The sequence below is a fragment of the Wolbachia endosymbiont (group B) of Longitarsus flavicornis genome (genome assembly GCF_964028135.1).
In the GTDB taxonomy this organism is placed as follows: Bacteria; Pseudomonadota; Alphaproteobacteria; order Rickettsiales; family Anaplasmataceae; genus Wolbachia.
The window spans coordinates 1-57,447 of sequence record NZ_OZ034758.1 but is presented as its reverse complement, the minus strand read 5'-3'; the positions used below and the strand labels follow the sequence as shown (position 1 = coordinate 57,447).

Below are 57,447 nucleotides of genomic sequence, written 5' to 3'. Positions count from 1 at the left end.
AAAAGCTCTATTATCTTGGCTTTTTTGTTACCTTCTAGCTTTAGTTTATTCACTCGGGATCGGCTAATTGAGGTTAACCCTATTTCTGCTCCTGAGAACAAAAACGATAAAATCAATAAGAAAAAAATTGCTGACAATACTGAAATCAATAACCAATCCATTAAAGTATGATGTTATTGCGATATAGAAACAGAGTTGATTTTATATGTTGTAAGAAGCATTTGCAAGTCTATATATCTTTAATATAAAAAAATAAATCATGAAATATATCACACACTGCATTCACATGCATATTCTCAACAACAAGTGGAGGAGTTATTCTTATTACCCTATTATTTAAAATTTTAGTCATTATTAAGCCTTTGTCAAGAGATTGTTTAACAATTTTATCAGCCAACGGTACTCTAAGCTCTATCCCTATCAATAAACCCTCCCCACGAACTTCTGAAACGATCTTCGGAAATTCTTCAGTCAAAGGCAACAACTTTTCTTTTAGATATTTACTGACCTTCTTAACATGGTCAAAAAAGCCTTCCTTTAGCATTACATCGAGTACTGCATTACCAACAGTCATAGCAAGTGGATTACCTCCATAAGTTGACCCATGAGTTCCTGGAGTGATTGCTTCTGCTATATAATCTTTTACTAAACATGCAGCCAGAGGAAACCCATTACCCATAGCCTTCGCACAAGTGAGCATATCAGGTTCAACTCCTATATTTTGATAGTAAAATAGAGAGCCAATCCGTCCATATCCGCATTGCACTTCATCAAAGCATAAAATTATTCCTTGAGCTTTTGTTATCTCTCTTACTTTTTTAAGATACTCTACGTCCAATGGATGTACTCCGCCTTCACTTTGTATGGGCTCTAAAAATATGGCAGCTGTTTCGCTATTGATTTTCTTTTCTAATGCTTCAATGTTATTTCTTGGAACTTTATCAAAACCAGAAAGGAGTGGAGCAAAACCTTCGCGTGATTTTTCATTTCCCCCAGCTGAAATTGCAGCAATACTGCGGCCATGAAAACCTCCTTCAATTGTAATGATGTGACTGCGCTTTTCTTGTCCATTTAAGTAGAAATAGCGGCGAATAAATTTAATTGCAGCTTCTGTTGCTTCAAGTCCACTTGAGCAGAAAAAAACTTTATCGGCAAAGGTAAGTTCTGTTAAACGCTGAGCAAGCCTTTCCTGCTGAGGAATAGTAAAAATATTAGAGCAGTGCCATAATGAATCCAGTTGCTCCTTCAGTTTATCTGTAATGTATGGATGACAATGCCCTAGAGAGGTTGTAGAAATTCCTGCAGCAAAGTCTAAATATTTTTTACCATCCTTATCGAAGAGATATACTCCTTCTCCTCTAACTATAGAAGCTTCAGATCTATTATAAGCGTTAACAACATGATCCATTTTAAATATTATCTATAGTGCATGAAAAAGCTTTCCCTTAATATTGCTTAAACTAAAAATTGGGCTAATATTATACAGTTCAACATAAAACTCAGAAATTTAATATGTAAAAAAGTAAAACTACACCAATTCACATTCAGCAAAAAAGAAAGCTATTTCTCTATGAGCGTTCTCTAGACTATCAGAACCATGCACTCTATTTTCACTAATATCATTAGCAAAATCACCCCTAATTGTACCTTTATCTGCCTGTTTTGGATCTGTAGCACCCATGATTTGTCTGTATTTACTGACTGCATTTTCACCGATTAAAACTTGAACTATCACAGACCCAGAAGTCATAAATTCCACCAACTCTCCAAAAAAAGGCCTATCCTTATGAATTTCATAAAACAGCTCTGCTTGTTTTTTTGTCAGCATCATCATTCTTTGTGCTATAATTTTTAGTCCAGATTTTTCAATGTAAGAATTTATACTGCCTGTAATATTATTTTTTACTGCATCAGGTTTTAATATTGAAAGTGTTCTCTCAATTGCCATATTATTTCCTTATATTAAGATCGTATATTTATAGATTTATTTTATTATAAACTTTGATTTGATAAAAGCAATTTTTCACTTATAGTTAAGAATAAACCATCAAGGAGGTGTTTTATGGGGTGTTGTAATAAAAAAAACAACAAACCAGTCGATCCTAATGTTAAACAATCAATTGAAACTACACTTACTGCTAAAGAATGGGTTAATCAATTCAAGTCATCAATTTTTTGTGGGACAAAAGGATTTTTAACTTTTAATTTGGCATTTTTGAGTTATTTAGAGTATAGCTTACACAATAATACAAAATTAAAAGAAGGCGCTGTTTTTGCAATAAAAAGGAATACTATTCCATTTTTCGAAATGGCTATCATAGTGCCATTTGTTTGTCTTGCATTACCATCTATGATAGGTGGGATGAACCTCATGCATTGTGCGCTTATATGTGCTGCACTGATGGTTGCAACATGTTTTGTTGTGAGAACCTTTTACTTGCGTGAAAAGTTATTGAAAAAAATGACTAATAATGAAAATTATACCGAGAAACAAATAGAGCAGGAATTTAAGAAAGACACTATAAAATTTCCTATCTTTTATAAAAACAGACAGCATATTGAGTATAATTCTCCTAATCCAGGACAACTAATGAATGAAAGTCCTCCCTATCTCTTTGTTAGGGTTTTACTTTTTCCCCTTACGATTTTTCTGAAGGCTCTACAAAGCTGCATAATGATATCTTTGGCTGCTGTTGAACTTTTTGAAGCAGTGCCAAGTTTTTGTGTTGATGTGGTTTTTGATAGAAACTTTGTATCTACACAGAGTAACGTGAAGAGATCTGGCCATCTATTGTATGCTAGTGTGAGAAATTTAGTGCCTGTAACTAAACTTGATGAGTGTGTAGCTAATTTTATAGGCAAACCTGAAGAAAGGTGCTGTCAGTGAAGAAGGCAGTAATCTTATTTAACCTTGGTGGACCTGATTCACTAAGTGCAGTACGTCCTTTCTTGTTTAATCTATTTTATGATAGAAGAATAGTCAATCTACCCAATCCTTTCCGCTTTCTTTTAGCAAAGTTTATCTCCAAAAGGCGAGAAAGTACTGCACAAGAAATATACGAGCACATTGGAGGTAAATCGCCAATCTTGGAGAATACGAAAGCACAAGCTGATGCTTTAGAACTAAAATTAAATGAAAATGGAAACCATGTATATAAGATATTCATCTGCATGCGTTATTGGCATCCATTTGCTGATGAAGTTGTTAAAAGCGTAAAGCAATTCGACCCTGACGAAATCATTCTGTTACCACTATATCCGCAATATTCAACCACCACAACTCTATCATCCATCGAGAATTGGCAAAAAAATGCCAAACTGGAATGTAACACAAAAACAATTCACCATTATTATGACAATGAAGACTTTATTGAAGCTCATGTTAATCTGACGTCTAAATATTATAAATTAGCTAGCAAAATCGGTAAGCCAAGAGTCCTATTCTCGGCTCATAGCTTACCTCTTAGTATCATTAAAAAAGGCGACCCTTACGCTTCACAGATAGAAAAAACAGTAAAATTAATAGTAAAAAAATTGAATATTGAAGATCTTGATTGGGGAATATGTTATCAGAGTAAGGTTGGCCCTGTAAAATGGTTGGAGCCTAGCACTGAAAGTGAGCTATCACGCGCAAAAGACGATAGTATACCTGTAGTTTTATCACCTATATCTTTTGTTTCTGAGCATTCTGAAACACTGGTTGAACTTGATATAGAGTATAAAGCAATTATCAAAGACGGATATTACTTTCGCGTACCAACTCTCAGTACTGATCTCTTATTTATCAAGTGCTTGGCCGATTTATGTTTAGATCACTCTCAAAGTACTGATTTATAGCACTTTTCTTTTTAGATTTTTATAGTATAATATTAAAAAGTTATTATTTTATTATCTACTTATGCCAAAAGGTAAGCCAAATACATTTATAGAAAGTATACATAATGCTCACAATCATGATATTAGAAAGATGTATTGTATTGCAGTAGGTTTAACAGGCATATTGTGTAAAATTTCATTGCAATTCTGTTGCGAGTTTATTGATAACAACAGATCCAATATTTGTACTATATTAGATATTTCTAAGTTCATAAAACTACCAACATCAATAATATTTGCTCTTCATCTTGGGCTAAATCTAGCTGGATATAAATCTAAAAAACTTCAGAATGGTAAAGGGGGAAATGAACCTGAAAAACCAATACAGGTTGTGGGTAGCTTAGCCTTCTTGGCAAACTGTGTAATAGGAATATTGATGCAGACAAAAATCATTCATTTCTTAGCTAGAAACAATACAAATATAATAAGTTATATTAGCTTAACATCAGCAGTTCTATTTCTATTTTCAGAATGCATAAACTGTTATTATACATGGAAGAAGTATCTAGATAATAAGGATTCTGAAAAGTCTGCTAAATATGGCAAAGAAGTTATTTTTAGCACATTCACTTTGTCATTGGGCTTGTTAAGCTTCATATTAAAAAGAATGGAACTTCCAACCATACCAATAGACTTGGGTGGTGGCATAATCTATAATTTCAACTTAACTGTTACGGTTAGTTTGATACTAAGTATAGCATATCTAGTATCAAACATCGATAAGTTTGTCAATCAACCTAATAATGGTACTGATCCTTCTACTGGACTTGATGACGCTCACCATATTCAGCATAATGGCAGCATTGTAGAAATTAATTATTAGAGATGAAAAGACTTAATTTCTACTGCCAATGCTAGCACTGCTAATTTGCTAACAATATTCCAAAGTGGCAAAGTTTTATTTTCTTGGCTGATATCATAAAATTCACAGTCAGTGGAATTCAAGCTAGAATATACATCTTTCCTGCTATTACATCGGTATAAGTAACATGTTGGAGTATCTCCTATATAGTATATTAGCGGTTCTGCAGAACTACTTTTAAATATGTCAATAGTTGGTACACCTTCTTGTATAATAACACTATTGATTGCTATTCCTTCTTTTATCTTTTTCATTTTATGACGCTTTTTTTTATTGAGATTTAATATTTCCTTTCCACTTGTTGCTGTTATAATGCCCATTCCATATGTGCCATTGCTTGCTTTGATAAAAACGTAAGGTTGTGTTTTTATTTCATATTCCTCATATTTTTTTTGCACTAGAGATAATATTTGGTCAACTTTAGTCGCTACTGCTCCTAGTGATGAATCATCATTAAAGTCAACTCCATTACAGCTTTCTGTAAGCACAGAAATAAGCCATGGGTCCATTTTAAATTCGCCACAAAATTCGGACACTAATTTTTGATAGATTTCAAAATATTGAAATTTCTGCCTACTGTGCCAGCCATATAATGGACTTGGCACTATCTCTTGTTTTACGTTTTCTAGCGTGTCTGGAATGTGGCTCGTCATATCACGGTTCAGTATAATAATATCAGGCACAAATCCTGAAGTTGTCTTCAGCAAAGAGTTTTCTTTCACAACAGTTTCATACTGTTCTATTAAATTGTACGTTTCATTATGAAAGAGGCCAATTCTAGTTTCAAAACCTGCGAGTTGCAGTACCTTTTCTATGGCAAATACATTTTCTATATACATTTTATTTCGTGTGTAATTCTCCGGTATTATAAGGGCCTTTTTATATTGTTTTGTTTCGAAGTAGCTTTTTATCAATTTTGCTGCTATCACTTTTGATACTTCACTTAGGTTATTAAACCCTGCAGGAAATAAATTGGCGTCTACTGGAGCAATTTTGTAGCCTGAATTCCTAAGATCTATGGAGCTATAAAATGGTAATGTAAAACCATTAAATTTTGTTTTGAACCAATTATTTATATCTTTTTCCAGATTTGGATGAATTATGTTTTGCATCTACACTTTAAATGTTATAAGAAAAGTACTATATTATAAGTTATAATCTTAATATAATATAACGAATTAAAATAACAAAAAAATGATTCATCATGACAGCAGTAAAATGTATGGTACTACTATACTGTCAATTAGAAGAGACAAAAATGTAGTAGTAATAGGTGATGGGCAAGTCTCGCTAGGCCATACCGTTATAAAATCTGGAGCAAAAAAAGTTAGGCGTCTTTCTGGTGATTCCGTAATTGCCGGTTTTGCTGGAGCAACAGCTGATGCATTTACTCTCTTCGAAAGGCTAGAATCTAAACTTGATAAGCACCCAGGACAGTTAATGAGGGCATGTGTTGAACTTGCAAAAGACTGGAGAATGGATAAATATCTAAGAAAATTAGAAGCTATGATGATCGTGGCAGACAAGTCCATTTCATTGGTCATTACAGGAACGGGTGATGTTCTTGAACCTGAAGATGGCATTGCAGCCATTGGCTCTGGAGGAAATTTTGCTTTATCTGCAGCAAAAGCTTTGATTGACGTTGAAGGAATATCAATAGAGGAGATTGCAAAAAAGGCTATGAAGATAGCTGCCGATATATGTGTTTATACAAACCATAATCTAATTATTGAAAAAATAAAGGAGTAATATGTCAAGAACTTTGTGTGCCAATTCTTCTGGTCAACCTGTAGTAGGTCAATCTGATAATAATGATGACTGCAATAAAAAAAACGGCCTCTATGAAAATGAAGGTACAGAAAGTAGCAGCATTCAAAGCTCACAAGCTTTATTAGATGATCTACCACCACAGAAGATAGTTAAAGAATTAGACAGATTTATAATCGGGCAGAATGATGCAAAGCGCGCTGTTGCTATTGCACTCAGAAATCGTTGGCGTCGAAATAAAGTCCCACTTCCACTACGTGAAGAGATTATACCTAAGAATATACTCATGATAGGCCATACGGGAGTTGGTAAAACTGAAATAGCTCGCCGTTTAGCAAAGCTTGCTGGTGCACCTTTTATAAAAGTTGAAGCAACGAAATTTACTGAAATAGGATATGTTGGACGTGATGTTGACTCGATAATACGTGATTTAGTTGACGCAGCAATAGTTTTAGTTAAGGAAAAAGCACGTAAAGCCTTAACTAAAAAAGCTTTAGGTTTGGCTGAAAAGATAATAGTCAACTCCATGGTTGGTGAAGATGCAACCGAGGAAAGCAAAAAAGTTTTCAGAGAAAGACTGAGAAATAAGGAATTTGAAGATGGAGAAGTTTCTATTAACGTCAGGGAGAGCAAGGGTATGCTACCCACTTTTGATATACCTGGTATGCCAGGTGGGCAAATTGGCGTGATGAACGTAACAGAAATAGTGGGTAAGATGTTTAATGGGAGCAAAAAAACAAAAACTATTACAGTTAAAGTGAAAGAAGCGCGTGAAATATTGATTAATGAAGAAAGCGAAAGGTTAATGGATGAAGACAAGATAATCAAAGAAGCGATTGATCTTGTTAGCAATGAAGGTATAGTGTTTTTGGATGAAATAGATAAAATTGCAGCACGTACAGAAATAAAAGGTGAAGTCAACAGAGAAGGAGTGCAACGTGATCTGTTACCACTACTTGAAGGAACAACTGTTTCAACTAAGTATGGCACCGTAAAAACAGACTATATATTATTTATTGCATCTGGTGCTTTTCATTTGTCTAAACCATCCGATCTTTTACCAGAATTACAGGGTAGATTGCCAATTAGAGTGGAACTTAAGGCACTTACTCAAGAGGATTTAATAAAAATATTAAAGGAACCAGAATCTAGTTTGTTAAAACAGTATATAGCGTTAATGAAAACGGAAAATGTAACACTTGAGTTTACTGATGATGGTATAGAAACTATAGCTGAAATAGCTTTTACAGTTAATAGAGAAGTAGAAAATATAGGTGCAAGAAGACTTCATACTGTCATGGAGAAGCTTTTAGATGAAATAAGTTTTATCGCTTCTGAAAAAAATAATGAGAAATTTGTTATAGATAGCAAGCACGTAAGAGATAAACTTGAATCAATTTCAAAGCAGCTTGATTTATCTAAGTTTATACTTTAGAAGAAACTTTTTCTTTAAGTAATATATAGCACTCAAGAAGCTTTATTTTTTCTTACTTCATAATTCTTTAAGCTATTTTTCAATAGTAGAATTCAAGCTTAAATCAATTATTGCAATATCACAATCTATGCCTTTTGTTAACACATCAGTTAAAAGATCAGGTGGAGAAAGAACTGTTCTTTTATTACCAGCTCTCATTCCCACAACTCCAAGTTCTATAGCAAGTGGTATTTTTTTGTCACCAACTTTAAACTGCACTATTTGATCTTTGATTATATACTCACCATTATATCTCTTTATGCTATATTGAGCCGATATCTCATCACCACACTTTACTTGTTTTCTAGTTTTGTTAATTAAGTCATTAAAAATCATTAGGTTATTTACTGAATCAGGATATTTATCTTTTACTTCAATCAGTTTGATGTAATAAGAGTTAAAACTCATTTTGTTGTCATCAGCGGCAATAGTAACTACACGCTCTCCACCTTCTTTCATACCTATTACCCCTAAACTCACTTCTTTTTCACCTATTCTCAGAGTAATATCAGAGACTTGACTTGGTAATGCTGCCAGATTGTTGGATATTTTGTACATTTGTAGCAGGACTTCTTGGCCACAGAAAGCCTTACTGCCGCTGCCTTCAGTAATTTCATAAAAGTTTATCGTCTCTTCTTCCTTTTGCTGTGTTATTTCTTCTAAATATTCTGCTAGCCCATGCTTTTCAATATAGCGATCAAGTGCTGATTCAAGTATGGGCTTTACTAGATAACGTGCTATCGTCTGTGTTAAACCATCATGTGTGGCATTTATCTCGTAAAGCTTGTCCTCTTTTTCCGGTTTATCTTTATTTATATAAACAATAGTGATTATAAAAACAGAAGATAAAGTGAGAACCATTACTAGAAAGATAAATATTTGTAATATAATTTTTTTAACCATCTTTTTTTACTTGATTCAATAAATCATATAAGTCATTAGTATTCCCTGAAAGCGTACTTAAATTATCTGAGGCCTGTTTAAAGAGACTATCTATATAGTTTTCCATTTCATTTTTGCCAAGCACGGACATTAAATTGTTTGTTTTATCTTGCTCATAATCTTCAATATCATCCTTAGCTTGAAAAATAAGCCCCAGATTTATTCCATAGTTATATAACGCTCTCCGCTCCTTGGTTGTAGCATTGCCTATTATAGCCCCTATTTCGCATGAAGCTGCAAATAGTTTTGCAGTTTTCATCAAATGAATTTCCTTTATTTTATTCAAATCTGCATCTATATCCAAAATCTGTCCTCCCACCATTCCCCTAACTCCTATCGCTTGAGAGAGCACTTTGATGATCTCACAATTTAACGAAGATAATACCTCAAAAGCCAAAGTAAGTAGTGCATCTCCGGCCAGTACTGCTATTGCTTCACCAAATTTTTTGTGGCAGCTCAGCTGGCCTCTTCGAGTGTCACTATTATCCATGCATGGTAGATCATCGTGAATTAGAGAGTAAGCATGAATAAATTCAATTGCTGCTGCTGCTGTTATTGCTTTTTCAACCTTTATGTTGAATATCGACGAAGATGCTATAACTAAAAAAGAACGTATATGTTTTGCAGGAGCAAGAAGCACATAACGCATAGCTGATATAAGTCTATTCTCGCTATTTTCAGGTAAGAGCTTATTCACTTCTACAACAAGCAAATTTTTTGTTGTTTCGTCTAGCATTTTTAAATTTATTAACTATCGAGTGCTAAGAGATAGGAAGTTTTTAATAGTTTATATAATCATAAAAGCTATTGCAAACATCAAAATTTCTTATAACATCAGAGAATAGGTTATTTTTTAGTAAGAAATGAGCGAATTGGCAAAAAGCACTAGGGAAGATATAGAAGAAAAAGTAAAGAAGATTATACTAGAGCACATCAGTAAGGATGTAGAGGGATTTGGTAGTTCTTCAAAGCTTTCAGACCATGGCACAGATAGTTTAGATGCAGTTGAAATAGTCATGGCAGCTGAAGAAGAATTTGGTATAGAGATTCCTGATGAAGATGCACAAAAAATGGAAACTATGGAACAGATAGTTGAATATGTAGTAAACAAAGCAAACAATTGATGTTGAATGAGCAGAAGAGTAGTAGTTACCGGTGTTGGCTTAATTACTCCACTAGCAGCAGATGTTAATAACACCTGGTCAAAGCTGAAAGAAGGTAAATCTGGCATCAAAGCAATCAATACAGATAGGTTCGACTCTTCTGATCTTGCTTGCAGAGTTGCAGGGCAGGTGCCTGTGCAATCCGATAACATTGAGCATTATTTTAATCCACCAGATTATATTTTTGAAAAAGACCTAAAAAGAACAGATCGTTTTATTCACTACGGAATTGCAGCAGCTATTCAGGCAGTAGAAGATTCACTAATTTTGGAAAATAAAAATATTAATAAAGAGCGAATAGGTGTAGCTATTGGTTCTGGTATAGGTGGTCTTCCATCAATTCAAGAAAACGTAATTACCATGCAAGAAAAGGGACCTAGGCGTGTCAGTCCATTTTTTGTTCCTTCAAGTCTAATAAATTTAATATCTGGCCATGTTTCTATTAAATACGAATTTACAGGTCCAAATGACTCAGCGGTCACTGCATGTGCAACAGGTGCACATGCGATTATAAACTCAGCAAGAGCTATAAAACTTGATGAAGCTGATGTTATGATTGCAGGCGGAGCAGAAAGTGCACTATGTAGAATTGGAATTGCAGGTTTTGCTTCAATGAAGGCGTTATCAACTAAATTCAATGATAATCCTGAAGAATCCTCAAGGCCATGGGATGAAGAACGTGATGGATTTGTCATGGGCGAAGGAGCAGGTATATTAGTGCTGGAAGAATATGAACATGCAAAAAAAAGGGAAGCAAAAATATATGCAGAACTCACTGGATATGGGTTAACAGGAGATGCGCACCACATCACAGCACCACATCCAGAAGGAAGAGGCGCACTTAAGGCAATGGAACTTGCTTTAAGGAGTGCACAAGTAAGCCCAAGTCAAATTGGGTATATCAATGCACATGGAACTTCAACAAAACTTGGGGATAAAGTTGAAGTAATAGCAATGAAGCAGTTATTCGGTGACTATGCCTATAAAATACCTGTTTCCTCGACTAAATCTTCTATAGGACATTTACTTGGTGCCGCAGGAAGTGTTGAAGCAATATTTAGTATCCTTGCATTAAACAATGGAATTGTTCCACCAACTTTAAACCTACACAAACCTTCAGAAGGGTGTGATTTAAATTTTGTACCACTTAAAGCTCAAGAGCATAAAATTCAATATGCGCTTTCTAATTCATTTGGTTTTGGTGGTACCAACGCGTCTCTCATCTTTGGAAAGGTGTAGTTAATTATGCTATTTTGAATCGACTACGAAAATGTTATTCGAGTAGCTGAAACTAGAATCCAGTTAAATTGGTCAGCATAAAAGTAATGTTGAAATATAACATTTTGATGATGATGAAGAAATGGATCCCAGTGTCAACTACTCGAATGACAGAAGAAGAAAAAGCAAAATTTTGCCTTTTACCGCTAACCTATTATACTTACTTGATAAGTTCTATCGCTTGATTAAATGCATAAAATATTAGTAAGAAGTAACCATAAGCCCTTGATTGGAAAAATCAAGATTAATGGTTCAAAGAATGCAGTCTTGCCAATAATGGCGGCAAGCTTGTTTAGTAATTCTTCAATAACTTTGCATAACGTACCTGATTTAATTGACGTGCATTTGATGTCTGAGCTGCTTAAGAGTCTTGGTGCAGAAGTAAATTTTATATGCAATAAAGACTATAAAGCAAATCACACTTTGGAAATTGACTGTAGCAATATCAATAACTATTTAATATCACATGAAATTGCAAGCAGACTGCGAGCATCTTTTTTAATGCTAGGTCCAATGCTCAGCAGATTTGGTAGAGTTTCAACAGTATTTCCTGGTGGATGTAATATTGGAAAACGTCCTGTTGACATTCATATTAAGGCACTTGAAGCAATGGGAGCTAAAATTGAAATTGATAGCTGTAATATAACTGCAACAACAAAGGGGAAATTGCAAGGCAAAGAAATAACATTTGAAAAAGTAAGTGTTGGTGCAACAGAAAATATAATAATGGCAGCAACACTTGCAGAGGGAGTAACAATAATAAACAATGCTGCAATCGAGCCGGAAGTTCTTGATTTAATAGAGTTTCTGAAGATTATGGGTGCCAATATTGAAGTTAATAATACAAAAATCACAATAGAAGGTGTTGAAGCATTAAATGGGTGTGAGCATAAAATAATACCAGATCGCATAGAGGCCGGTACTTATGCTTTGGCTGCTATCATTACCGACGGCGAGCTAAAGTTAGAAGGAGTAAGTTTGTCTGATATAGAATGTATTGCAAATGAATTGAAGACTATAGGAGCCAGAGTTGAGTTACATGATGATGGTATTATTATTTCTAGAAAAAATGGCTCTATTAAATCTGCTCACGTTGCAACAAATCCATATCCCAACTTTCCCAGTGATATGCAACCACAACTAATGTCTGCAATGTGCATTGCAGATGGAATATCAATCATTGAAGAGAACATTTTTGAAAGTAGATTTGCACATGCAAATGAGCTAAGAAAATTAGGTGCTAATATTAGCATCGAAAAAAGTAAAGCTACTATAAGTGGAATAAAGAGCTTATCTGGAGCTAATCTGCATGCTAATGACTTAAGGTCAACAGCAGCTTTAATTCTCGCTTCTTTGGTAGCTAAAGGAGAAACTACAATAAATAACTCACATCATTTATGGAGAGGCTATGAAGCAATGCACGAAAAACTCAATTCATGCGGGGCTGATATTTTCGTTTCATCTTGAGGATATATTATGAATGAGACAACTAAGCGAGCTACAGTAAAAGAAATAGATGACATTCTATACGAAGAACATAAGGTGTTAGATCATGGATTTGTTCGAGTGATTGATTATATGGGCTCTGATAGCGCCATAGTTCAAGCTGCTCGTGTTTCTTATGGAAAAGAAACAAAACAGATAAATCAAGATGAAGCGCTTATAAAATATTTGATGAGACATCATCATACAACTCCATTTGAAATGTGTGAAATTAAGTTTCACGTGAAACTTCCAATTTTTATTGCAAGACAGTGGATAAGACACAGAACTGCAAATGTGAATGAATATTCCGGAAGGTATTCGATACTTGATAATGAATTTTATATACCAGAACAGGTTGCAAAACAATCTGATAATAATAAACAAGGCAGCGGTGAAGCTTTTGACTCAAGTACTTCAAAAGAAATAATAGATTCTCTAATAAATGATTCTAATTTAGTATATTCTCATTATGAGAAATTTATTGAACAGGGCCTTGCAAGAGAAATTGCCCGAACTAATCTAACACTTAATTACTATACTCAGTTTTATTGGAAAATAGATTTACACAACCTTCTTCACTTTTTAAGGCTTAGAGCTGATCAGCACGCCCAATATGAAATTAGAGTCTATGCAGAAGTTATGTTGGACATAGTGAAGAAATGGGTTCCGCTGGCCTATAATGCTTTCATTGAATACTCCTTAAAATCAGCCTGCATTTCAAAAACTGGTCTTGAAATAATTCGCAAGCTAATAAAAGGAGAAAATGTTGCGAGAGAAGAAAGTGGCATGGGTAAAAGAGAATGGGATGAGCTGATGTCTATACTTGGTAAATAGCCAAAAAGATCAAGTTATGTCCACTCACAGACTTGCAGGTGTGAGCAACAATTTATTCATACCTTTATCAACTGATATATCAATTATTTTTGAATTTGTTCTTTCTGTTGTTTCATAAAGTTTTTCAGCTTTCTTTGAAATCAGTGTTGCATTTCTAAGTCCAATATGAACTTCGCAATAATCTGCAAAATTTTTAATATACATATCATATGAATAATGGTTTACAGCAAGTTCCATTACCCTACAAACTTCCTCTAATGTAAAATTAGCAGCTCCTGTATCAGGACAAAAGCCAACCGCTCCTTTATTAGGGTCAAAAAATATGTATTTATCATTCTCTGCTTTATACACCAACATAGAATGCCCCTCATCCTCAATGACATCTTCTTCATTACAAGCATAGCAAAAATAACTAAATTCTAAGTAGCATCCTATCTTCACACCATTTAACGCACATTTGATTTGTTCTTGCTCAGTATAGATCCATAGTTCTGTTGAAGATAGATCGTTACATAATTGCTTATATATTATCTCATCATAATAAAATGGATCTCCTTCTCGCTTTTCAATGCTCTGAATATCAAGAATAGGTAAGAATTGCGATAAAAACTGCATCATTAATAACTTTTTCGTTTGTTCTTTTCTTTCATCAATATAGTTCATAAAATCTTGTTCAGATATAATATTATCAGACTCAAGAAATTTAACAAAATCTTGCTTATTCTCTAATTTTATAAAAGTAATAAAGTAATTTAATGAGTGACATAACCCTTCTTCGGGATCAAAACCTAAAATTTCTTTAAATCTATCTTTTAATTGTGCAATTTTAGATACACTACTTGACATAAAAGCATTCAAATTAAATTGAATGGCTTGCTCATTTTCAAATAATTTATTATATTGTCCTTCAGCTGATAAATCCGGTGCTTTGTATACATATCTACCATTTTCTCTACGTATACCTTCTATATCTTTAATTATACCTTGTTCTACATTTTTACTGATAGAAATTTGGTGCTTTCCTTTATTGGCAAATTGATTTAAAAACTCCGCAATTTCCTGTTTTGAGAGTCTTGTTTCAACTTGTCCATCTTCTCTATCTTCAGTTTTACAAAACACTTTAACTCTAGGATGTTTTTTATCAGTATAGACTTTTAATACAATAGATTGAGCAATGCGATTAAGATATTTTGTCATATTGGTTATTAAGATATTAACTATATATCTTAATAATAGTATAACCTACACCACTTGTCAATTAATATATTAGTAAATTAGTACTATTTATTATATAAAAAAGTAAATTACATAGTGGATGGTCAGTGCTTAACACTGGAATCCAGGAATTTTGATTCTAAATTTGGTATTGATTTTAAATTAAAATAAATGTTTGTGATGAGATTATATGAAAAACTGGATCCCAGACTGGGATGAAAAGAGAAGGAAACACTGGGATGAAAGAAGATGAAACCACTGGAACGTTTATTTTTGAAAGTAAATTGCATAGCAGATGGTCAGTGCTTGACACTGGAATCTAGTTTCACCTTATGATGGTTTTATTCAAGTAGCCTCTATCCAAGTGCCCCTTTGGTGTCATCAGAGTAGCTGACACTGGGATGGCTTTGTTGCATCACACTTTATGAGATGGTGATTTATGGTAAATTCATGTAACTATCTCAAATTTAGCCATACCAATATCAGTGAATTTATTAAGCAAATAGCATTTAGTTCTTTTTCTCGATTTATCTCAGATTTATTCCTAAAACTAAATCCGAATATTTGCTTTAATCTTGAGAAAAACCCTTCAATATAAGATCTTTTCCCATAATTTACTTCTTTTTCTATTCTTTCATGCCATCTTCACCGTATAATTTTATTAACCTAATAGCAGCATTCCTGTCAGACATATAATCTATTTTTGAATGTTCTGCTGCATCCTTTTTTGGTAGAACTTTTGTTTTTATATCGTATTTCTTACACAATTTATAAAGTTTTTGCCTATCGTATGCCCTATCTGCATATAATGCTTTTATTTTGTGCTGAAAATTAACTTCTTCAAGCAAATCGCAAGTGGTCAGAGTAGACGCCATTACTGTATCTTGCAGCTATAGCTTTTTTACTATTCACACTTAACATAACATGTAACTTTCTTACTTGCTCGTAGCTTCGGTACTTTCTATCTGCACTGTTTTCCTTACCATACGCGTCAAGTTAAGGAAATAAAGGTATGAAAGAGATAGAATAATAAGGTATAAGTTCTCCCAGATATACTTTTAGTGAGAGAACCAATGAATAAAATAACTAGCTTATCAAAAAAGCTCAAAGAATTTTTTAATGAAAAAGCAGAGAAAATCTCAATTACAACAAGGTTTATAAAAAGAAAGAGAAAGCTAAAAGGTTCATCATTCGTAAAAGCCATGGTCTTGGGTAATATAGGAGTTGATAATTGTAGCGTAGAAACAATGTGTCAATTACTAAACGAGGACTCGATAGATATAACAAAACAAGGTTTGGATTTTAGATTTACTGAAGAAGCAGTGGAATTTATGAAAAGGATGTATAATGAATCTGTGATTCTCTTTAAAAATATCTTGCAAGTTGATTGCAAAATCTTACAGCAATTTAATAGTGTTAAATTATTGGACAGTAGCTATATTACTCTACCTAACAGTATGGAAGAGATGTATAAAGGTTATGGTACTAGCTACAGTGGCTATGAAAGCAATACTAAGTATGGAATAAAGTTACAATTAGTTTTCGACTACATGAATCAGATAATAGACCAACTTAATTTAACGGAGGGGGTAAGATCAGACCCACTGCCATTAAGTTAAGGAAAAGTGATGAACTGTATTATAAAATCAGGTAAGATTCACAAATTAAAAGAAGTAATGACATGAGTAAAAAAAAGAATAATCATGTTTATAAAAAATAAATTGATGAGTTTAAACTTTATAAACGCACACAGAGCATCCTCAAAAGACTTCTCACGAAAAAGAAAGCTGCCCTTCGTTAATGTATTTCTCCTGATTTTTAGAAAGAGTGTAAAGTCATTACAAGTGATGCTTAATGAGTTTGTTCTGCATACAAGAAAAGATTATACAATTACGGCAAGTGCATTTACTCAAGCAAGAAAGAAGCTAAAACATACTGCGTTTTCAGAGTTAAATGATGATATAGTTTCCCTATACTACCAAGATCAGGAATTTAAAACCCACCATGGCTTCAGAGTACTTGCATTTGATGCTTCAATACTGATTCTGCCAAAGAGCGACAAAATAATAGGTGAGTTTAGCTCAAGAGCAGTATGGAATGGAATCCAGAGATTTGAAGACTATACAAGTGCAACCTTTGAAGTTTGCTACGATATGCTAAATAATATTGCAATAAAATCTGTGCTAAGTAGAGGTGACAGCTATGAGGTTGATTTAGCAATCGGTATGCTTGAATCCATAAAATCAGACGATTTGTTAATCTGTGATAGAGGATACGTATCTTATCGATTTCTTGCTGAGCTTACAGGAAGGAAAATCAATTATATAATTCGCTGTTCAAGTTCGTCTTTCAATGAAATAAACGCTATGTTTAAGCCGGAAAGCCCATCTAGTACGGTGGTAGTGTCTACCGCACCTATTAAAGTAGCAAGACAGCTACGAAAGCTAGGATTACCTGATGAGATGAAATTCAGGTTAGTCAAAATAATACTTTCTTCTGGCGAAGTTGAAGTGTTAGTAACATCTCTGTTAGATGAGAAACGTTTTACAGTTGAAGAGTTTGAGAGATTATATTACTTGCGCTGGGGAGTAGAAACATTTTTTTCTAGGCTGAAGGGAAGATTAAATTTAGAGAATTTCACAGGAAAAAGTATTGAAACTATCAAGCAGGATTTTTGGTCAACTATCTTCATCAGTAATCTAGAAAGTATCATGATAGAAGATGATGAAGAGACATTGAGCTCACAGAATAGTAAACTAAAAAAAAGCATCAATAAATCTGTCTCATTTAATGCGATTAAAAACTTAGCCTTTGATATTTTTTCTACAGAGTCAGACATAGACTGCATTATGGATCGACTATCACAGTTATTTTTGATGAACACTTTAGTGGTGAGAAAAGGGAGAAGAGTTGATCGTCATAAGATATCTGATATTCGTTCACTCAACTACCAGAAAAGAGCTAGAAAACATGTGTTTTAAATTCAAGATATCTTTTCAGTATCATTGCATTAGTACATTCTTTGCAAAATAACCTGCAATTATTACTTTTTTAAATAACTTGCACTTTTCAGACTCCCTTTTCTTAAAAATTCACCCTAGTATTTACCATAATTATCAATCACTTCAAATTTTTTGTCCAATCTTAACTTCTCTTTCCCTTAACTTAATGGCAGTGAGATCAGACCAGGGATATAGGAAACATTTAAGTAATATATTAAGCAATGATTTGCTAATATCTGATCTCGGTTATTTTGTGCCAAGTTCTTTTAAACAAATCAATGAAATAGGAGCTTATTTCATAAGTCGTTATAAATCCGATACCAACATATATGATGTAGAAACAAATCAAAAAATGGAGTTATTAGAATGTTTAGAGGATAAGTTATTTTTAGAAAACGAGGTATTGTTAGGAAAAGAAGCAAAAATTAGAGTAAGAATTATATGTCAGAAACTAACTGAAGAACAGTCTATGGCCAGAAGAAGGAAAGCTAATAGATTAGCAAGATCGCAGGGATATACATCCTCTAAAAGAAATCAAAAATTGTTGAACTGGTCAATATTTATAACTAATGTTCCAGAAAATAAAATTAGTGCTGAGCAAGTATTAACGATTTACAGAGTAAGGTGGCAAATTGAGTTATTATTTAAATTGTATAAAAGCCATATCAGGCTTGATAAGCTAAAAGGAAAGCCATGCAGAGTATTATGTGAACTATATGCTAAATTGTGCGCAATTCTTATATTTCACGGCATGGTTGGTTGCACAGAAGTGAAAAAGAATACAGAACTTAGCTTAACAAAGGCATTTATTGAGCTAAAAAGGCGGGTTAGAGAGTTATTTTTAGTATTAACCAAAATTAATAGTTTAAAAGCATTTCTTAAAAAACTCACTATAACTTGGTCGCGATTTTCATTAAAAGACAAACGTAGAAGGGCTAGAGTATCCACTTTAACCTCTCTAAATTTGCTCACAATCTCTTAACTTGACGCGTATGGTTTTCCTTACTGTGGCCAGGAGTGTTACTGTAAATTTGTTCTATCTATGATAATTTCAATATTTTCCATGTTGCTTTTATCAATCCTGCAATCATTTATCTTAATATTAAGTTTTTTTTGATGCTTGTGAATAGCTGCAAATTTTTTCCTATTTGTTGCAGATATCCTTTTACAAACCCTACCGTTTGTCTTAAGCCAATTCTAAAAAGATTAACGATTATATGCACCAAAATCACAACTTTATCACTATAAATATAGTTGCCGCCCTGCATTTTTGGACTATTTTCATACCAATTTTCGATAGCTTCATCGATGTAACAAAAAATATTCCCCCTTTTTTCAAGGAATTTGTTATATTCGTTTTGGTTACTGACTTTCATTTTCTGTGGCATATTTTTTCTTCAACAGTTAAAAAGCCCACTGGGATCCAACTAAGTTACTTTACAACGTTTTTCGCACAAAAGGACTGGATTCTAGCGTCACGCGCTAGAATGACATCAACTTTTGAATTCCAGTTATGCAAGAAATCTATTCATTTGAAACTTGTTTGAGAAACGTAGCTATAAAAACCGCAGGTACCAGTTGGTTTTTATTAGCTAAAGTAAAGGTCAAATATCTGGAATTCTGGACATAAAATCCCCCTGTAAAAAAGATTAGAAAAAAATGCAGTGCACATACGACAGATATACACTGAAGCAGTTGTGTTAAAAGTCAATAGAAAAAATGAAAATACTGAAAATACTTTTTAAAGACATAAAAAGATGTTGCCAAAAATCTTAAAGAATTTTAATGTGTTAGTTGATGGTCGTGGTTATGCTGGCCGCATCGATGAGATCACTCTGCCAAAACTCACCATTAAAACAGAGGAATATATAGCTGGTGGTATGGATATTCCAATAAGTATAGACATGGGAATGGAAAAACTGGAAGCAGACTTTATTTTTGCTGAGTATGACTCTGAGCTCTTTAGACTCTTTGGTTTAATAGATGGAAATTCAGTAGCTTTGACTCTTCGTGGTGGAATGCAAGGTAGTAGTAGCAATGATATTGAAGCAGTAATAATCAATTTAAGAGGCATTTTTAAAGAGTTTGACTTTGGTAGCTGGAAGCCTGCTGAGAAAGGAACTCTCAAATGTACAGTAGCCGCTCATTATTATAAGCTCACCATATCTGGTAAGGAACTCATTGAAATTGATGCTAAAAACATGATTCGGAGAATTAACGGTGTTGACCAAATGGCCTTACTGCAAACAATTTTAGGCATTTAAGTTGTAATTCTTAGCTTAAATTCTTTCAATAAGCGTGGATGTGTATAAGTGCTTTAAATCTGTGTAAGCGCACTTATCCACAACCACACTAATTTGCTAATTAAGCAGATTTAGGGCTGTATTCCTTAGTAAAAATCCTGCCATCTCTTACTAAAGAGTTAGCAAGAATAAGCAATTTTCTCATTGCAGCAGTGGAAGCAACTTTATATGGTTTTTTATATTGATCGTACAACCTATCAAAAAAAGTTTTTATGTAAGAATTCCACTCACGAGCAGTAAGGATGCACATATGTAAAACTTTTCTAATTTGTGCTCTACCACCCTGAATACACCTTTTCCCTTTACTAAAACCACTATCTCGATTAAAAGGTGCTACTCCGGAAAGGCTAGATATTTCTTTATGTTTGATAGTTCCTAGTTCTGGTAGATAACAAATCATAGTGATAGCTAAGATTGGACCTGCACCTGGAATACTAGTTATTGATATGTATTTTTTTTTAAGCTCTTGACTTTGATCAACCAATTCTATCATCTGATCTTCTAAAGATTGGATTTGATTTTGCAAAACAACAAGTAGCTCTTCCATTTGTTTGATTATGGATATATCAGTTACCTGATGAGCTTGGATTTTTTGTATTTTTGCTATTTCTACTAGTTGATTTCTGCGAGATAATTTTTGCCTCAAACAGTCAACATTACTATTACTAACTTTTAAAGGAGTAACACGCATATCTGTATTACTAATGTAACGTGAGATGATGCTACAGTCTATCTTGTCAGTTTTAGTGGCAATGCCAAGGCTTTTTGCATAATCTCTAACCCATCTAGGTTGAATGACGTATACTTCGAAACCATGGCTTAGTAAAGTATAAGCACATAATTTTTCGTACCCACCAGTTGCTTCAAGTCCAACTTTGATTACGTTATGTAACCGCAAAAAGTCGAGTATTTGATCAATAGCTTGAATGTTATTTTCAAATACTTTATGATGTCCAAGTGGATGAATGTGGATATCTAGTTTGTTTTTGCTAACATCAATGCCAGAAGTAATATTTGATGAATTCATAATTCCTCCATAGAATAATATGTAGTACTGCATTTTCCACCCTTATATACGAGCCTCAACGCTCAATCAGTTGTTCGGAACTATTCAGTATATAAACAGAAAAGAGAACCTTGCTTCAGTGCGGTCCTTATGACCAAGAATACCGACGGTTCCTCTTCTCTGCATGTTCTTAGTATTACCACTTTGTAATATTTATGAACTTGTTTTTAACATATAAGAATACATTTTTAATAAGTTTGATTAAAAAGTCTGCAGACTAAAGATAGATTTTGAGCTCTTAAAATATCTCTATTTGTAATTATAATGAGATTTAAAATATGCGGAAGTAATTTTTTGTGTCCGCTTAGCAGGGTGGCAAAATAAGATAGACAGATACATTTTTGCGTCAAAACGCTCCTCAAATGTATCAACTCACTCCTTGCTCTTCTCCACTAACTCGTTCAGAACTTGGATTCTTCACTTCAGGACTTGGCTTTACTGTTTTAACTTTCGCATTAACTTTTCGTTGTACCTCTTCTATGTCACTACCAATTGCCATAATTGCAGGTTGAAGTTTATCTATAAGATCATAAAATGGTTTTTGATCATCTAGATGAGTACTGAGGCCCTTTTCCAGAAGTTTGTTCATATCATCTTCTGAAAAATTTTTAATGGTTCCATCTTTTATTAATTCCTTTATGGCCATTAATTGCTCTTTGTTTTGAAGCATTTGTATTACCTTTGCTTTATCCTGAATGTTTTTTATTTTACTAACTTCTGTACCAGGTTGTAAGACAAGTTGAGATAATTCCTGATTTAATTTATAAAAATTTTTATCTCTGTCTTGAATCGTAGGTAATTTATCGATCACATCTTTCACAAAACTTTTCACTGCTTTTCCGAATTCAATTGCACCCTCTTTTACTTTATCGACACTCTTATATGCGTTTTCTTTTATCTCACTTCTATCCTGATATATGGCATAACCAATAGCAGCTATAGCAACTAGTGCCATAAATCCTACAAATGCTGCTCCACCAACAATTAATGCACCGGTCACTCCTCCTACTGTTAATAAACCTGCTAGTGCACCCGTCAATGTTGTAAATGCTGCTACACTTATAACTCCTTGAGCTAACAGTTCATTGCCTAAAGTTTCAAGCTCCTTCTCCATGCCTTTTACTTTACTTACTTGCTCCAAAAATTCTTTTGATTCAACTTTGTTTTTCTCAAAATCCTCCAATATAAGACCTATTACACTCCCAAAAACATCTTTATTTTCCATCAGAAATTTAGACATATTATTGATAGCTGATTTATTAAAAGTTTCATCTTTCTTTTCAAAGCCACCTAGTTTTAATATATCCTGCAATTTTTGTAACAAATCTTTTTTTCCACTAATATATTTTACTACATTTTCAATGAGCTTGTCCTAATTGGTTGAGTTTACTGCACCACCTTGTACCATATTCAATTCCTATCAATTATAAATATGCCTAATTATATATACTAATTATTAATTATATTATAATTGACATAAAATAATTACTCCTTTCCAAATATGGAATTTGTATTACAATACCTAGATTATATGAAATCAAGGTATTTTATGGGTGAGAAAAAATTAAGAGCCGCTGTGGTTTTATCAGGATGCGGCCACCTCGACGGCACAGAGGTGAGAGAAGCGGTTTTAAGTTTGCTTGTGCTTGATCAGCAGGAAGTCGAAGTCACATGTTTTGCTCCTGACGTTGACATTACACAAGTTATGGATCACAAAACAAAAGAGGCAGTAAAAGAAAAAAGAAATGTACTTGTAGAAGCAGCAAGAATTGCAAGAGGTGAGATAGATGATTTAAGAGAAGCTAAAGCTGAAAATTTTGATATGCTAATTGTACCTGGTGGATATGGAGTTGCGAAAAATTTATCTGACTTAGCTGAAAATAAAACAGTAATGCCTGAGTTTGAAAGATTAGTCTCAGAGTTCTTTGTTGCAAAAAAGCCAATAGGAACTATATGTATATCTCCAGCCGTTATTGCTTCAATTTTAAGTAGCAAGATAAGTAAAGAAGAAAGTAAGATTAAGGTAACTATAGGAGACGATAAAGAACAGTTAATAGAGAAACTCGGCGGCGAACATATAAAATGCGATACAGAGTTATCAATAGAAGATGAAAAACATAATGTATTTTCCTGCTCTGCTTATATGCGTAATGACGAAAGTATATACTCTGTATATCAAGGAATAAAACACATGATTGACAGTATGGTGAAAAAAATTAATAAAAAAACTAAACAACCATTTCTCTAAAATGTAGTTTCTTATACAATTAATTATGTTATACTTCCATTTACATTATTGCTGTAGCCAAAGTAATCTATAGTTGCTTATTAATGATGAATTGTATTTAGTATATAAATTTAGTTCTTTTTTTTATAGATTTAAATATGTTAGATCTTTTTTATATTGAAAGTGAGTGTTGTATAGATGGTCAGTGTGATACTTATGCAGGAGAAGTGAGTATTAATGATGTCATGTTGGGCAAGTTTAGTCTAAATTCATACAGTGGGAAAAAAGCCATGGTAAATCTAGACATCGTTACATTCGATATCCATATTGCTATGGATGGCCAAGATGGAAGGACAATAACAAGAGACCTCAAGGGTCCTGAATTTGTAATTAAAGATGACGGTTCCTGGTATATTAATAAGAATCTTGGTAATGATAAATTTGAAATTATAGTAAAGCAGTCATGATATGAAACATAGTGAGCGGAGCTTACTTTTTAGCAATGTTTACATACTTACTTGATTTGAAAAAAAATGGAGATTATCTTAGCTGAACCACGCGGTTTCTGTGCAGGGGTTAAAAGAGCTGTAGACATATTAGCAATCACTTTAGAGAAATATAAAAATGAACGCCAAGTTTATGTACTACACGAAATCGTTCATAATAAGTATATAGTAGAGGACTTCAAGAAACAAGGAGTGGTTTTTGTAAGCAGCATAGAAGACATTAAAGATAATAGAGGAATATTGATCTTTAGCGCACATGGAGTGTCGAAAAGTATAGAGGATGAGGCAAAAAGAAAGGGTGTTCAAGTGATTGATGCAACATGTCCATTAGTTAGCAAAGTACATAAAGAGGCAAAAAGGTATGAGGATAGTGGTAAAGAATTAATTCTAATTGGACATGAAAATCATCCAGAAGTTAAAGGAATTATAGGAAGAGTAAGTAATCCTATATCTCTAGTGCAAACTATGCAAGACGTATACAATTTACAAATCAAAGATCCAGATAATTTATCTTATGTAACACAAACCACGTTAAGTATTGACGATACCAAAGAAATTATTGCTACACTGAAGCTCAGATTTCCAAGCATTACAGGCCCCGACTTAAAAGATATATGCTATGCAACACAAAATAGGCAGAACGCTGTTAAAAAATTGGCTAAAATTACAGACGTAGTGTTAATTGTAGGAAGCAAAAACAGTTCAAATTCAAACCGTTTATTAGACCTGTGCATTTCCACAGGAAAAAGAGCCTATTTGATTGATAATTATAAATGTATGAACAAAAATTGGTTGCAGGGCGCAGAAAAAATAGGAATTACTGCAGGTGCTTCTGCTCCTGATATATTAGTTGATGAGCTAGTAAATTACTTAAAAATAAATATGAATACAAAAGTTTCAGTTATGCCAGATGGATTCACTGAAAATGTTCAGTTCAAGTATACTAAATGGTAATGTGCAACAACGTGCGTCAAATCAAGTCTTTAGCTTAATTCAATTTTCAGTCTGTTGGAGAATAAAATATCAAGCTGAGATATAATTAATCCTCGTTTGTCAGGTTAAGTTGTGTCTAGCACAAATATAAAAAACCTTCATCATACAAAAGGGTTAATATTACTACTAATTTTATCAAAAACTTATAATATAAGTAATATTGTCATCTAATGTTTAATGAATTTCAATAAATTACCTTTTTAATTCTAGATGAGTATACACTTTGTTAATATGTTTGGGTCAAAACCCAAAAGTAAGTTTATGCTTTCTATAGGAAAAGAAGGCACAATGTTACTATATTTTAAAAATGATACTTTAAATAAAAGATATTTTGCTAAGGACAAAAATAATAAAGTTGTTTCTGACTTAATTTCATGTCTCTCATCAGATAAAAAAGCACCCTTATATCTGGTTCTCAATCACACTGATCAGAACTATTTGCTACAGTCTATCCCAAGAGTAAATAGGATTAGTGCTTATCTATCAGCAAAAACAAAAGTAGAGCATTTTGCTCATAATAACGATATAAATTCTATTCTCTTGGTCGAAAAGCCGAATAAATTTAATCAAAACTGGTGGTATCTATTTGTTTCATCAAAAGCAAATCATTTAATAGAATATTGGTTGGACGTGTTTGTTGAAATAGGCTCTAACTTTAAAGGAATATTAATGTTTCCTATAGAACTAGTCAGTATAGCAAAAAAGATTCTACACAAAGATCCTAGTAACTGGAAAATTATAGTTGCTGCAACTAAAACAGGTGGCTATAGACAAGTGGTTCTTAAAGAGAACAAAATGATATTTACACGTTTAATACCATTTACTAATGATAATTTACCAGGAATCATTGCTGGTGAAATATATCAGGAAGTGAAAAATACAATTCAATCTTTAACTAAGTTTGGATTTGAAAAAAATGACCCTATCGACCTTTGCATCATAGTATCAGAAGCTATTAAATCTAGTTTATCAGTTATAAATTTTTCAGAGAATAGTGTGAACATATTGACTCCATATGAGCTAGGTAAACTATTGGGAGCAGAATTAGCTATATGCGAAAAAGATAGCTTTTGTGATACTACAATTTTGTTCCATAGCTTTAAGAATAAGCCAACAGATGTTTTTAATACAAAAGAAACTAAAGAATTTTATCTATTCAATTACCTTTATTTAAACTCTCCTCGGATTTTTCTATACCTCCTTTTGACTTTAATTGTAATTAACACCTTTTGTTTGCAAAATTTGTATTCAAATTTTAATGTTGCTGATAATTTATCTGCAACGCGGAGTGCTTTAAATAACAAACTAATAAAACTTAGCCAAAGCTATAATGTAAAAAAGATAGATGAAGTTTACGATTTTATTAATATAAATAATATTTTATCAAAAATAGAGTACTCTCCTCTCATACAGGTTAAGTATGTAGAAAAGCTAAAAGTACCAGATGTAGAGCTTCAATTATTTGAGTGGAATTATAATGAGGCAAAAAGTTATATTACCACAACTTTAAGGTTTAATTTTCAATCTGGTAAAGACATTTCTTATCAATACGAGAAACTACAGAAAAATTTAAACGATAATTTCCGTACTCATGATATTAGTATTTCTAGCTTACCTACTACTAAAGAGAAAAATCTATCTATTGATGTTGAAATAGGAGAGGCAATGTAGATTGATGACTATCTCTCAACTAAAAAGAAAAGCTACAATTCAGTGCATATATTACTTATTGTTATCTATTGTATTAATAGGGTTATCAACGTGTTTTATTATCTATAACAAAAAGGTTTATAATAAAAATCAAACTGCAGCTGAGGAAATACGCTCTATTAATTTACAGATCATTGAAATTCAAAAGAAAGAAGTCGTTCTAAATAAAAACCTAGATTTATGGAAAAGAATTTCTTCTTCAAACTTACATAGTAGCAGATACATTACAAATTTAAATTTTGAGCTTAACAAGCTATATAAAAAACACTACATGTTAGAACCTGAAATATCAATTTCTATACCTGAAGAAGCTGAACTCCACAATAAAAGTGAACATACAAAAGTAATAAGAAGTGAAGTGGTTCTAAGTTTAAGCTCAATTAGCGATAAGCATATTTTTTTATTTCTACAGTCTATTCCAAATCTTCCTGGTTATGTTATGATCAGATCTCTTACCTTGAATAAGCAGAGAAATATAGATGCTAAAGTTATAAACCAGATTTTAAGTGGTAATATGATAGAGATAGTGAGAGCTAGTATAGTTTTTGATTGGTATACCATATTAAGTAGATGAATATAAAGTTGTTTTTTATTTTTACGCTGCTATTTTTTAATGTTAGTGCATATTGCAATTGCGAAGATCTTGTAGAAAATATAGGGATTTGTAAAAAATATTCTTGCCAACAGCATATTAGTAATGAAGATTTTATTGAGCATAAAATATTAGGGTTAAATAGTGAAAATTTATGTGTATATATAGAAAGACAAGGCAATGATGAAATGGTCTGTCATCATTCTAATGATGGAATGATTATAGAAAAGAAGTACTTAAAAAGTATTTTAAAAGTTGGAAATCAAGAAATAAATGACTTCATTGATATAGCAAATTTGCGTGCGAAGGAGTGTTTTTTTATCAACAATTATTATATAGATCGAGACGATATAATAAAAGAGGCAGCAGAGAGTACTTTATCGCAATATGGTAGCATAAAAAGCATTTTTTTTGATGAAGAGCAGGTTAATAGAATAGTTAGTGAGATGGAAAAGTTTAACTTACAGTCTTCAGGAGTTACAGAGGAAGAAAATTTCAATTGTAAAGTAGTCAGTTTAGATTCAATTTTATACTTTTCCCCCGATACATGGAAAATATGGGTAAATGGAAAGTTGTTTATAAATACTAAGGATTTAAAAGTGCACTCAGTAACTGAAAATTATGTAACTTTTTCATGGGCTGTAAACCAAAAGATAACAAAAGAACGGATAAGCAATTCTAAAAATGTACATTTTGGACATGGAGGTATTATGTTTACGCTTTATCCAGAACAAAAATTTGATTTAGATAGTTTATCTATTAAATAATCTAATACATCTGCGCTTGTAGCTCAGTTGGATAGAGCGTTGCCCTCCGGAGGCAAAGGTCGTGGGTTCGAATCCCTCCAAGCGCGTTTTTAATTAAATTTGACAATAATACTCTCACATAAGATAATAAAGAGATTTATTTTAAAGCATAATTATGTCTAGTGGTACTATAAATAAAGTCATATTAGTTGGTAATCTAGGAAAAGATCCTGAAATTAGGACTACACAAAATGGAAAAGAGATGGCAAGTTTTTCGATAGCCACATCTGAAAGTTGGACTGACAAATTTTCTGGTACGCGCTCTGAAAAGACAGAATGGCATAATATTGTAATTTTTAGTGAAGGATTAGTAAAAATTGTTAAGGATTTTGCGCGCAAAGGTAGTAAAGTTTACGTTGAAGGTTCTCTGAGAACTAGAAAATGGACTGACCAAAATGGTAGCGAAAGGTATACGACAGAGGTGGTGCTATATAACTTTAATAGTGCCCTTACCCTTTTAGATTCACGAAACAGTATGTCAAACTCTGATTACAAGCCAAGTGAATACAAACAAAATGAAACAGAACAAAAAGATAAACACGGAAGTTTTGACAACGATATAAAAGACGAACTAATCGATGATGAAATACCATTTTAATAACTTCAATTGAAATCTACATTTTTATGGACTGCTTGTGTTACTCCTTTTAATTGCAGTGGAGATAGTATAGATTACCAAAGCTTGCAGCGTTTACTAACAATGCAAGCTGAAGCTGAAAATGGTGTAGTGTTGCTAGGTAGCACAGGTGAAAGCTTATCACTTACTGGTTCTGAAAAGCGCACATTAGTTGAATTTGTATGTGAGCTAAAATTAAATACGAAAATTATAATTGGTGTACCAGGAGTGAATCTATATCAGGTTCTTGAATGGCTTGATTTTTGCAAGGGTATGCCTATTCATGGCTATCTAATGACAACTCCCATTTATGCAAAGCCTGGAATCATGGGGCAAACTTTATGGTTTGAAAAGCTGCTTGAAAAAGCACATGTGCCAGCCATGCTTTACAATATTCCATCAAGAGCAGGAGTGAGTCTTCACGCTGAAACTGTACGCAATTTATCCAGCCACGAAAAATTTTGGGCTATCAAAGATTCAAGTGGCACCGTTGATACTTTAACTCAGTATAAGAAAGTTGCACCAAATATTGAGGTCTTTTGCGGAGATGATAATATGATACCCGATATGGCTGCTAAGGGTGCGGCTGGTCTGGTTTCTGTTGCTGCCAATGTTTGGCTACGTGTAGTACATGAATATGTTAAGCAATGTATGAGTGGCAAGAACTCTCAGGCAGACAATTGGCAACAAGCTTGCAAAGCTCTATTTATTGCCAGCAACCCAATACCCACTAAAGCGCTATTACATGATATTAGGCTTATAGAACACAAAACTGTTCGTCTACCACTAAGCACAGAAGACTTGCCTTCTATTGAAACATTGAGGCAAGCTAATAAAATGATTCTTGGATGGAAAGAATTGACTAATAGCTAAAGCTAGGAACACACATCATCAACTTCTACACCTGCATCAAATAAACTAACTTGTTATAAGAAAACTAACCATGTGAAATTCTTGTTGATATGACTTAATGAATAATTATTTTAGGTTACTAAGTTATTTAAGAAACTTTGATAATATTTAGCCCACTTACTTTTCTATTTTCCATGTCACGATGAGCCTCTATTATTTCATCAAATTTATATTTTTTATTAATTCGTACAATTAAAAGTTTTTTTCTTATCATTTCAAAAATTTCCATTGCAGTAAGCACTAACGTAAGTCTATTGTGCTTGTAGTGATATATCGAAGTTCCAGCTGCAAATAACGAACGCGAACTAAGTAAAGAGAAATTAATAGGAGCATTACCTGATATCTGCCCATAGGAAACATATATGCCAAACTTACCTAAAGATTCAAAAGAGAGCTTGCTTGTAGCGTAACCTATAGGGTCATACACCGCACCTACTCCTCTATTTTTCGTAATCTCCATGATTTTAGAAACGAAGTCTTTATCATTGTAGTTTATTGCGTATGTGCAGCCACTTTGTAAAGCTATCTTCATTTTTTCGTCAGAGCTTATAGAACCTATCACTACACCTTTTTTATCCTTTGCCCATTGGCATATTATTTGCCCCAAACCACCATTAGCTCCATGAACTAGTACAAAAGCACCAGGCCTGATTCTATAAGATTGATTAACTAAATAGTGAGCTGTCATACCTTTAAACAATACTGCAGCAGCAACTTCATCAGGTATATCATTCGGAATTTTTATCAAATATTTCTGGTGTACAATGCGCTTTTCACAATATGCCCCTGGAGGAGCTGTGCAATATCCAACTCTGTCTCCAACTTTGAATCCATCACTAATTTTTTTACCAAGCTTTTCAACAACTCCTACTGCCTCTACTCCAAGTACTGATGGCAGATCTTTAATTTTGCGTGTACCTTTTCTGTGTTCTAAATCATAACGATTTAAGCCGATAGTTGTATGACGTATTAAGACTTCCTCATCTTTTGGCTCACCTATGCTCTTATCTACAAATTCTAATACTTCTGGCCCCCCAGTTTTTTTAATTTGTATAGCTCTAACCATGATAAATGTAAGACAAAAACTTTAATTATGTTATCTAGCAATTAATATTTTGCAAAATGTTATTTAGAGTTTATACACTACATAAGCGTATTGTTAATAGTTTTGAGGCACAAATTATGACAAACAGAGAAACTTGGCTTTATGGTGTTTTATTCAATGTGTTGTGTGAAGTGGATGAAGATAATGACTTGGATGTTAACAATGTAATAAAAAAAATAAAAGAAAGGTTAGAATATAGAATACAAAAATCAGATAAAAAAAGAGATTATTGTAAATATTTATATACTTCTTGGGAAAAAAAAGGATTTGATATTAATCACCAATTTGACTTTAAAGATTATGATGGCTTTCCAATAGATAGTCTTTTTTCTATTGCCATTAATTATAAACCGTACACTTTAACAAATCTAGCGCAAGTTTTAATAAAAGCAGGGGCTGATGTGCAAAACGAAAAAGGATATTTACATACCTGTGTTTTGACCCATTCTCCGGACATATTAAAGGCTCTCATAAAAGCGGGAGTGAATGTGATAGCCCAGATGAAAACTACAATGGAAACACTGCTTTAGAGTGTGTTGCTGAATTATATTGTAAGGATAAGTCAATTGAACGCAAAAATTGCTGTGAGATTCTAATTAAGCATACATTAGAAAAAAATCCCAACATAGAAATACCAGATTCTGTAAAAAATAATAAGGAGTTGGCTCAATGTTGGAATGCTTGTGAAGCAAATAATGAAGGATGGGAATTAGCAACAACGAACACTGAAACACAAGTAGTCAGTGTGCAAAAAGCAAATAAGAGCTCCTGCTCAATTCAATAGATATATCGTACAACCTTGTCGGATTACAATAGGAAAAGGTTTGTTATTTAAGCTTAAAAAACGTATATGATAGTGTTATTTCACTTAAATCTTTTGTACTATTGTCACGCATTATTTCAGGGTCTACGTAAAAGGATACGGGCATAGCCGCTTTTTGTTTTGGTAGCAGCATTTGCTCTTCAAAACAAAAGCATGCAACTTTATTGAAATATTTACCTGCTTTAAAAGGTGTGACATTATACACTGCCATTCCAAAAGAAGGCTGATCAGATAAATTTTTTGCATAATAAAATACTAAACTTTGTTGCCCTATATTTGTATCGATGTAGTTAGTTTCTGATTTGAATTCCCAAGGCAGACCTGATATTATATCAGCATTAAGGTGAACCCTGATTTTTTGGTCAGTTGCATTTATTGTTGCATTAGTTACTTTTCTCGTTGTGCCACCATATCCAGTAGCTTTACAAAAGATGCTATACAACGGTACTGAAGCATATGCAAGACACAGCATCAATACCACTAAAGATATTAGGAGGAAAACTATAGAACTTTTATTGTTTCCCCTTAAAAAGGAAATCATCTAATCCTTATTGTTGAACAAGTTAAGTAACCTGAGTAAATTGAGGAATATATTGATGAAGTCAAAGTAAAGATTAGTTGCACCAAGTATTGCCAGCTTAGTAGTTGCAACTTCTGAGCCATCATTATATCTATAATAAACATCTTTGATTCTCTGAGCATCGTATGCGGTCATTAAAGTAAACACTATCACTGATACAAACGATATTGCAAAATAGAGAGGACTGCTTCCAAGAAACAGATTAACTATAGATGCAATGATTAACCCCCAGATTCCCATAATCAAAAAAGAACCCATGCTGGTAAGATCTTTTTTTGTAGTATTACCATATAAAGCCATAGAACCAAACATGATCGATGTAATGAAAAATGCTCTCGCTATATTTTCTGCAGTATAAATTATAAAAATATGAGATAAAGAAATTCCCATTAAAACTGAGAATAGAAAAAATACAGTAAGTGTTGACTGAGCACTTAGGTGTTGAAGCCTAAAAGACATATAAAACACCAATGCAACTGGAGATAGCATTACCACAAGCGATAGAACAGGATTGGAATAAATCACCTGGAAAAGACCAGAAAACACTGTTAAAAACGCAACAAGCCCTGTAACACCTAAAGCTAAAGCCATATAATTGTATACTTTAGTTAGGTAACTCCTGAGTCCAGCACTATAATAAACGCCCTGAGAGCGAATATCCTGTTCGTTTTTCATATAAGACATATGTAACTCCTTATTATCTCTTGATGATATATTATAATACAATACAGCGTTTTTATCAAGTATAAAATGACATACTACAATTGAATGGTGTGGTATGCAATTAGAGAATTTCTTCCATAACTATAAGCAAATCGGTTTTCAGCAGCATTTAACTATTATAACAACCTCTGGCAATAGAAATTACTTTCACCATTCCCTCTATCATGATTTAAGGGGAATGGTGAAAGTAGTTTTTGCATTTACTAAAGCATTCTTCTTATAGATACTATACCAACAATCCACTATTTTTTCTATGTCTCGCGGTTTAACCTCCGGACCTATACTGATTCTAATTGAACATTCTGCTTGCTCTTTTGTTGCTCCCATTGCAAGCAAAACATGAGAAGGCCCAACTTTTCCAGAAGAACATGCAGAACCATTGCTGACTGCAATATTATTTAAGTCAAAGCACATGAGCTGCAGATCATTCTTCACTCTCGGCATATAAATGAAACTTGTATTTGGCAATCTTTTAGAATTTCTGCCAAAGATCTTGATATCACTGACAAGACTTAATAACCCATACTCCAATTGATCACGTAGCTTCTCTACTTCATCCATCTTTGATAGAAGATCTGGAATGTTTTGCAATGCAGCAGAAAGACCTACTATTGCAATAATGTTTTCTGTACCACCACGCAATCCTTTTTCTTGCCCACCACCTATTATAGTAGGTTCTATTACAAGCTTTTTGTCAAATATTAAAACTCCACTACCTGCTATACCACCAAATTTGTGAGCAGATAAAGTAAGTAAATCCACTCCTAAATCTTCCATATTTACTTTGATTTTCCCAACACTTTGAGCAGCGTCAGTGTGACAGATTGCCCCGAATTTATGTGCCATTTTAGCTATTTCCTTAACAGGCTGGATAACTCCAGTTTCGTTATTAGCCATCATCACTGAAATTATTACTTTATTCCCTTCAAGTTCGCTTAGAATTTTCTCTAGCTCTAAAAAGTCAACAATACCCTCTTGATTAACGGGTATTATATGTGGATTACATGCAGAATTAAGAATTGAAGGATGCTCTGTAGCTGAAATTACATGCAGATAGCCTTTCATTCCTCTCATGACGAGGTTGTTTGCTTCAGTTGCACCAGACGTAAAAACTATTTCTTTATCATCTGGAATGCTAAGAGCATCACGTACGTTATCTCTTACCTCTTTAAGAATCTTCCTAGCTTCTTGTCCTCTTTTATGCAGAGATGATGGATTTAGTGTTTGTTTTGACAAAATCTCAAGTATACTTTTTTTTACATTTTTACTCACTGGAGCAGTTGCATTATAATCAGCATACACGTAACTACTGTCTTCCAGGGAGAATAAACTCACAGGCTTATTTGTCACTTACCATCAACCAATTATGTATGTTAACTTTAACACGATAAAAATTTATTGCAAAAACAGGGAAATTAATACATAATTAATAAACAATTTACATTATCAATACCTGTCAAAACAGGTTTTTATTAGGAGTTATCATGGTAGAAGTCTTTTTAAATAATTCAACAAAAAAGATAGAAGGTAGATACCATCAAAGCAAAGATACCAATGCACCAGTTGTGCTAATTTTACATCATCACCCTCAATATGGTGGTAGTATGGATAGTAAGATTATACATACTATATATGAATCTTTTATCGATAATAACTTTTCTGCATTGACAATTAATTTTCGTGGTGTCGGAAAATCTACCGGAACTTTTGATAAGGGTATAGGAGAATTAACTGATGCTGCAGTAGCTATTGATTGGCTTCAGGAGCATAACTCTAACAACGTTCCAATTTGGATAGTCGGTTTTTCTTTTGGAGCATGGGTAGCTATGCAGTTGACAATGCGCCGTCCAGAGATAGTAAGTTTTGTTGCCCTTTCTCTTCCAGCAACTAAGTACGATTTCTCTTTTCTCTCTCCTTGCCCAGTTCCTGGACTTATAATACAAAGTAATAATGATACAATTTCAGAAGAAAGCGATGTAACAGAATTAGCACAAAGGTTAATAAATTCGGTAAAAAATAACCATATGGAATACCATATAGTAGACGATACTAACCACTTTTTAAGGGATAAAGAAGAGGAAGTAGCTCAAATTATAGATAATTATATAAAACTACGCTTAAACAGTGCAGTTACTTCCTCCAAAAAAGTTAAAAAAGAGATAAGGGTAAAAGAATATGCCTAACTTTACAAATGAGAGAAATGAACGTATTAATATAAATAAAAAAAGTCTTGTTATGTTTAGGCAATTATTATTTCTCGTTTTAGCAATGTTTATGCTGTCAGGATGCTTTCTAAGTAAACAGCGTAAGTTAAAGAGTCCGTGTATAAAAAATAATGAAAGCATTTCATGCGAATTACACTCTGTTAATGACCATTGGTTAAATAAGTACAAGTTATAGGTAGCTTTGTATTGTACTGTTTCTTCCATTTACAGCTTTACTAATGATCGGTTTTTTAACTGAAAAATGTGATCTGCTTTTTCTGCAAGGATATAGTTGTGTGTTACTATAAGCATAGAGCTGTTATTTTCCTTTACATATGAATGTAACAGCAAAAATACATTCAAAGAATTTGTTGGGTCTAAATTTCCCGTTGGCTCATCTGCAAGTAAAAGCTTTGGAGAGTTTACAATGCTTCTTGCAATTGCAACCCTCTGCCTTTCTCCACCAGAAATTTCAGATACCATACTACTTGCTTTATTTTCCAGACCAAATTTTTCTAATATTGCTTGCGATTTTTTTTTTGCTTCAGCTTTGCTTCTTCTTGCAATAAGCTGAGGAAGCATAACGTTTTCCAACACTGATAACTCTTGTAATAAATAGTGAAATTGATAAACAAAGCTAAGAAAATTTCTTCTTACATGAGTTTTATATTTATTGCTGGCTTGCGTACAATTTACTCCATCTATCGTCACTATACCTAAAGTTGGCTCATCCAATAGACCTGCAATTTGCAATATAGTTGTTTTTCCTGATCCTGAACTACCAATCAATGCAACTACTTGCCCTCTTGTAATCTTCAGGTTGATATCTTTTACAATGGCAGGACTTTTTTTGAAGCTCTTACTTACAGAAGCTAGCTCTAGTGTTACACCACCACCCATATTATAAAAAGATCCAGGAGGGAGAATTAGACCGAGAAACTGTTACCACACCCACATCGAGACTTAGCGAGAGCATTCTTGATTTGAAAACCAGAACCACTTAGATCTTCAGTATAATCTATAGTTGAGTTATTTAAAAATTTCGCTGAACAATTATCAACCATTAATACAGGGTTTCCATTCTCATCATTAATTACTATATCTTTACCTTTTTCACTAAAACTGGAGTGGCTTCTATAATCCTCGCTATCTTCATCATCGTCAAAATCGTCATCCAAAGACATCTTCTTATTTATTTGATCCATAAGAAAATTATACTTGAAGCCAGAGCATCCACCACCTGAAACTGCAACCCGCAAAATAGAACTCTCATCTCCTTCCTGTTCTACAAGGGAGTGGATTTTCCTTAATGCATTGTCAGTTAAGCTAATATTGTAATCTGTTGACATAACAACCACCGTTCATTATTGATAACCTATTATAGTAGAAATTTTACATGTCAAACAATAATTTTCTATTAAGTTACGCGTGCTTTCCAAATAAAACAAAAGGAAGAAATTTTAAAGAGCCAGAAGATGAAAATCGCAGCTGCTTTCAGCGTGATAGGGACCGCATTATTCACTCTAATGCGTTTAGGAAATTAGGATATAAAACACAAGTTTTTATCAATTATGAGCACGACTACTATCGCACTCGGCTTACTCATAGCCTTGAAGTTGCACAAATTGCAAGGTCCATTGCTCGTAGACTTGGCTTAAATGAGGATATCACTGAATGCATAGCGCTCGCACATGATCTTGGTCATCCTCCATTTGGTCACACAGGTGAGAATGCTCTAGTTCAAATTGATAACGAGAAGTATAAGTTTGATCATAACGTTCAAGCTATAAGGATTTTAACTTATCTTGAACAAAAACATGCTGACTTTAATGGTATGAATCTAAGTTGGGAAGTGATTGAAGGCGTTGCAAAGCATAACGGTCCTTTACTCGGTCAAAATACGGTATCCCACACAAATAATCAGCTACTATTAGAATACAATGAAAAATATGATCTAAAGCTTGAAGAATTTTCAAGTCTTGAAGCACAAGTTGCTTCGATTGCTGATGACATTGCTTATAGTGTTCATGATCTTGATGATGCACTCAGGGCAAATTTAGTAATAACCGAAGATTTGCTCGATGTTCCCTTAATTGGCAAAATGTTCAAAGAAGTAAAAAGCGAATATTCAGAATTGGCTCAAAGCAAACTCATACATGAATCACTGAGTAGAACTATAGGAATTATGATAAATGATGTCGTTTTTCAGACTGAAAGAAATATTAAAGACTACAAAATAAAAAGCGTAGAAGATGTAAGGAGCTTAAATAATATGCTAGTCACATTTTCACCAGAAGTTGCAAATGCCACAAAAGAGATGAAAAAGTTCAACATGGAAAAAATATACAGAAGTTATAAACTGACCAGAACAATGAACAAAGCAAAACGTATAGTACAGGAGCTTTTTCAATGCTTTTATGAAAACCCAGGGTTATTACCTATAGAGTGGAACAAACTTGCTTGTGAATCTCAGCGTTCAGTAATAATATGTGATTATATCTCAGGTATGACAGATAGATTTGCCATACACGAGCACAGAAGAATTTTTGATACCTCATACGAAATGACTTCTTTCTAATGACCGATGATTATTTCATGTCGATCGCATTAAAACTTGCAGGAAAAAGTCTTGGAAGTGTTGCACCAAATCCCACTGTTGGATGTGTCATTGTAAAAGACGGCATGGTAATTGGTGAAGGCTACACAGGAATCGGTGGACGTCCACATGCAGAAGTAGTTGCTTTACAAAATGCTAAAGACTTAACTCATGGTGCAACTATGTACGTCACTCTCGAACCATGTTGCCACTTTGGAGTTACAGAACCTTGCACTACGGAAATCATAAGAGCTGGAATAAAAAGGGTAGTGATTGCAACTATCGACCCTGATAGCAGAGTTTCAGGTGGAGGCATAAAAGCTTTAGCAGATGCAGGAATTGAAGTTGAGCAAGGTATTATGCAAGAAGAAGCAGAGAAACTGAATGTTGGCTTTTTTACCACCAAGAAACTCCATAGACCATTCATAGCTTGCAAAATCGCAACAACTCTTGACGGAAAAATCGCAACATTTACAGGTAATAGCAAATGGATAACAAGCGAAGATACAAGAAATTGGGTACATGAGCTCAGAGCAAAATATGATGCAATTATGATTGGCAGTAGTACCCTTATCAATGACGATCCACTCTTAACTTGCAGATTACCAGGACTCGAAGAAAGGTCGCCAATAAGGCTAATTATCGATAGCCAAGCAAAATTGCAGGAAGAGCATAATATTGCAAAGACTGCAGACAAAATAACAACTTGGGTGATTACAAACAGAGAAATAGAGAGAAAAATAAAAAACATTAATTATTTGATAGTCAATTCAAATCACAAACCTCCTGTTATTCCAGATGTTACCCCAACACACTCTCCTGTCATTCCAATGCCTTCTCCTGTCATCCCAGTGCCAAGACCAGAAAACTTCAAGCAATTGCATAATGAAAACTGGTCACGCGCTGGAATGACATCAGAGCCTGACATTATCGATAAAGTCTGCCTCAAAGACATGGCATCAAAACTTGTTTCAGAAATTGGTATAACAAGGTTATTAGTTGAAGGTGGAGGAGTGTTAATTACAGAGTTATTGAAGCACGATTTAATCGATAGGCTGATAATCTGCCGCAATGGTAAAATTTTAGGTAATGATGCCACTCCTTTTATAGGAGATCTAGGGATTCAATCCATAAACAACTGTTACCGATTCAAAAAAACAGAAGTAATAGACTTTGATGAGGATGTAGTTGAAATGTGGGATAGGCTATTGTAACTTTTACACATCCAGATGAAAGGAGAAAAAAAGAGGTAGAAAATCTACCTCCTATATAACCTATTGTGTTCTTTTTTCTTGAAACTTATCTTCAAATATTTTCATAACTTCAGTCTTTTGCAAAATAGTTTTAAGTACTTCTTCATCAATTGTACCTTGAGGTCCTTTTTCACCAATCGCATTCATTTGCTGATATGAAGCATAAGCTGCTGCGGCAAAATATACAGCGGCAATAAATAGAACTGCAATTCCAGCAGGGCTAGCAATAAGCGCTAAAGACGCAGGCCGGCAATTACTTTAGTAGCAATCAATACTGTTGTTATTGCTGCTGCTAAAGATGCAGTTGCAACTGTACTTTCAATACTCATTTTTGTTATATGTACTGTGTTTTTTAGTTTCCGTATATTTGCAGTCATAATCACTTCCTCCTAATTAAGGTTTATAAAAAGTTAATTATATATTGAGAATGCACACTAGTCAAGCATTTGTATTAACAACTTAATATTTTATCTACTTTCTAAATTGTTACTAATTATGTAAGATTGATACATGGTAAATGGCTGGCTGAATCTTGATAAACCAACAGGAATGAGTTCTGCACAAGCTGTAACTCAAATTAAAAGGATTTTTGGAATAAAAAAAGCCGGACATTTGGGAACACTTGATCCTTTGGCTTCAGGTGTATTACCAATCGCTCTTGGTGAAGCAACAAAAACTATACCGTATTTATCTTGTGACTTAAAGGCATACAATTTCACAATCAAATGGGGAAAACAAACAACTACGGATGATTTGGGTGGTGATATCATTAGAACTAGCGATATAAAACCCGAATATAACCAAATAAATTGTGTGATTAAGGATTTTATTGGTGAGATAACACAAACTCCTCCTCAATTTTCAGCAGTGAAAATCAAGGGAGCAAGAGCATATAAATTAGCAAGAAGTGGGCAAAAGGTAAATATAAAGCCCCGGCAAGTCAAAATACATGAACTGAAGCTGATATTCTTGGACACTATAAATAATAGTGCTGATTTTTCTATGACGTGTGGTGGCGGCGTATATGTAAGATCAATTTCAAGAGATCTTGGAATTGAATTAAATTGTTTTGGACATATTACACAATTAAGAAGAACGATGGTAGGTGATTTTAAGGAAAATGAATCAGTGACAATTGAGCAACTTACTAAAAAAAACACAACAACTTACTCTCCCCAGTGCTTGACACTGGATACAAATACTTACAAATCATGTAATGGACAAAAGATTCTAGGAGCATATGTCAAAAACAATGTTCGTGATGAAATAGGCTTGATCCCAGTGTCAAGCACTGGGATGACATCGGAGGATGGGATAACAGAGGGAGGTGGGATGGCAGAAGATGATGTAGTGACAGGAGGTAATACAAAAAGTTTCATCATCCCCATTGAATCGGCTTTAAAATCGATGTTCAAAGTTGAAATTTCCTTAGAGGAAGCGGAGAAAATCAGAAAAGGTCAAGAAATTATATTAAATAACTTGCGTAATTTAAAGAATTATGATATTTTTTGTACGATAGTGGGTAATGTACCTATTGCAATTTGCAGTTTTACTCATGGTTATGTGAAGCCTATTCGTGTTTTTAATATTTTGAAATGAGGTTTAGATGTCAATAACATCCCAAAAGAAAAAAAGTTTGATTAGTACATATGCAATTAAAGAAGATGATACAGGTTCATCTTTTGTACAGTGTGCAATTTTAACCGAGAGAATCAGTAATTTAACTGAGCATTTTAAAGCGCATAAGCATGACCATAATTCTAAGCGCGGTTTACTTATATTGATAGGTAGAAGGCGCAAGCACTTAAATTATATAAAACGTAAATTTGGTAATGAAGCCTATCAAGAGTTAATAGAGAAGTTAGGCATTAGAAAATAATCGAGGAATTTTGTATGTTTGAAATTATAAAAAAATCTATAGATTGGGAGGGGCGTACCTTATCTTTAGAAACTGGGAAAATAGCACGTCAAGCTGATGGTTCAGTAGTTGTAAATTATGGAGATACTTCTATCTTAGTCACTGTTGTACGAAAAAAGAAGGAAGAAAGTGTTGATTTTCTCCCTTTAAATGTGCAGTTTATTGCAAAAAGTTATGCCATGGGTAAGATTCCTGGTGGTTTTTTTAAAAGAGAAGGAAAACCATCTGATAGAGAAACTTTAATTTCAAGAGTAATAGACAGAAGTATAAGGCCGTTATTTCCTGAAGGTTTTCATGATGAAATTAGTGTAGTATGTAATCTGTTAACTTACGATACGGTCAATTCTCCTGAAGTACTAGCATTGATAGGTACCGTCGCAGCTCTTGCAATTTCTGGTGTTCCTTTCCACTTTACTATAGCTGGAGTCATGGTCGGTTGTGATGAAAATAACAATTATATACTCAATCCTTCCGTTCAAGAGATGAAAGCAAGCAACTTGGATCTGTTTTTGTCTGGTGATGAAAATTCGATCTTAATGGTCGAATCGGAAGTCAAAGAGCTCTCTGAAGAAAATGTTTTGAGTGCAATAAAATTCGGCCATGAACATCTTCAACCTGTTATTAAGCTTATAAAAGAATTTGCTGATACAGTAGGCAATAAACCTGAAAGCTTTGCTCCTATTGATATATCAGATATAACTCAAGAACTTGAAAAATATCGAAAAGACTTTGAAGAAGCATATTCAAAAACAGTAAAACAAGAGCGAGTTCAAGCTCTAGAAGTAGTCAGGAATAATATATTGAATACTCTTAAAGAGGCTGGAAAAGACGAAAAGTTAATTACTTATGCAGTAAAAAGCTTTGAAAGATCTTTAGTGCGTGAAATGATTAGAAGGAAAAGTGTGAGGATAGACAGCCGTAAGTATGATGAAATACGCCAGATAGAAATTGAGGCTGACATTCTACCCAAGACTCACGGTTCTGCGCTATTTACAAGGGGTACCACTCAGGCACTAGTTGTTACTGCTCTTGGTACTACACAAGACGAGCAAATTGTGGATGACATTGAAGGGGATAGACGTGAACATTTTATGTTGCATTATAATTTTCCTCCATTTGCTGTTGGAGAGGCTTCTGCTATACGCGCACCAGGAAGGAGAGAAATTGGTCATGGTAAACTTGCTTGGAAAGCAATTCATCCTGTTTTACCTGATAAATCTGAATTTCCTTATACAATAAGGGTAGTATCTGAGATTATGGAATCTGATGGTTCTTCTTCTATGGCAACAGTTTGTGGAACTTCCATTGCATTAATGGATACAGGTGTGCCAATAAAGGCTCCCGTTGCAGGAATTGCTATGGGTCTCATCAAAGACAAAAATGAGCATATAATACTTTCTGATATACTGGGCGATGAAGACTATCTTGGTGATATGGACTTCAAAGTAGCAGGAACTAGCGAAGGGATTACAGCACTGCAGATGGATATGAAAATTCCTGGTATAAGCTTTGAAATTGTTGAAAAATCTTTAGAACAAGCAAAAGTCGGAAGATTACATATCTTAGAAAAAATGAATGCAGTAATTTCAGAACATCGTAAGGATATAAAAGATCATGTACCAAGAGTGTTATCGTTTTATATAGATAAAGATAAAATTTCTGCAGCTATTGGTGCTAAAGGAAAAAATATACGCAGTGTATGTGAAAGAAGTAATGCAAAAATTGAAATAGGGGATGACGGTAAAGTTTCTGTTTTTGCCATTAGTAGTACTGAAGCTGAAGCTGCAAAGAATATGATGATTGATTCAATAACAGAGCTAGAACAAGGTTCTATAATTGATGCTAAAGTTGTAAAGATAGAGAAGTCTATTGTAGAGCTAGAACTTCTTAATGGAAGAAAAGGAAAAATGCATATAAGCGAGGTAGCTAATCAACATGTAGAGTCCATTGAGGATATACTTAAACAGGGTGATACCTTCAAAGCTTTGATAATTGACTTTGAAAAAGGTGGATGTCCAAAATTATCAAGACGTCGTGTTGATCAAGAAACAGGTGAATTTTTTGAAGGTAAGCTTTACAATGAAGAAAGGAGAGATGGTTTAAATAATAGGGATAATTATTATAACAACTCGTTTAATAAAAAACCTGGAGATAATTATCATAGTAATAGACCTACTCGTCCTCGTTCTGGTTTTAGTAATAGAAACAGACCAAAATTTGGTAATAATGACTCATCATCAGGTTTCTATTGAGGTTGAACTTACTTTCTATTATCTCAGTGTCGAAGCACTGAGATAATAGGAATTTTTAAAACTGACAAGATAACAAAAATGGTTTGTGTTATCTGTAGGGTTATAACGAAAGATTTTTAAGATCGTTTATAGCCTTTTTCATGTCTTCAGCTTTAAATATTGCTGATCCAGCAACTAATATATTTGCACCTGCTTTTATTATATCAGCTGCGTTAGAAAAGTTAACTCCACCATCTACTGAAACTTGTGTTTTAAGATTACGGTCCTGTATCATTTTCCTCACGGTAGATATCTTACTCAACTGCGAATGAATAAACTCCTGTCCTCCAAATCCAGGATTGACTGTCATAATTAGTACAATATCTAGCTCATGTATTATATATTCAAGCACGCTTGGAGAAGTTGAAGGAACAATTGAAACTCCAACTTGTATTGTTTTTTTTGTATGATTTATGTCTTTGTATGATTTTATCTTTCTTACTAGCCTCTCAAGATGTATCTCTGCTTCTGCATGTATAGTGATAATATCAGCACCAGCATTTATAAAACTTTCAATATGGTTACCAGGAGATTTAATCATTAAGTGTACATCAAAAGGAAGATTGCTATATTTACGTATCGCAGAGATAACATTCGGACCTATTGTAATATTTGGAACAAAATTTCCATCCATAACGTCTATGTGTATATAATCTACATTCAAGTCGCTAATTCTTTTTACTTCCTCTCCTAATTTTGCAAAGTCTGCTGAAAGTATAGAAGGTGCAATTTTAATACCCATAGACTACTTTTTACCAAAAATAAAAAAAGTAACTTATTTTTTAAACTCTGTCATCCCAATACTATATTAATCCTCATTTAGAAATTTTTGTATCCTTCCAGATGCATGTGCCTTTATTTTTCTCTGCCCATTCATCTGGCCATCTTAATACTTGTTAGACTTCTTTCTTTGCCTCTTCTAAATATTCCAACACAGTTTCATGCAGCGCAGTCCAAGACATTTGCTTTTCCATATTCGGTATAAACTTTTGTTTCCAAGTGTCCTTAAATTCTTGGAACCATTGTTTTTCAAAATTTTGGAAATCAGGTAAAATTTTCGACCTAAACTCATTAATTAAATTCGAAACTTCTATAGCCTTTTCATGTCTTATAGACTTAAAAGACAATATTTCATTCTTTAAAACATCTAGCTTCTCAAATAAATTAAGCTTAAATGGAATATAAAGCGAGGATCTTATATTATACCTTAGATAAGAGTCGTAATATAGCTTAATCTTGTACATGAGCGTAGCAAATGCACTAGAAGAAATATTATTTTCATATTCTGCAAGAGAAGATAATAAACGCTTGTAATCCTCTTCATTCAAAAATGGTGGTTGTAAACTTGATTCAATTTTATTATTAAAAGATGTGAATCTGTTGAAAATATAATTGCCATATTCACTTAAAAATTCAGGCAAAATATCTTCCTGTTCTAATTTTAGAGGCAAGTCTTTTCTAATCTCTTTCGGCAAATGATGCATTGAAAACTGATTAATAACCCACGCAAAATTCTCATCAAACTCATTTGAGTAATCAGCATTATTGTCAGCGTTACCTTCTTTATCATTCCAAGGCAGTATTTTATAAAAAAAATTGTTCAACCTTTTTTTTAATTTCAAAATACTTTCACTCTTATCGCCTACCTTATATAAAACCTCTTCTACTTTTTGTCTTGCGTCTTGAGAACTGATTCTATCACCTATATGCAGTCCAATGCCATTTCTCTCCAATAACTCCCAATCAAACAACTTATGTGGGTCAGGTTTAGTATCCGTTCAGAGGTATGGTAAGGATAAAAAAGAATTGACATAACATATCAAAGTAATAATAACAGAAAATGTTGATAGTAAGGTAAGGCTAGATGCTTCAATTGTTGATCAGTATTGTAGAGTTATGTAAAAACTTAGAGCAAAAAGTAGCAAAGCTTGAAGAAAAAAATAAAATCTTAGAAATAGAGAATGCTGAACTAAGAGAGAGACTTGGCTTGAACTCAAGGAATTCATCTTTACCAAGTTCAAAAGAGCTGTACAAAATAAAAAAAGACACACCAGAAGATAAGTCAGAGGGTGGCAGGAAGATAGGGGGTCAAGTTGGTCATAAAGGAAATTATCGGATAAAAATGGAAGCAGATGAAGTAATTAGAGTAAGATTACATGATACTTGTGAATGTGGTGGAGAAATTGCAGTATGCAACAAACCCTATATTCACCAGAATGTTGATCTCCCAAAAATTAAGCCTTACGTAGTGGAATACCAACTAGAACATGGGCGCTGTCGTAAATGCGGAAAAAGAAGGAGTAGCAAATTACCAGAAGGAGTTACACCTGATACCTTTGGTCCTAGAGTTAAGTCAGTAGTTGCATCACTAAGTGGGTTTTATAAGAATTCAAAGCGAGAAATAGCGAATATCATGAAAGACATCTTTAACATGAGTATAAGTGTTGGTAGTGTGTCCAATAGCGAAGCAAGGGTCTCGTCAAAATGTAAAGAAGCCTATGAACAAATAGAGGAAGAAATGAAAGCAAGCGAAATTTTGCATATTGATGAAACCAGTCACTATAACAAAGGTAAATTGGAATGGTGCTGGATGTTTGCCAACAATAAAGCAAGTCTTATGAAGTTAGCAGATACAAGAGGAATGAAGTTTTTAAAGAATAGTGCATTTTGTGATTACAAAAATCGGGTAATTACCGACAGATATGGAGTTTACAACCACTTCAGTGATGAAAAACGACAAATTTGTTGGGCTCACTTATTGAGAAATTTCGAGAGGTTATCTCATAGCTGGAATAGTGAAGTAATGAGACTTGGCCATTGTTTAAAAGATGCAGCTAATGGATTATTTACATTAAAAAACGCTTTGTCAGAAAATGAAATTAGTATTTCAAAGTTCACTAAGCAAGCTAAAGAGTTACGAAGATTTATGCAGTACTGCATGATAAAAATATCTTATATACTTGAAGCAAAAGGAGCTTCACGAACGGTAAAGGGTATTATAAAATCCGAGCCAATGATGTGGACATTTTTGGATGATCCAGAGAATATTCCATTAACGAATAATCATGTTGAGCGACAAATACGGCATTATGTTGTCTATCGTAAGAATTCATATTTTGCACAGTCAGAGCGAGGGAATAGATTCCTTGAGCGGATAATTTCGTTGTATCTCACTTGGAGGCAAAAAAAGTTAAATCCATTTCAAAACCTTCTATCTATTGTCTCTTAAGCCACACCTCTGAACGGATACCAGGTTTACGCATTGCGTAGCCTTCAATGGCTGAGTTATATACTATAGTACCTATTTCAGCGTGACTAAATATCATATCTTTTCTAATCTTAAAGCGCTTCATGAGGTACAAAATCAGATCTTTGACAGATTTCATTTGCTCTTCTGGAAAAGGCTCAAGCCCTGTGTTTACAATCTCTATACCCATAGAATAATCATTCAGTTTTCGTAGCTCTTCAACCACATTATCTACTTGAACTTTCGCATAACTTATACCAGCATGCCATGCTCGTTTTTCGAGTGGAACCATCAGAGTAATGCTACCATCCCTATCAACAATAAGCTGTACTGATATACCTGAAGAATTTAATGCGCATTTTGTGCTTTTTAATGTTGGAGATTCGGTATGATGCACTACCACCATCAACACTTTTTTGCTTTCTCTATCATCATAATTTGAACTTGGTGCAGGATCTAAAAATATTGGATTCTTTAATGATGTTTTCAAATCTTGAAAATCGTTCTCGATATCAATTAAGCAAGATTGCTGTCCATATACAAGAGGCGCTACAAGCAGCAACAGAAATAAAACAGACAAACATTTTTTTACTATAAGTCTCATGCAGCTTTACAAATTGCCCACAATATAACTAAATTAACATAATACACATAAAATGTTTACTTTTTTTCAGCTAATCAAGGCTTGCTACAGCTACAATTAGTACTTTTATCATTACATTTTGGTGTTAAGTCAGGATAGAACGTAAGTATAGCGTCATTCTTTCTCACAAACACTGATTGATAATTGGCATCTTCCATTTTATACAGACACATTCCATCTTTTCCCAATTCCTTAAACGCCTTAGTTGCAGAAACTAAAAGGAGAGTAGACCGGCGGAGCTTCCCCACCAGTCTCTCGCAGAACTGCACGGAAACCTCTCGACTTATACAGCTCCCATTATTTAGCCTTTTGATCCTAACCCAAGTGTCCAATGATAGAAAATACTTGGAGACCTCTTTCTCACTTTTCCTAGAAATTGCTTTGCTAGTCTTCCGTGATCACGAAGTTTCTTATATTTTGTCCTGACCCATCTTATGAGGTATCTCTCTATATTTCTGAGAGATGGATACATCTCTGATTTATAAAACCTGCCATAGTACTGAAACCAGCCTCTGACTATTGGATCTATTTTCTTCGATATTTCCTCTAGTGTGGTCCATGTAATCCGATGTATTCTCCATGACTTTATGGTTTTCTTGATCTTCTTCTTGGCTTTGTTACTAATTGCAGGTAGAAATGAGATGAAATAATTCCTCATCTTATTCTTTGCTACTCTAGGTCTAAAAGTATAACCTAGAAAATCAAAGCTTTGTTTAGGAAATTGTTCTTTTCTATCATCATCCTTACTGTACACAATCTGTGTCTTTTCAGGATGTAACTTCAATTTACACTTAGCCAATCTTTCTTCAATCATTACTTTCATAAATCCTGCCTGTCTTTTAGTTCTGCAGTGCACTATCGCATCATCTACATATCTTTCAAATGGTACTGTTGGATAATTTTGTTTCATCCACATATCAAACGCATGGTGCATAAATATGCTTGAAATGATTGGGCTTATTGAACCTCCTTGCGGAACTCCTTTATCCCTTGTTACCCTACTGCCATCTGCTTGCTGAATGGGGGCTTTCATCCACCTCTCAACATACAGTATGACCCATTTGCAGTCTGTGTGTTTCTTGATAGCCTGCAGTGCTAAATCGTGGTCCAGATTGTCGAAAAATCCAGATATATCAAGATCTACCGTCCAATCATTTTTCCAACATCTCTTCCGTGCTGTGTATACCGCATCCAGCGCAGACTTATTTGGTCTATAACCATATGAATCTTCGTGAAATTTCGGTTCTACTAACGGCTCAAGATACATTGTAGCTGCTGTTTGCGCTATTCTGTCGAATACTGAAGGCACACATAAAATTCTTTGCCCTCCTGTATCTTTTGGTATCGCAACAGCTTTTACCGGCTCTGGAAAATAACTTCCGGATGACATCCGATTCCATAATTTGTATAGATTATCCTTTAGATTTTCTTCAAACTTTGTTATCGAGACCTCATCTACACCTGCTGCACCTTTATTTTTCGATACTTGTTTATAAGCTCTCCAAATAAGTTGCTTCGGTATATCAAAAGACTTTGTTTTATTCATTAACTCCTCCCTTTCGGTTGATAAATAATTAAAACTAAATAACTTAGCCCCTTCACTCCATTTCCATTACAGAAACTTCTTCGCTACTACGAGCTAATCCGCCCCTGTTTTTCGCATCGGTACTCTCATCCTCAGAGATCAGCTCTTTGGACTTCTCCCTTTTCATCGAAACGACAGGTTCCCGTAGTTCCATGCAATAGCCTAAAATAGATTCACGCCACTTTTATGCCGGACGCCACCTACCCAGTAAACAAGCTCCCAGTAGATTCATCCCAGGTTAACGACTACCCCCTGGTTTTGACGTCGTCTCTACGCTTTCGACACTTCATCAGTGGTTCACTTGCGTTCGTCTCTCTATTTCATACATGACACATAATTGTGCCTTTTCCATAACGCTCACTACCTTAGCTCTTTACCAAAGCAGCTTATGGCTGTTTGAAGCCTGCTCTTGCAAACCGGCTCCGAGGGGCCCTCCCTCATCTACTGCACAGCTTCAACACTTTCCGTGTTTCTACGGCGCACTATCATCAGCATGAAGGTTATGTGCATACCCATTTGGGCACTTAACTTTTACTTCTCCACCCTTACCTAAGTATTTCATTCCAAACGTGTAAACAGGTGGCTTAATATCTAATTTATTGCACAGAGATTTATTACCCCAAATTGCACCCGCCCACTTATTTTCTTGAGCCTCAACATATCTACCTACAAAATGCATACCACCAAGTCCCAATCTATCTGGTTCACCACAAAAAATATGTCCAAATCCTATAGTTTCTTTCTCAACTCCGCTATTTGTAAACCAAATCTTAGTCAATTCATCTTTAAATAACCCCAAGCCTGCATTTGGTGTAGCCACTTGATGATCGAGCTTATCGTATATCCTTTTCACCACTTCTTGATGCTGCGGACAATCGAGCAAAATTCTAAAATCTTCTTCATCAGGGTGTACTCCCCAATCTCCACAAACCCTTAATACTCCTCTATCAAAATCAGTCAGCTCTGGAAGTGGTGGAATATAATCTGGATCTGAAGAATCTGTTTTGAAAAACGGCTCAAAGCCAATTTGTGAATTTGCATCATTGAGATAATGCTCCTTAATGTAAAAAACAAATCCTATTACTGGTATTATTAAGCACAAGATTAACTTAGCTATTTTCGACATAATCATATTCATAAAGAAGCTAGGGTATAAGCAACAACTTAAAAAAGTTTTAATCTAATGTTGATCGCAGTCCTGGCATCTCATCACCACTTAGCCAACTTAAAAACGCTCCCCCACCAGTTGAAATATATGTAAAATCTTTATCGGCAAGACCTGCAGCATTTACTGCAGATAGGCTATCTCCTCCCCCTATTACACTGGTTAATTTTCCTTCGTGTGTCAAATCACTTACTACTCTCATCACCTCTACTGTACCATTTGCAAAAGCTGAATGTTCAAAAACACCAATAGGTCCGTTCCACAGCAGAGTTTTACTGCTTGCTATTATACCGCTTATTGTGCTTAAAGTTTGAGGTCCGATATCTAAAATTATATCATCATCCAAAACGGATTCGGTTTTTCTTAAAATACTAGTGCTATAATCAGAATTTACTGCAACCAAAACGTCTTCTGGCACAACTATTTTGCAGTTGTTTTTATTTGCTGTCTCAACAATATCGTGCAGAAGATCATCAACAGCATTTTGAAAAAAAGACTTACCTATATTAACTTTATTAAATAACAAAAAATTATTAGCAATTGCGCCACCCAGAATAAGGTAATCAACCTTTTCTGCTAGTTTTATAAGCATTTTTATTTTAGTGGATATTTTAGCTCCACCAACTATCGCAGTAATAGGTTTAGCGTTAAACGATATGGCTTGCTCAAGATACTTTAGCTCATCTTGCAAGCAGAATCCCGCGTAGGAAGGTAAAAATTCTGTGATGCGTGAAATAGAAGCATGAGCTCTGTGAGAGCAAGAAAACGCATCATTGACATATATATCTGCTAGAGATGCTAATTGTTTAGCAAAACTTGAGTCATTCTGTTCTTCTTCTTTATAGAATCTAAGATTCTCTAGTAATATTATATCTCCTCTATCTATCGCATTTATTGCTCTTTGTACTCTCTCACCAATACAATCATCAATAAATTTCACTTCTTTACTCAGCAGCTGCGATAAAGTTTCGACTACGTTTTTTAGCGATAGGTTACTGTCTTTTGCTTTTGGACGCCCAAAATGTGAGATAATAATAACTTTTGCACCTGCATTTGCTAAATATTGAATGGTAGGTAGAGCTCTCAAAATACGAGTGGTATCACAAATTCTTTCATTTTTTATAGGAACATTGAAGTCGACCCTGAGTAGAACATTTTTATTGTGAAAATCACAACTCTCTATGCTAGGTACATTTATCATAAAATTAAAGAGCTATAAAATCACTATACAATAGTTTAATCTAAAGTAAAGGAAGGAAATTTGAATGCCAAATAAATTAATAAATAGGAAAATTACTACAAATCCTTTCAACTTTAGTTTTTACTGCTCTTTCAATATCAAGGCTATTTCCATCAGTTAATCCCTGAATTATTTCATTTATTAGATCAGCTATCTCTTTAAAATCTTTTTTCTCAAGTCCGCGTGTTGTCTCAGCAGCGGTACCAAAACGTAGCCCTGAAGTAATGGTTGGCTTTTCCGTGTCAAATGGCACAGAGTTTTTATTGCAGGTAATGCCAGCTCTCTCAAGGCTATTTACAACGTCTTTTCCCGTCAACTTCTGTGATCTTAAATCAACTAGCACAATATGAGAGTCAGTGCCACCGGTTATAATGTCAAGTCCATGTTCTTGCAGCGCTTGAGCTAACACTTTTGCATTTTCTACAACTTTTTTACTATAAGTTTTAAACTCTGGCGTTAATGCTTCCTTAAATGCAACAGCTTTTGCAGCTATCACATGCATAAGTGGCCCACCTTGCAATCCTGGAAAAACTGCAGACTGAATTTTTTTATGTAACGCTTCATCATTTGTCATTACCACTCCACCACGAGGACCACGTAGAGTCTTGTGAGTTGTAGAAGTTATAATATGCGCATATTTGGCAGGTGATGGGTAACAACCTGCAGCAATAAGCCCTGAATAGTGAGCAATATCTGCAAGCAGATATGCACCAACTTTATTCGCAATTTTGCGAAAGCGCTCGAAATCTATTTCTCTTGGATAAGCAGAAGCACCAGCAATGATTAGCTTCGGTTTATGCTCCAGCGCTAGCCTTTCCACCTCATCCATATCAAGCAGGTAAGTGTCTCTATTAACTGTATACTGGATCGACTTAAACCACTTACCAGAAAGGTTTGGTGCTGCACCATGAGTTAAATGTCCACCACAATTCAGTGACAATCCAAGTATTGTATCACCCGGAGTAAGTAGTGAAGCAAACACCGCTTGATTTGCCTGAGAACCAGAATGAGGTTGAACATTTGCAAATTTAACACCAAATAGCTTACAAAGCCTTTCTATAGCCAGATTTTCAACTTCATCTACATACTCACAGCCACAGTAATATCTTTTACCAGGATAACCTTCTGCATATTTATTAGTCAGAAAAGAACCCTGTGCTTCCATCACTGCTTTACTTGCAAAATTCTCCGATGCAATCAATTGCAACTGCGATCTTTGACGCTGCAGTTCCTTCTCTATAGAGAGATAAACTTCATTATCAAAAGACTTTAAATTATTTTCAGAGTTACAAATCCTTTCTGAAGCAATTGTCATAAGACCTTTTCCTTAGCCACATAAATCCAAAAACAGCCAAAAGCAAACATACAGGAATAATTGATATTGCTTTTACTAGTAACTCAGTACCATACACAGGATTTCCTTGTATTACCGTTCCATTCCAACATAAGTCTATTATTTTTGCAATTCCAGTATGAAAAAAATAGCCAAAAACCATAACTATCATGTTTGATATGGCTGTGGCTAAGCCTACCAAGTTATTGTTTACATAACTTATTGCCTTGTAAATAGTAATTACCTGATACCCAGATGCAAAGCCGATAACAAGAAGTGTAGGTAATGCAATATATAAACCGCCAATTTGTGTAAAAAGCAAAAGAAAGCTAGCGATCATTGCAAAAGAACACGCAATAATCACCTCGTAATGTTTGTCTGGATACTTCTCCAGTAAATAAGCGAGAAAGAATGATCCAGCCCCCATGCCTATGAACATGAGAGAGGAAAGTGAAGATGCCAAATCTCCCGTCATTTGATATGCTTCACATAAGAACGCTTTCGCCCAACCATCAGCAAAACCTTCTATTGGTCCAACCATTAAGCCACCAAAAAAGCTGATTAGAATGATATGTTTATTGAAAAGTACAGTCTTTAAATCTTGAAGTATGTTGTCATTTCTACTCTCCTCTATGTTACTTTTTGGCGTTATTAAAAGCAATAGCAGAGCAAGTAAACAACCAAATGCTGAGAAAGTGTATATAACATAATTCCAACCAAATTTATTGAGCAAGAAGTCTAGAGGTAATCCACCATAAATAGCTCCAAGTAACCCTATTATTATAGATAAACTAGCCATCCTTGCTGATTTTTCTTGTGAGAAATACATACTTGCAACTTTAAAGAGCCCAATTGCCGAAGCAGATGACCCAACTCCAACAATCATTCTACCAAGTATTGAGTAATACCACTCATCAAAGCATATTAGTGGTAATGTCCCAGCAAACGTTAAGACAATACATGCAGGCAAAACAAACTTTGGCCCAAATCTATCAAGGGCAAGACCAACAGGTATGTGAGCAAGCGTATAGCCTATATAATATAGCCCACCAAATTGACCAACATCTGTAATACTTATGTTAAATTTCGTTATTAATTCAGGCGCGATTATATTTGGAATTACACGTAATATATACTGGTATGCATAAAATAGTGATGCTAGCAACCATATGAAAAAGTTTCTCTTCAATGCTAATATTACCTAAAAAACAGGATTATATGTATTTTATCAGCAAGGAGCAACACTTTTGTAGATAGCTACTCTAATCCGAGTATCTTTCTAAAAGAGACCTTTTAGCATATCTATAACTGGTTCATGGATAAGGTATATGAAAAAAATTATACCACAGATGATAAGGATTTTTATAATTTTACCCTTGTTCATCTTAAGCTTTATTTTTTTTATTATAAGTTTTAGTTTTGTTACAAAGTTCATTTTACTTACGCTTTTATTTCGTGATAACAATTATATTTTAAATAATATAATTTTTAGTAAAACTTGGCTTTAGAGACGTCTAAGTTAACTTAATATTAACCTTTTCGCGTGTAAAATATAACATAAAAGCAAGGTGAGTGAATGAACATAGATACAATAGACAATACGCTACGAAACTACATAACAAAATACATTGAACAAACATTTGCCGCACACACAGGCAATAGATACGACAAGTTATACAGGGAACTTTTAAGTAGTGCAGAAGAAATAATAAAACTTACTGTAAACGAAGCAAAACAATATGATAAAAGCCTAGAAGAATTACATAACAATTCAATATTTCACGATAAGAAATTTATTCAAGCTGTTGCTAAACACCAGATATTAGAATTTCTGAATACTCATCCAAAGAAGAAAGAAATCGTTGCAGAATTTAAAAATGAACATCATATCAACGAAAGCGATTTAAAAATTTTAAAGGAAGGAAAAGATTTAGTGAATAAAATAAACGACATTAACTTAACTCAACAAAATGAGAAAAATGAAATATTGAACATTAGAAAGGTACTTTCTAAATCAATAGGAATGCCCTCTTCGAGAACTGAAAAATCCAAAGCAACTTTAGTAGAAAGTCCTGAGGTGGTAAAATAGACGTACTTAACTTTTCCTAATTAGGAAAATACTTTTAATCCTATGATACCCAGCACTACCAAAGCAAGGGAAAATAAACGCCCCAAATTTACTGGGTCATTAAAAAACATTATTCCTATTATCGCTGCACCTATAGAACCTATACCAGTCCAAACTGCATAAGATGTACCAAGGGGAATAGACTTCATTGCTAACGATAGCCAGTAAAGACTTACAGAACCGCTAACTAAAATAATTACTACAGGTATAACACGAGTAAAGCCATTGCTATATTTCAGTGCTGTGGTCCATATTATTTCAACCAAACCAGCTAATAGCAAATATACCCACGCCATAAATCAACTCTATCTTACTGAAATATTATACATAAGAATATTAAAAAGTTAACTTAGCATTTCACATGCTTTAATAATACTATTACATCCAATTTCTAATTGTTCCTGAGAGGTTGCATAAGAAATTCTGATAAAATTTTTCAGACCAAACGCAATTCCTGGAACAACAGCAACTAAATGGTCTTCCAACAAATATTCAGCAAAATCAAGATCACTATTTATTACTTTACCACTTTTCGTGCTCTTACCCAATAAACCTTCACATGCGACAAACAAATAGAATGCACCTTGTGGAATAGATGCTGACAATCCTGAAGCAGAATTTAGCTTTTTTACTACAAAATCTCTACGATCCTTAAAGATTTTTGTTCTTTCTTTCAAAAAACTATGATCACCGTTTAACGCTTCAACTGCTGCTGCTTGTGCTATTGAATTTGGGTTAGAAGTACTTTGAGACTGCAGTGTAGAAATAGCTTTTACTATATCACTCCTGCCTGCAATATAGCCTATTCTCCAGCCAGTCATTGCATAGGCTTTTGATACCCCATTGACCACAAAAACTCTATCATAAAGTTTTGGCTCAACCTGAGCAATGGTAAAAAACTTTTCGTCGTATACTATGTGCTCATAAATATCATCTGTAACAACATTCACATGTGGATGTTTAAGCAATATTTGCGCTATGCTTTTCAATTCATCATATGTATAGACAATTCCTGCTGGATTGTTTGGTGAATTAAGAATTAACCACTTAGTTTTCTTAGTTATATTGCTTTCCAGTAACTCCGGTGTAAGCTTAAAGTTTTGTTTGCACTCTACAATAACTGGCAGTCCGCCAAAAAGATTTACCATATCAACATACGAAACCCAATAAGGAGCTGGTATTATAGCCTCATCTCCAGGGTCAATTGTTGCCATAAATAAGTTGAATAACACCTGCTTAGCGCCTGCGCCGACACAAATTTGGTTCAGTGTATATTCTAGATTGTTATCCCTTTTTAACTTATTGATTATCGCCTCTTTAAGCTCATGAGTTCCATCAACAGCAGTATATTTAGTTTTGCCTTCATTTATCGATTGAATAGCTGCCTTTTTTATATGATCTGGAGTGTCAAAATCCGGCTCTCCCGCAGCTAAAACGCAAATTTTCTTTCCTTCTCTTTTTAATCTGTTTGCCTTATCGGTCACAGCAATTGTAGGCGACGGTTTTATCAGAGACATCCTCTTTGCAAGGTCTGACATAATCTCACTAAAGTTAAATAAAAATGATAAACTCTACACAACAAAAAAGCTAGAAATTTTATTATTTTACATAAAGGTTGGTATTTTTGTATTCTTAAATATATTAACTATAGATATTAAAAAGCTTAATAAATTTAAAAAGGCAAATAAACCCCTGTATAGCGAGTTTTAATAATGTAAATTGGCATTGTAATAATGTGCTAACGCTTAAAACAAGCGCAATTTGGCTGAATGTAGAAAAAATAAAAAAGACACGCAGCCGCTATAATTTTTTGTAATTTGCCAATATATATCTGAGTTTTTTTACTGAATTTTGTCGTTGAGCTCAAAAACAAGGATGAATACTCTTATCGTTATAGTAAGGAAGAGAATGAGGTTTGTCAAGTAAGGTTTTCATTCCACCCTCATAAAGGCTTTTCATACAAGAGTTTTAGTAGTTTCTTACTAGGTCCACTAATTCAGCAATATTTTCAACCGGAGTATCAGGAAGCACTCCATGTCCAAGATTAAATATGAAAGGTAAACCTCTAAAACAATCTATTATGCGCTTTGCTTCTTCAATTGCTTCTGCCTTATTGTAGGCCAAAAGACTAGGATTAAGGTTACCTTGCAGAGGTATTTTTAGATTTTCTTTCGCCCATTCTATTGGAACATTATAATCTATACTTACTGCAGATACGCCTGTTTGTTCGCAGTAATCTGTATAAAGATTTTCAGCAGAGCGCGGAAAACCTATTATTGGAAAATTGGGAAATCTACTCTTTATTGCCGAAACAATTTCCTTTGTTGGCTTGATGATGTATCTTTCAAATAGTTTTCCCTTCAATACACCAGCATTGCTGTCAAATAACTGAATAACATCTGCTCCAAACTCTATCTGTTTGATCAGATAAATAATTGTCGCTTCCGTTATTTTTTTTATTATTTCCTCTAGTGCCAATGGACAAAAATTTAGCACCTTGGAAAAAGTTTTACTACCACCGCCCTCTATGATGTATGAACCTACCGTCCACGGCCCTCCAGCAAAGCCTATAAGCGATTTTTCTTCTGGCAACTGGCTTCTTACTTCTTTTATAGCATTTAGGATTGGTAATGTGTTAGATTCAATTCCTTGTAGACTCTTCAATTCTTTAGCACTTTTTATAGGTCTTATTATTGGACCCACACCTCGAGTAAAATTTACATTACAACCTAAAATGTCAGCTATTATCAAAATATCAGAAAAAATTATCGCTGCATCCATGTCGAACCTTGTTATTGGTTGTAACGTTAACTCTGTTACCAAATTTGTGCTATAACATATCTCCATGAAATTATTCATGTTTTCCACTGCCTTCCGATACTCAGGAAGAGACCTACCAGCCTGACGCATTAACCAAATAGGAACTTTTTCATTTGACTCGTTCTGGCTGATGATTCTTGCTATTTTTGCCTTACTTCTTTTCA

The 57,447-nt window shown here is 34.0% G+C and carries 60 protein-coding genes, 1 tRNA gene and 2 pseudogenes (1 of these 63 only partly in view); 31 read left to right on the top strand and 32 right to left on the bottom strand.

The genetic code is table 11. The features are described 5' to 3' along the window. The 3 genes from ABWU45_RS00315 to ndk form a co-directional block, all read right to left on the bottom strand. Positions 1-161 carry the beginning of an HlyC/CorC family transporter gene (locus tag ABWU45_RS00315; protein WP_029237684.1) on the bottom strand. 1,117 nt of this gene lie to the left of the window's left edge, so 161 of the gene's 1,278 nt are visible here — the first part of the coding sequence; the start codon lies at positions 159-161; the stop codon falls past the left edge of the window. 68 nt (positions 162-229) lie between these two features. After that, positions 230-1,408 (bottom strand): aspartate aminotransferase family protein, encoded by a 1,179-nt coding sequence (locus ABWU45_RS00310; RefSeq protein WP_015587994.1) that lies wholly within the window; start codon positions 1,406-1,408, stop codon positions 230-232. Between the two features lie 120 nt (positions 1,409-1,528). Then, on the bottom strand, positions 1,529-1,948 hold the full coding sequence (gene ndk, locus ABWU45_RS00305) for a nucleoside-diphosphate kinase (RefSeq protein WP_264377498.1): 420 nt from the start codon (positions 1,946-1,948) through the stop codon (positions 1,529-1,531). Between the two features lie 114 nt (positions 1,949-2,062). Between ndk and ABWU45_RS00300 the strand changes: the two genes are divergently transcribed. The 3 genes from ABWU45_RS00300 (at position 2,063) to ABWU45_RS00290 (ending at position 4,699) form a co-directional block, all read left to right on the top strand. Next, entirely contained in the window at positions 2,063-2,887 is an 825-nt protein-coding gene (locus tag ABWU45_RS00300) for a hypothetical protein (RefSeq protein WP_353278581.1), read from the top strand. Further along, a complete protein-coding gene (hemH, locus tag ABWU45_RS00295) occupies positions 2,884-3,837 on the top strand; it encodes a ferrochelatase (protein ID WP_353278579.1) in 954 nt (317 codons plus the stop codon). The genes ABWU45_RS00300 and hemH overlap by 4 nt, the downstream gene beginning before the upstream one ends. A 61-nt stretch (positions 3,838-3,898) precedes the next feature. Beyond that, a complete protein-coding gene (locus tag ABWU45_RS00290; protein ID WP_353278577.1) occupies positions 3,899-4,699 on the top strand; it encodes a hypothetical protein in 801 nt (266 codons plus the stop codon). Here the strand turns inward: ABWU45_RS00290 and gshA are convergent. Then, a complete protein-coding gene (gshA, locus tag ABWU45_RS00285; protein WP_353278575.1) occupies positions 4,696-5,850 on the bottom strand; it encodes a glutamate--cysteine ligase in 1,155 nt (384 codons plus the stop codon). The two genes, ABWU45_RS00290 and gshA, sit on opposite strands and share 4 nt — an antisense overlap. 82 nt (positions 5,851-5,932) lie before the next feature. On the opposite strand from gshA, the gene hslV reads away from it, so the two are divergent. Both hslV and hslU read left to right on the top strand, forming a co-directional pair. Further along, positions 5,933-6,487 (top strand): ATP-dependent protease subunit HslV, encoded by a 555-nt coding sequence (gene hslV, locus ABWU45_RS00280; protein ID WP_026092657.1) that lies wholly within the window; start codon positions 5,933-5,935, stop codon positions 6,485-6,487. Between the two features lies 1 nt (position 6,488). Continuing rightward, complete coding sequence (gene hslU / locus ABWU45_RS00275; RefSeq protein ID WP_353278573.1) at positions 6,489-7,940, top strand: ATP-dependent protease ATPase subunit HslU; 1,452 nt, start codon at positions 6,489-6,491, stop codon at positions 7,938-7,940. Positions 7,941-8,012: 72 nt separating this feature from the next. Here hslU and ABWU45_RS00270 read toward each other — a convergent pair whose 3' ends face one another. Next, entirely contained in the window at positions 8,013-8,882 is an 870-nt protein-coding gene (locus tag ABWU45_RS00270; RefSeq protein WP_353278571.1) for an FKBP-type peptidyl-prolyl cis-trans isomerase, read from the bottom strand. Beyond that, on the bottom strand, positions 8,875-9,657 hold the full coding sequence (locus ABWU45_RS00265) for a polyprenyl synthetase family protein (RefSeq protein WP_353278569.1): 783 nt from the start codon (positions 9,655-9,657) through the stop codon (positions 8,875-8,877). The genes ABWU45_RS00270 and ABWU45_RS00265 overlap by 8 nt, the downstream gene beginning before the upstream one ends. A 127-nt stretch (positions 9,658-9,784) precedes the next feature. Here ABWU45_RS00265 and acpP point away from each other — a divergent pair, with 127 nt between their 5' ends. The 4 genes from acpP (at position 9,785) to thyX (ending at position 13,681) form a co-directional block, all read left to right on the top strand. Then, entirely contained in the window at positions 9,785-10,045 is a 261-nt protein-coding gene (gene acpP, locus ABWU45_RS00260) for an acyl carrier protein (protein ID WP_353278567.1), read from the top strand. Between the two features lie 6 nt (positions 10,046-10,051). Beyond that, positions 10,052-11,323: a beta-ketoacyl-ACP synthase II gene (gene fabF / locus ABWU45_RS00255; RefSeq protein WP_353278565.1), complete on the top strand. Its 1,272-nt coding sequence runs from the start codon at positions 10,052-10,054 to the stop codon at positions 11,321-11,323. Positions 11,324-11,551: 228 nt separating this feature from the next. Continuing rightward, positions 11,552-12,829: a UDP-N-acetylglucosamine 1-carboxyvinyltransferase gene (murA, locus tag ABWU45_RS00250; RefSeq protein ID WP_353278564.1), complete on the top strand. Its 1,278-nt coding sequence runs from the start codon at positions 11,552-11,554 to the stop codon at positions 12,827-12,829. 9 nt (positions 12,830-12,838) lie between these two features. Beyond that, positions 12,839-13,681 (top strand): FAD-dependent thymidylate synthase, encoded by an 843-nt coding sequence (gene thyX / locus ABWU45_RS00245; RefSeq protein WP_353278562.1) that lies wholly within the window; start codon positions 12,839-12,841, stop codon positions 13,679-13,681. 24 nt (positions 13,682-13,705) lie between these two features. Here thyX and ABWU45_RS00240 read toward each other — a convergent pair whose 3' ends face one another. Then, on the bottom strand, positions 13,706-14,878 hold the full coding sequence (locus ABWU45_RS00240; RefSeq protein WP_353278561.1) for a hypothetical protein: 1,173 nt from the start codon (positions 14,876-14,878) through the stop codon (positions 13,706-13,708). Positions 14,879-15,522: 644 nt separating this feature from the next. Next, positions 15,523-15,771, bottom strand: a complete 249-nt coding sequence (locus ABWU45_RS00235) for a transposase (RefSeq protein ID WP_353278560.1) — start codon at positions 15,769-15,771, stop codon at positions 15,523-15,525. 186 nt (positions 15,772-15,957) lie between these two features. On the opposite strand from ABWU45_RS00235, the pseudogene ABWU45_RS00230 reads away from it, so the two are divergent. The 3 genes and pseudogenes from ABWU45_RS00230 to ABWU45_RS00220 form a co-directional block, all read left to right on the top strand. Next, positions 15,958-16,497 (top strand): annotated as a pseudogene (locus ABWU45_RS00230) (IS4 family transposase); the annotation flags it as partial. Positions 16,498-16,599: 102 nt separating this feature from the next. Continuing rightward, positions 16,600-17,877, top strand: coding sequence for an IS4 family transposase (locus ABWU45_RS00225; RefSeq protein ID WP_353277926.1), 1,278 nt, complete (start codon positions 16,600-16,602; stop codon positions 17,875-17,877). A gap of 178 nt (positions 17,878-18,055) precedes the next feature. Further along, a pseudogene (locus ABWU45_RS00220) lies at positions 18,056-18,880 on the top strand (IS4 family transposase); the annotation flags it as partial. A 109-nt stretch (positions 18,881-18,989) separates the two neighbouring features. Here ABWU45_RS00220 and ABWU45_RS00215 read toward each other — a convergent pair. Then, positions 18,990-19,286, bottom strand: coding sequence for a transposase (locus ABWU45_RS00215; protein WP_353278558.1), 297 nt, complete (start codon positions 19,284-19,286; stop codon positions 18,990-18,992). Between the two features lie 369 nt (positions 19,287-19,655). Between ABWU45_RS00215 and ABWU45_RS00210 the strand changes: the two genes are divergently transcribed. After that, positions 19,656-20,162: a phage major tail tube protein gene (locus ABWU45_RS00210; protein ID WP_353278177.1), complete on the top strand. Its 507-nt coding sequence runs from the start codon at positions 19,656-19,658 to the stop codon at positions 20,160-20,162. Positions 20,163-20,262: 100 nt separating this feature from the next. Here the strand turns inward: ABWU45_RS00210 and ABWU45_RS00205 are convergent, their stop codons facing one another. Together ABWU45_RS00205 and ABWU45_RS00200 are read right to left on the bottom strand one after the other, a co-directional pair. Continuing rightward, a complete protein-coding gene (locus ABWU45_RS00205; RefSeq protein ID WP_353278179.1) occupies positions 20,263-21,261 on the bottom strand; it encodes an IS110 family transposase in 999 nt (332 codons plus the stop codon). Positions 21,262-21,634: 373 nt separating this feature from the next. Further along, entirely contained in the window at positions 21,635-22,591 is a 957-nt protein-coding gene (locus ABWU45_RS00200) for a glycine zipper family protein (protein WP_353278556.1), read from the bottom strand. A gap of 225 nt (positions 22,592-22,816) precedes the next feature. On the opposite strand from ABWU45_RS00200, the gene elbB reads away from it, so the two are divergent. The 9 genes from elbB (at position 22,817) to dapA (ending at position 29,590) form a co-directional block, all read left to right on the top strand. Next, a complete protein-coding gene (gene elbB / locus ABWU45_RS00195) occupies positions 22,817-23,515 on the top strand; it encodes an isoprenoid biosynthesis glyoxalase ElbB (RefSeq protein ID WP_264375145.1) in 699 nt (232 codons plus the stop codon). Between the two features lie 137 nt (positions 23,516-23,652). Then, positions 23,653-23,961, top strand: a complete 309-nt coding sequence (locus ABWU45_RS00190) for a hypothetical protein (protein ID WP_264377506.1) — start codon at positions 23,653-23,655, stop codon at positions 23,959-23,961. Positions 23,962-24,027: 66 nt separating this feature from the next. Next, positions 24,028-24,954 carry a 4-hydroxy-3-methylbut-2-enyl diphosphate reductase gene (ispH, locus tag ABWU45_RS00185; RefSeq protein ID WP_139686676.1) on the top strand — a complete coding sequence of 309 codons (927 nt, stop codon included), beginning with the start codon at positions 24,028-24,030 and terminating at the stop codon, positions 24,952-24,954. Between the two features lie 249 nt (positions 24,955-25,203). Next, positions 25,204-26,664, top strand: a complete 1,461-nt coding sequence (locus tag ABWU45_RS00180; RefSeq protein WP_353278554.1) for a hypothetical protein — start codon at positions 25,204-25,206, stop codon at positions 26,662-26,664. A 4-nt stretch (positions 26,665-26,668) separates the two neighbouring features. Further along, on the top strand, positions 26,669-27,277 hold the full coding sequence (locus tag ABWU45_RS00175; protein WP_010406999.1) for a hypothetical protein: 609 nt from the start codon (positions 26,669-26,671) through the stop codon (positions 27,275-27,277). Continuing rightward, the gene (locus ABWU45_RS00170; RefSeq protein ID WP_052264933.1) at positions 27,274-28,062 is read left to right on the top strand and encodes a hypothetical protein; all 789 of its coding nucleotides are present in this window, start codon (positions 27,274-27,276) and stop codon (positions 28,060-28,062) included. Before ABWU45_RS00175 ends, ABWU45_RS00170 begins: the two co-directional genes overlap by 4 nt. A gap of 12 nt (positions 28,063-28,074) precedes the next feature. Further along, a tRNA-Arg gene (locus ABWU45_RS00165) sits at positions 28,075-28,148 on the top strand. A gap of 68 nt (positions 28,149-28,216) precedes the next feature. Further along, entirely contained in the window at positions 28,217-28,699 is a 483-nt protein-coding gene (gene ssb, locus ABWU45_RS00160; RefSeq protein ID WP_006014313.1) for a single-stranded DNA-binding protein, read from the top strand. A gap of 9 nt (positions 28,700-28,708) precedes the next feature. Then, positions 28,709-29,590, top strand: coding sequence for a 4-hydroxy-tetrahydrodipicolinate synthase (gene dapA, locus ABWU45_RS00155; protein ID WP_353278553.1), 882 nt, complete (start codon positions 28,709-28,711; stop codon positions 29,588-29,590). 127 nt (positions 29,591-29,717) lie between these two features. Here the strand turns inward: dapA and ABWU45_RS00150 are convergent, their stop codons facing one another. Continuing rightward, positions 29,718-30,695: a quinone oxidoreductase family protein gene (locus tag ABWU45_RS00150; protein ID WP_353278552.1), complete on the bottom strand. Its 978-nt coding sequence runs from the start codon at positions 30,693-30,695 to the stop codon at positions 29,718-29,720. A gap of 116 nt (positions 30,696-30,811) precedes the next feature. Here ABWU45_RS00150 and ABWU45_RS00145 point away from each other — a divergent pair, with 116 nt between their 5' ends. Then, positions 30,812-31,264, top strand: a complete 453-nt coding sequence (locus tag ABWU45_RS00145) for a hypothetical protein (protein ID WP_353278550.1) — start codon at positions 30,812-30,814, stop codon at positions 31,262-31,264. Positions 31,265-31,561: 297 nt separating this feature from the next. Here the strand turns inward: ABWU45_RS00145 and ABWU45_RS00140 are convergent, their stop codons facing one another. From ABWU45_RS00140 to ABWU45_RS00130, 3 genes are all read right to left on the bottom strand, one after another. Further along, on the bottom strand, positions 31,562-32,098 hold the full coding sequence (locus tag ABWU45_RS00140) for a cytochrome c oxidase assembly protein (protein WP_010407017.1): 537 nt from the start codon (positions 32,096-32,098) through the stop codon (positions 31,562-31,564). Beyond that, the gene (locus tag ABWU45_RS00135) at positions 32,099-32,821 is read right to left on the bottom strand and encodes a Bax inhibitor-1/YccA family protein (protein ID WP_007302228.1); all 723 of its coding nucleotides are present in this window, start codon (positions 32,819-32,821) and stop codon (positions 32,099-32,101) included. It lies immediately after the preceding gene. A 201-nt stretch (positions 32,822-33,022) separates the two neighbouring features. Next, complete coding sequence (locus tag ABWU45_RS00130) at positions 33,023-34,210, bottom strand: cysteine desulfurase family protein (RefSeq protein ID WP_353278548.1); 1,188 nt, start codon at positions 34,208-34,210, stop codon at positions 33,023-33,025. A 134-nt stretch (positions 34,211-34,344) separates the two neighbouring features. Here ABWU45_RS00130 and ABWU45_RS00125 point away from each other — a divergent pair, with 134 nt between their 5' ends. Next, on the top strand, positions 34,345-35,043 hold the full coding sequence (locus tag ABWU45_RS00125) for an alpha/beta hydrolase (RefSeq protein WP_010407025.1): 699 nt from the start codon (positions 34,345-34,347) through the stop codon (positions 35,041-35,043). Positions 35,044-35,289: 246 nt separating this feature from the next. Here the strand turns inward: ABWU45_RS00125 and ABWU45_RS00120 are convergent, their stop codons facing one another. After that, positions 35,290-35,964, bottom strand: coding sequence for an ABC transporter ATP-binding protein (locus ABWU45_RS00120; RefSeq protein WP_353278547.1), 675 nt, complete (start codon positions 35,962-35,964; stop codon positions 35,290-35,292). Positions 35,965-35,990: 26 nt separating this feature from the next. Further along, entirely contained in the window at positions 35,991-36,413 is a 423-nt protein-coding gene (locus ABWU45_RS00115) for a HesB/IscA family protein (RefSeq protein ID WP_264336433.1), read from the bottom strand. Between the two features lie 47 nt (positions 36,414-36,460). On the opposite strand from ABWU45_RS00115, the gene ABWU45_RS00110 reads away from it, so the two are divergent. Further along, positions 36,461-37,642 (top strand): deoxyguanosinetriphosphate triphosphohydrolase, encoded by a 1,182-nt coding sequence (locus ABWU45_RS00110; protein ID WP_353278545.1) that lies wholly within the window; start codon positions 36,461-36,463, stop codon positions 37,640-37,642. Continuing rightward, positions 37,642-38,874, top strand: coding sequence for a bifunctional diaminohydroxyphosphoribosylaminopyrimidine deaminase/5-amino-6-(5-phosphoribosylamino)uracil reductase RibD (gene ribD, locus ABWU45_RS00105; RefSeq protein WP_353278543.1), 1,233 nt, complete (start codon positions 37,642-37,644; stop codon positions 38,872-38,874). Before ABWU45_RS00110 ends, ribD begins: the two co-directional genes overlap by 1 nt. A gap of 60 nt (positions 38,875-38,934) precedes the next feature. On the opposite strand, the gene ABWU45_RS00100 is transcribed toward ribD, so the two are convergent. Together ABWU45_RS00100 and ABWU45_RS00095 are read right to left on the bottom strand one after the other, a co-directional pair. Continuing rightward, positions 38,935-39,060 carry a hypothetical protein gene (locus ABWU45_RS00100; RefSeq protein ID WP_353278541.1) on the bottom strand — a complete coding sequence of 42 codons (126 nt, stop codon included), beginning with the start codon at positions 39,058-39,060 and terminating at the stop codon, positions 38,935-38,937. An 86-nt stretch (positions 39,061-39,146) separates the two neighbouring features. Then, the gene (locus ABWU45_RS00095; RefSeq protein WP_353278539.1) at positions 39,147-39,290 is read right to left on the bottom strand and encodes a hypothetical protein; all 144 of its coding nucleotides are present in this window, start codon (positions 39,288-39,290) and stop codon (positions 39,147-39,149) included. 133 nt (positions 39,291-39,423) lie between these two features. Here ABWU45_RS00095 and truB point away from each other — a divergent pair, with 133 nt between their 5' ends. Genes truB through pnp form a run of 3 tightly spaced genes read left to right on the top strand, consistent with a single transcriptional unit; the run spans position 39,424 to position 43,083 of the window. Continuing rightward, positions 39,424-40,512 (top strand): tRNA pseudouridine(55) synthase TruB, encoded by a 1,089-nt coding sequence (truB, locus tag ABWU45_RS00090; protein ID WP_353278537.1) that lies wholly within the window; start codon positions 39,424-39,426, stop codon positions 40,510-40,512. Between the two features lie 7 nt (positions 40,513-40,519). Further along, on the top strand, positions 40,520-40,792 hold the full coding sequence (gene rpsO / locus ABWU45_RS00085; RefSeq protein ID WP_007302237.1) for a 30S ribosomal protein S15: 273 nt from the start codon (positions 40,520-40,522) through the stop codon (positions 40,790-40,792). Positions 40,793-40,806: 14 nt separating this feature from the next. Further along, positions 40,807-43,083 (top strand): polyribonucleotide nucleotidyltransferase, encoded by a 2,277-nt coding sequence (gene pnp, locus ABWU45_RS00080; protein WP_353278535.1) that lies wholly within the window; start codon positions 40,807-40,809, stop codon positions 43,081-43,083. A 100-nt stretch (positions 43,084-43,183) separates the two neighbouring features. Here pnp and rpe read toward each other — a convergent pair whose 3' ends face one another. Then, a complete protein-coding gene (gene rpe, locus ABWU45_RS00075) occupies positions 43,184-43,864 on the bottom strand; it encodes a ribulose-phosphate 3-epimerase (protein ID WP_265014960.1) in 681 nt (226 codons plus the stop codon). Positions 43,865-44,018: 154 nt separating this feature from the next. After that, positions 44,019-44,855 (bottom strand): hypothetical protein, encoded by an 837-nt coding sequence (locus ABWU45_RS00070; RefSeq protein WP_353278534.1) that lies wholly within the window; start codon positions 44,853-44,855, stop codon positions 44,019-44,021. 143 nt (positions 44,856-44,998) lie between these two features. Here ABWU45_RS00070 and tnpC point away from each other — a divergent pair, with 143 nt between their 5' ends. Continuing rightward, positions 44,999-46,351, top strand: coding sequence for an IS66 family transposase (gene tnpC / locus ABWU45_RS00065; RefSeq protein ID WP_353279066.1), 1,353 nt, complete (start codon positions 44,999-45,001; stop codon positions 46,349-46,351). Here tnpC and ABWU45_RS00060 read toward each other — a convergent pair. From ABWU45_RS00060 to ABWU45_RS00025, 8 genes are all read right to left on the bottom strand, one after another. Further along, positions 46,338-46,973, bottom strand: coding sequence for an N-acetylmuramoyl-L-alanine amidase (locus ABWU45_RS00060; protein WP_353278533.1), 636 nt, complete (start codon positions 46,971-46,973; stop codon positions 46,338-46,340). The two genes, tnpC and ABWU45_RS00060, sit on opposite strands and share 14 nt — an antisense overlap. A 74-nt stretch (positions 46,974-47,047) precedes the next feature. Continuing rightward, a complete protein-coding gene (locus ABWU45_RS00055; protein ID WP_353278532.1) occupies positions 47,048-47,260 on the bottom strand; it encodes a hypothetical protein in 213 nt (70 codons plus the stop codon). A 53-nt stretch (positions 47,261-47,313) separates the two neighbouring features. Continuing rightward, positions 47,314-48,558, bottom strand: a complete 1,245-nt coding sequence (gene ltrA, locus ABWU45_RS00050; RefSeq protein WP_007302363.1) for a group II intron reverse transcriptase/maturase — start codon at positions 48,556-48,558, stop codon at positions 47,314-47,316. Positions 48,559-48,610: 52 nt separating this feature from the next. Then, positions 48,611-48,751: a hypothetical protein gene (locus ABWU45_RS00045; RefSeq protein WP_019078704.1), complete on the bottom strand. Its 141-nt coding sequence runs from the start codon at positions 48,749-48,751 to the stop codon at positions 48,611-48,613. Between the two features lie 318 nt (positions 48,752-49,069). Then, the gene (locus ABWU45_RS00040) at positions 49,070-49,723 is read right to left on the bottom strand and encodes an EndoU domain-containing protein (RefSeq protein WP_353278531.1); all 654 of its coding nucleotides are present in this window, start codon (positions 49,721-49,723) and stop codon (positions 49,070-49,072) included. A gap of 49 nt (positions 49,724-49,772) precedes the next feature. Further along, positions 49,773-50,960, bottom strand: a complete 1,188-nt coding sequence (locus tag ABWU45_RS00035; RefSeq protein ID WP_353279105.1) for a phosphoglycerate kinase — start codon at positions 50,958-50,960, stop codon at positions 49,773-49,775. 79 nt (positions 50,961-51,039) lie between these two features. Continuing rightward, a complete protein-coding gene (glyA, locus tag ABWU45_RS00030; protein WP_353278530.1) occupies positions 51,040-52,317 on the bottom strand; it encodes a serine hydroxymethyltransferase in 1,278 nt (425 codons plus the stop codon). Next, complete coding sequence (locus ABWU45_RS00025) at positions 52,289-53,524, bottom strand: MFS transporter (RefSeq protein ID WP_264682829.1); 1,236 nt, start codon at positions 53,522-53,524, stop codon at positions 52,289-52,291. The genes glyA and ABWU45_RS00025 overlap by 29 nt, the downstream gene beginning before the upstream one ends. Positions 53,525-53,911: 387 nt before the next feature. On the opposite strand from ABWU45_RS00025, the gene ABWU45_RS00020 reads away from it, so the two are divergent. Beyond that, positions 53,912-54,424 (top strand): hypothetical protein, encoded by a 513-nt coding sequence (locus tag ABWU45_RS00020; protein WP_264682827.1) that lies wholly within the window; start codon positions 53,912-53,914, stop codon positions 54,422-54,424. A 20-nt stretch (positions 54,425-54,444) separates the two neighbouring features. Here ABWU45_RS00020 and ABWU45_RS00015 read toward each other — a convergent pair whose 3' ends face one another. From ABWU45_RS00015 to hemE, 3 genes are all read right to left on the bottom strand, one after another. Further along, the gene (locus ABWU45_RS00015) at positions 54,445-54,759 is read right to left on the bottom strand and encodes a DMT family transporter (protein WP_353278528.1); all 315 of its coding nucleotides are present in this window, start codon (positions 54,757-54,759) and stop codon (positions 54,445-54,447) included. 48 nt (positions 54,760-54,807) lie between these two features. Beyond that, complete coding sequence (locus ABWU45_RS00010; protein ID WP_353278527.1) at positions 54,808-56,001, bottom strand: pyridoxal phosphate-dependent aminotransferase; 1,194 nt, start codon at positions 55,999-56,001, stop codon at positions 54,808-54,810. Positions 56,002-56,431: 430 nt separating this feature from the next. After that, positions 56,432-57,427 carry a uroporphyrinogen decarboxylase gene (hemE, locus tag ABWU45_RS00005; RefSeq protein ID WP_410541956.1) on the bottom strand — a complete coding sequence of 332 codons (996 nt, stop codon included), beginning with the start codon at positions 57,425-57,427 and terminating at the stop codon, positions 56,432-56,434. Positions 57,428-57,447: the final 20 nt, after the last annotated feature.

What these genes read in the sequence shown, in the direction of transcription:
- ABWU45_RS00310 (WP_015587994.1), bottom strand. Translation starts at nt 1,408, where the DNA reads ATGGATCATGTTGTTAACGCTTATAATAGATCTGAAGCTTCTATAGTT.
- ndk (WP_264377498.1), bottom strand. Translation starts at nt 1,948, where the DNA reads ATGGCAATTGAGAGAACACTTTCAATATTAAAACCTGATGCAGTAAAA.
- ABWU45_RS00300 (WP_353278581.1), top strand. Translation starts at nt 2,063, where the DNA reads ATGGGGTGTTGTAATAAAAAAAACAACAAACCAGTCGATCCTAATGTT.
- ABWU45_RS00290 (WP_353278577.1), top strand. Translation starts at nt 3,899, where the DNA reads ATGCCAAAAGGTAAGCCAAATACATTTATAGAAAGTATACATAATGCT.
- gshA (WP_353278575.1), bottom strand. Translation starts at nt 5,850, where the DNA reads ATGCAAAACATAATTCATCCAAATCTGGAAAAAGATATAAATAATTGG.
- hslV (WP_026092657.1), top strand. Translation starts at nt 5,933, where the DNA reads ATGATTCATCATGACAGCAGTAAAATGTATGGTACTACTATACTGTCA.
- hslU (WP_353278573.1), top strand. Translation starts at nt 6,489, where the DNA reads ATGTCAAGAACTTTGTGTGCCAATTCTTCTGGTCAACCTGTAGTAGGT.
- ABWU45_RS00270 (WP_353278571.1), bottom strand. Translation starts at nt 8,882, where the DNA reads ATGGTTAAAAAAATTATATTACAAATATTTATCTTTCTAGTAATGGTT.
- ABWU45_RS00265 (WP_353278569.1), bottom strand. Translation starts at nt 9,657, where the DNA reads ATGCTAGACGAAACAACAAAAAATTTGCTTGTTGTAGAAGTGAATAAG.
- acpP (WP_353278567.1), top strand. Translation starts at nt 9,785, where the DNA reads ATGAGCGAATTGGCAAAAAGCACTAGGGAAGATATAGAAGAAAAAGTA.
- fabF (WP_353278565.1), top strand. Translation starts at nt 10,052, where the DNA reads ATGAGCAGAAGAGTAGTAGTTACCGGTGTTGGCTTAATTACTCCACTA.
- murA (WP_353278564.1), top strand. Translation starts at nt 11,552, where the DNA reads ATGCATAAAATATTAGTAAGAAGTAACCATAAGCCCTTGATTGGAAAA.
- thyX (WP_353278562.1), top strand. Translation starts at nt 12,839, where the DNA reads ATGAATGAGACAACTAAGCGAGCTACAGTAAAAGAAATAGATGACATT.
- ABWU45_RS00240 (WP_353278561.1), bottom strand. Translation starts at nt 14,878, where the DNA reads ATGACAAAATATCTTAATCGCATTGCTCAATCTATTGTATTAAAAGTC.
- ABWU45_RS00235 (WP_353278560.1), bottom strand. Translation starts at nt 15,771, where the DNA reads ATGGCGTCTACTCTGACCACTTGCGATTTGCTTGAAGAAGTTAATTTT.
- ABWU45_RS00225 (WP_353277926.1), top strand. Translation starts at nt 16,600, where the DNA reads ATGTTTATAAAAAATAAATTGATGAGTTTAAACTTTATAAACGCACAC.
- ABWU45_RS00215 (WP_353278558.1), bottom strand. Translation starts at nt 19,286, where the DNA reads ATGCCACAGAAAATGAAAGTCAGTAACCAAAACGAATATAACAAATTC.
- ABWU45_RS00210 (WP_353278177.1), top strand. Translation starts at nt 19,656, where the DNA reads ATGTTGCCAAAAATCTTAAAGAATTTTAATGTGTTAGTTGATGGTCGT.
- ABWU45_RS00205 (WP_353278179.1), bottom strand. Translation starts at nt 21,261, where the DNA reads ATGCAGTACTACATATTATTCTATGGAGGAATTATGAATTCATCAAAT.
- elbB (WP_264375145.1), top strand. Translation starts at nt 22,817, where the DNA reads ATGGGTGAGAAAAAATTAAGAGCCGCTGTGGTTTTATCAGGATGCGGC.
- ABWU45_RS00190 (WP_264377506.1), top strand. Translation starts at nt 23,653, where the DNA reads ATGTTAGATCTTTTTTATATTGAAAGTGAGTGTTGTATAGATGGTCAG.
- ispH (WP_139686676.1), top strand. Translation starts at nt 24,028, where the DNA reads ATGGAGATTATCTTAGCTGAACCACGCGGTTTCTGTGCAGGGGTTAAA.
- ABWU45_RS00180 (WP_353278554.1), top strand. Translation starts at nt 25,204, where the DNA reads ATGAGTATACACTTTGTTAATATGTTTGGGTCAAAACCCAAAAGTAAG.
- ABWU45_RS00175 (WP_010406999.1), top strand. Translation starts at nt 26,669, where the DNA reads ATGACTATCTCTCAACTAAAAAGAAAAGCTACAATTCAGTGCATATAT.
- ABWU45_RS00170 (WP_052264933.1), top strand. Translation starts at nt 27,274, where the DNA reads ATGAATATAAAGTTGTTTTTTATTTTTACGCTGCTATTTTTTAATGTT.
- ssb (WP_006014313.1), top strand. Translation starts at nt 28,217, where the DNA reads ATGTCTAGTGGTACTATAAATAAAGTCATATTAGTTGGTAATCTAGGA.
- ABWU45_RS00150 (WP_353278552.1), bottom strand. Translation starts at nt 30,695, where the DNA reads ATGGTTAGAGCTATACAAATTAAAAAAACTGGGGGGCCAGAAGTATTA.
- ABWU45_RS00145 (WP_353278550.1), top strand. Translation starts at nt 30,812, where the DNA reads ATGACAAACAGAGAAACTTGGCTTTATGGTGTTTTATTCAATGTGTTG.
- ABWU45_RS00140 (WP_010407017.1), bottom strand. Translation starts at nt 32,098, where the DNA reads ATGATTTCCTTTTTAAGGGGAAACAATAAAAGTTCTATAGTTTTCCTC.
- ABWU45_RS00135 (WP_007302228.1), bottom strand. Translation starts at nt 32,821, where the DNA reads ATGTCTTATATGAAAAACGAACAGGATATTCGCTCTCAGGGCGTTTAT.
- ABWU45_RS00125 (WP_010407025.1), top strand. Translation starts at nt 34,345, where the DNA reads ATGGTAGAAGTCTTTTTAAATAATTCAACAAAAAAGATAGAAGGTAGA.
- ABWU45_RS00120 (WP_353278547.1), bottom strand. Translation starts at nt 35,964, where the DNA reads ATGGGTGGTGGTGTAACACTAGAGCTAGCTTCTGTAAGTAAGAGCTTC.
- ABWU45_RS00115 (WP_264336433.1), bottom strand. Translation starts at nt 36,413, where the DNA reads ATGTCAACAGATTACAATATTAGCTTAACTGACAATGCATTAAGGAAA.
- ABWU45_RS00110 (WP_353278545.1), top strand. Translation starts at nt 36,461, where the DNA reads ATGTCAAACAATAATTTTCTATTAAGTTACGCGTGCTTTCCAAATAAA.
- ribD (WP_353278543.1), top strand. Translation starts at nt 37,642, where the DNA reads ATGACCGATGATTATTTCATGTCGATCGCATTAAAACTTGCAGGAAAA.
- ABWU45_RS00100 (WP_353278541.1), bottom strand. Translation starts at nt 39,060, where the DNA reads ATGAATGCGATTGGTGAAAAAGGACCTCAAGGTACAATTGATGAAGAA.
- ABWU45_RS00095 (WP_353278539.1), bottom strand. Translation starts at nt 39,290, where the DNA reads ATGACTGCAAATATACGGAAACTAAAAAACACAGTACATATAACAAAA.
- truB (WP_353278537.1), top strand. Translation starts at nt 39,424, where the DNA reads ATGGTAAATGGCTGGCTGAATCTTGATAAACCAACAGGAATGAGTTCT.
- rpsO (WP_007302237.1), top strand. Translation starts at nt 40,520, where the DNA reads ATGTCAATAACATCCCAAAAGAAAAAAAGTTTGATTAGTACATATGCA.
- pnp (WP_353278535.1), top strand. Translation starts at nt 40,807, where the DNA reads ATGTTTGAAATTATAAAAAAATCTATAGATTGGGAGGGGCGTACCTTA.
- rpe (WP_265014960.1), bottom strand. Translation starts at nt 43,864, where the DNA reads ATGGGTATTAAAATTGCACCTTCTATACTTTCAGCAGACTTTGCAAAA.
- ABWU45_RS00060 (WP_353278533.1), bottom strand. Translation starts at nt 46,973, where the DNA reads ATGAGACTTATAGTAAAAAAATGTTTGTCTGTTTTATTTCTGTTGCTG.
- ltrA (WP_007302363.1), bottom strand. Translation starts at nt 48,558, where the DNA reads ATGAATAAAACAAAGTCTTTTGATATACCGAAGCAACTTATTTGGAGA.
- ABWU45_RS00045 (WP_019078704.1), bottom strand. Translation starts at nt 48,751, where the DNA reads ATGGAACTACGGGAACCTGTCGTTTCGATGAAAAGGGAGAAGTCCAAA.
- ABWU45_RS00040 (WP_353278531.1), bottom strand. Translation starts at nt 49,723, where the DNA reads ATGTCGAAAATAGCTAAGTTAATCTTGTGCTTAATAATACCAGTAATA.
- glyA (WP_353278530.1), bottom strand. Translation starts at nt 52,317, where the DNA reads ATGACAATTGCTTCAGAAAGGATTTGTAACTCTGAAAATAATTTAAAG.
- ABWU45_RS00020 (WP_264682827.1), top strand. Translation starts at nt 53,912, where the DNA reads ATGAACATAGATACAATAGACAATACGCTACGAAACTACATAACAAAA.
- ABWU45_RS00015 (WP_353278528.1), bottom strand. Translation starts at nt 54,759, where the DNA reads ATGGCGTGGGTATATTTGCTATTAGCTGGTTTGGTTGAAATAATATGG.
- ABWU45_RS00010 (WP_353278527.1), bottom strand. Translation starts at nt 56,001, where the DNA reads ATGTCAGACCTTGCAAAGAGGATGTCTCTGATAAAACCGTCGCCTACA.